The organism is Candidatus Nealsonbacteria bacterium, assembly GCA_019923625.1.
Taxonomy (GTDB): Bacteria; Patescibacteriota; Minisyncoccia; order Minisyncoccales; family RBG-13-42-11; genus JAHXGN01.
The window spans coordinates 1-56,758 of record JAHXGN010000001.1 but is presented as its reverse complement, the minus strand read 5'-3'; the positions used below and the strand labels follow the sequence as shown (position 1 = coordinate 56,758).

General features: G+C 35.8%; 59 protein-coding genes, 1 tRNA gene, 1 rRNA gene and 3 pseudogenes (1 of these 64 cut by a window edge). 53 read left to right on the top strand and 11 right to left on the bottom strand.

The window, feature by feature from the left end; translation table 11 throughout:
• The 41 genes and pseudogenes from rplV to recA form a co-directional block, all read left to right on the top strand.
• Positions 1 to 529, top strand: partial view of a 50S ribosomal protein L22 gene (gene rplV / locus KY055_00320; protein MBZ1345083.1) — the 3' portion only. Its footprint begins 74 nt before the window's first position; only the last 529 of its 603 coding nucleotides appear in the window; the start codon falls outside the window, past its left edge; the stop codon is at positions 527 to 529.
• 23 nt (positions 530 to 552) lie between these two features.
• Complete coding sequence (rpsC, locus tag KY055_00315; protein ID MBZ1345082.1) at positions 553 to 1,197, top strand: 30S ribosomal protein S3; 645 nt, start codon at positions 553 to 555, stop codon at positions 1,195 to 1,197.
• A 4-nt stretch (positions 1,198 to 1,201) separates the two neighbouring features.
• Positions 1,202 to 1,609, top strand: coding sequence for a 50S ribosomal protein L16 (gene rplP, locus KY055_00310; protein MBZ1345081.1), 408 nt, complete (start codon positions 1,202 to 1,204; stop codon positions 1,607 to 1,609).
• Between the two features lie 52 nt (positions 1,610 to 1,661).
• Positions 1,662 to 1,838: a 50S ribosomal protein L29 gene (gene rpmC, locus KY055_00305; GenBank protein MBZ1345080.1), complete on the top strand. Its 177-nt coding sequence runs from the start codon at positions 1,662 to 1,664 to the stop codon at positions 1,836 to 1,838.
• 7 nt (positions 1,839 to 1,845) lie between these two features.
• Positions 1,846 to 2,085 (top strand): 30S ribosomal protein S17, encoded by a 240-nt coding sequence (gene rpsQ, locus KY055_00300; GenBank protein MBZ1345079.1) that lies wholly within the window; start codon positions 1,846 to 1,848, stop codon positions 2,083 to 2,085.
• Positions 2,082 to 2,453, top strand: coding sequence for a 50S ribosomal protein L14 (gene rplN / locus KY055_00295; GenBank protein ID MBZ1345078.1), 372 nt, complete (start codon positions 2,082 to 2,084; stop codon positions 2,451 to 2,453). Before rpsQ ends, rplN begins: the two co-directional genes overlap by 4 nt.
• A 185-nt stretch (positions 2,454 to 2,638) precedes the next feature.
• A complete protein-coding gene (gene rplX / locus KY055_00290; protein ID MBZ1345077.1) occupies positions 2,639 to 2,944 on the top strand; it encodes a 50S ribosomal protein L24 in 306 nt (101 codons plus the stop codon).
• A gap of 1 nt (position 2,945) precedes the next feature.
• Complete coding sequence (gene rplE, locus KY055_00285; GenBank protein MBZ1345076.1) at positions 2,946 to 3,509, top strand: 50S ribosomal protein L5; 564 nt, start codon at positions 2,946 to 2,948, stop codon at positions 3,507 to 3,509.
• Positions 3,510 to 3,581: 72 nt separating this feature from the next.
• Positions 3,582 to 3,767 carry a type Z 30S ribosomal protein S14 gene (locus KY055_00280; protein MBZ1345075.1) on the top strand — a complete coding sequence of 62 codons (186 nt, stop codon included), beginning with the start codon at positions 3,582 to 3,584 and terminating at the stop codon, positions 3,765 to 3,767.
• 55 nt (positions 3,768 to 3,822) lie between these two features.
• On the top strand, positions 3,823 to 4,212 hold the full coding sequence (rpsH, locus tag KY055_00275; protein ID MBZ1345074.1) for a 30S ribosomal protein S8: 390 nt from the start codon (positions 3,823 to 3,825) through the stop codon (positions 4,210 to 4,212).
• 225 nt (positions 4,213 to 4,437) lie between these two features.
• The gene (rplF, locus tag KY055_00270; protein MBZ1345073.1) at positions 4,438 to 4,980 is read left to right on the top strand and encodes a 50S ribosomal protein L6; all 543 of its coding nucleotides are present in this window, start codon (positions 4,438 to 4,440) and stop codon (positions 4,978 to 4,980) included.
• 15 nt (positions 4,981 to 4,995) lie between these two features.
• Positions 4,996 to 5,505: a 50S ribosomal protein L18 gene (locus tag KY055_00265; GenBank protein MBZ1345072.1), complete on the top strand. Its 510-nt coding sequence runs from the start codon at positions 4,996 to 4,998 to the stop codon at positions 5,503 to 5,505.
• Positions 5,506 to 5,535: 30 nt separating this feature from the next.
• Positions 5,536 to 6,021, top strand: coding sequence for a 30S ribosomal protein S5 (locus KY055_00260; GenBank protein ID MBZ1345071.1), 486 nt, complete (start codon positions 5,536 to 5,538; stop codon positions 6,019 to 6,021).
• Between the two features lie 117 nt (positions 6,022 to 6,138).
• Entirely contained in the window at positions 6,139 to 6,594 is a 456-nt protein-coding gene (locus tag KY055_00255; protein ID MBZ1345070.1) for an uL15 family ribosomal protein, read from the top strand.
• A 124-nt stretch (positions 6,595 to 6,718) separates the two neighbouring features.
• Positions 6,719 to 8,017: a preprotein translocase subunit SecY gene (secY, locus tag KY055_00250; protein MBZ1345069.1), complete on the top strand. Its 1,299-nt coding sequence runs from the start codon at positions 6,719 to 6,721 to the stop codon at positions 8,015 to 8,017.
• Positions 8,004 to 8,678, top strand: coding sequence for a nucleoside monophosphate kinase (locus KY055_00245; GenBank protein MBZ1345068.1), 675 nt, complete (start codon positions 8,004 to 8,006; stop codon positions 8,676 to 8,678). Before secY ends, KY055_00245 begins: the two co-directional genes overlap by 14 nt.
• A 14-nt stretch (positions 8,679 to 8,692) precedes the next feature.
• Entirely contained in the window at positions 8,693 to 9,436 is a 744-nt protein-coding gene (map, locus tag KY055_00240) for a type I methionyl aminopeptidase (protein ID MBZ1345067.1), read from the top strand.
• A gap of 124 nt (positions 9,437 to 9,560) precedes the next feature.
• Positions 9,561 to 10,280, top strand: a complete 720-nt coding sequence (gene tpiA, locus KY055_00235) for a triose-phosphate isomerase (protein MBZ1345066.1) — start codon at positions 9,561 to 9,563, stop codon at positions 10,278 to 10,280.
• Between the two features lie 31 nt (positions 10,281 to 10,311).
• Complete coding sequence (locus KY055_00230; protein ID MBZ1345065.1) at positions 10,312 to 10,821, top strand: ribonuclease H-like YkuK family protein; 510 nt, start codon at positions 10,312 to 10,314, stop codon at positions 10,819 to 10,821.
• A gap of 22 nt (positions 10,822 to 10,843) precedes the next feature.
• Positions 10,844 to 12,208: a hypothetical protein gene (locus KY055_00225; GenBank protein ID MBZ1345064.1), complete on the top strand. Its 1,365-nt coding sequence runs from the start codon at positions 10,844 to 10,846 to the stop codon at positions 12,206 to 12,208.
• Complete coding sequence (locus KY055_00220; protein MBZ1345063.1) at positions 12,192 to 12,335, top strand: hypothetical protein; 144 nt, start codon at positions 12,192 to 12,194, stop codon at positions 12,333 to 12,335. The genes KY055_00225 and KY055_00220 overlap by 17 nt, the downstream gene beginning before the upstream one ends.
• A 71-nt stretch (positions 12,336 to 12,406) precedes the next feature.
• Positions 12,407 to 13,453 carry a hypothetical protein gene (locus KY055_00215; protein ID MBZ1345062.1) on the top strand — a complete coding sequence of 349 codons (1,047 nt, stop codon included), beginning with the start codon at positions 12,407 to 12,409 and terminating at the stop codon, positions 13,451 to 13,453.
• 138 nt (positions 13,454 to 13,591) lie between these two features.
• Positions 13,592 to 13,816 carry a translation initiation factor IF-1 gene (gene infA / locus KY055_00210; protein ID MBZ1345061.1) on the top strand — a complete coding sequence of 75 codons (225 nt, stop codon included), beginning with the start codon at positions 13,592 to 13,594 and terminating at the stop codon, positions 13,814 to 13,816.
• Between the two features lie 104 nt (positions 13,817 to 13,920).
• Positions 13,921 to 14,034, top strand: a complete 114-nt coding sequence (rpmJ, locus tag KY055_00205; protein ID MBZ1345060.1) for a 50S ribosomal protein L36 — start codon at positions 13,921 to 13,923, stop codon at positions 14,032 to 14,034.
• Between the two features lie 202 nt (positions 14,035 to 14,236).
• Positions 14,237 to 14,434, top strand: coding sequence for a hypothetical protein (locus tag KY055_00200; protein ID MBZ1345059.1), 198 nt, complete (start codon positions 14,237 to 14,239; stop codon positions 14,432 to 14,434).
• Positions 14,431 to 14,700 carry a hypothetical protein gene (locus KY055_00195; GenBank protein MBZ1345058.1) on the top strand — a complete coding sequence of 90 codons (270 nt, stop codon included), beginning with the start codon at positions 14,431 to 14,433 and terminating at the stop codon, positions 14,698 to 14,700. Before KY055_00200 ends, KY055_00195 begins: the two co-directional genes overlap by 4 nt.
• 105 nt (positions 14,701 to 14,805) lie before the next feature.
• Positions 14,806 to 15,195, top strand: coding sequence for a 30S ribosomal protein S13 (gene rpsM / locus KY055_00190; GenBank protein MBZ1345057.1), 390 nt, complete (start codon positions 14,806 to 14,808; stop codon positions 15,193 to 15,195).
• 11 nt (positions 15,196 to 15,206) lie between these two features.
• Positions 15,207 to 15,659: a 30S ribosomal protein S11 gene (gene rpsK, locus KY055_00185; GenBank protein ID MBZ1345056.1), complete on the top strand. Its 453-nt coding sequence runs from the start codon at positions 15,207 to 15,209 to the stop codon at positions 15,657 to 15,659.
• Between the two features lie 75 nt (positions 15,660 to 15,734).
• Positions 15,735 to 16,364 (top strand): 30S ribosomal protein S4, encoded by a 630-nt coding sequence (gene rpsD, locus KY055_00180; protein ID MBZ1345055.1) that lies wholly within the window; start codon positions 15,735 to 15,737, stop codon positions 16,362 to 16,364.
• Between the two features lie 75 nt (positions 16,365 to 16,439).
• Positions 16,440 to 17,246 carry a DNA-directed RNA polymerase subunit alpha gene (locus KY055_00175; GenBank protein MBZ1345054.1) on the top strand — a complete coding sequence of 269 codons (807 nt, stop codon included), beginning with the start codon at positions 16,440 to 16,442 and terminating at the stop codon, positions 17,244 to 17,246.
• Positions 17,212 to 17,562 (top strand): 50S ribosomal protein L17, encoded by a 351-nt coding sequence (gene rplQ / locus KY055_00170; GenBank protein MBZ1345053.1) that lies wholly within the window; start codon positions 17,212 to 17,214, stop codon positions 17,560 to 17,562. The genes KY055_00175 and rplQ overlap by 35 nt, the downstream gene beginning before the upstream one ends.
• A gap of 24 nt (positions 17,563 to 17,586) precedes the next feature.
• Entirely contained in the window at positions 17,587 to 17,934 is a 348-nt protein-coding gene (gene rplM / locus KY055_00165) for a 50S ribosomal protein L13 (GenBank protein MBZ1345052.1), read from the top strand.
• A 2-nt stretch (positions 17,935 to 17,936) separates the two neighbouring features.
• Positions 17,937 to 18,617: a 30S ribosomal protein S9 gene (gene rpsI, locus KY055_00160; protein ID MBZ1345051.1), complete on the top strand. Its 681-nt coding sequence runs from the start codon at positions 17,937 to 17,939 to the stop codon at positions 18,615 to 18,617.
• Positions 18,618 to 18,810: 193 nt separating this feature from the next.
• Positions 18,811 to 19,251: a hypothetical protein gene (locus KY055_00155; GenBank protein ID MBZ1345050.1), complete on the top strand. Its 441-nt coding sequence runs from the start codon at positions 18,811 to 18,813 to the stop codon at positions 19,249 to 19,251.
• An 11-nt stretch (positions 19,252 to 19,262) separates the two neighbouring features.
• A complete protein-coding gene (locus KY055_00150) occupies positions 19,263 to 19,439 on the top strand; it encodes a hypothetical protein (GenBank protein ID MBZ1345049.1) in 177 nt (58 codons plus the stop codon).
• 421 nt (positions 19,440 to 19,860) lie between these two features.
• Positions 19,861 to 21,553: ribosomal RNA gene (locus tag KY055_00145) — 16S ribosomal RNA — on the top strand.
• A 399-nt stretch (positions 21,554 to 21,952) separates the two neighbouring features.
• On the top strand, positions 21,953 to 22,600 hold the full coding sequence (locus KY055_00140) for a hypothetical protein (protein MBZ1345048.1): 648 nt from the start codon (positions 21,953 to 21,955) through the stop codon (positions 22,598 to 22,600).
• A gap of 957 nt (positions 22,601 to 23,557) precedes the next feature.
• Positions 23,558 to 26,866: a DNA-directed RNA polymerase subunit beta gene (locus KY055_00135; protein MBZ1345047.1), complete on the top strand. Its 3,309-nt coding sequence runs from the start codon at positions 23,558 to 23,560 to the stop codon at positions 26,864 to 26,866.
• Between the two features lie 120 nt (positions 26,867 to 26,986).
• Positions 26,987 to 30,393, top strand: a pseudogene (gene rpoC, locus KY055_00130) (DNA-directed RNA polymerase subunit beta').
• 276 nt (positions 30,394 to 30,669) lie between these two features.
• Positions 30,670 to 32,910: a DNA translocase FtsK gene (locus KY055_00125; protein ID MBZ1345046.1), complete on the top strand. Its 2,241-nt coding sequence runs from the start codon at positions 30,670 to 30,672 to the stop codon at positions 32,908 to 32,910.
• A 179-nt stretch (positions 32,911 to 33,089) separates the two neighbouring features.
• A complete protein-coding gene (gene recA / locus KY055_00120; GenBank protein MBZ1345045.1) occupies positions 33,090 to 34,085 on the top strand; it encodes a recombinase RecA in 996 nt (331 codons plus the stop codon).
• Between the two features lie 12 nt (positions 34,086 to 34,097).
• Here the strand turns inward: recA and rpsR are convergent, their stop codons facing one another.
• From rpsR to ychF, 4 genes are all read right to left on the bottom strand, one after another.
• Positions 34,098 to 34,295: a 30S ribosomal protein S18 gene (rpsR, locus tag KY055_00115; protein ID MBZ1345044.1), complete on the bottom strand. Its 198-nt coding sequence runs from the start codon at positions 34,293 to 34,295 to the stop codon at positions 34,098 to 34,100.
• A gap of 123 nt (positions 34,296 to 34,418) precedes the next feature.
• Positions 34,419 to 34,982, bottom strand: a complete 564-nt coding sequence (gene ssb / locus KY055_00110) for a single-stranded DNA-binding protein (GenBank protein MBZ1345043.1) — start codon at positions 34,980 to 34,982, stop codon at positions 34,419 to 34,421.
• Positions 34,983 to 35,041: 59 nt separating this feature from the next.
• The gene (gene rpsF, locus KY055_00105) at positions 35,042 to 35,446 is read right to left on the bottom strand and encodes a 30S ribosomal protein S6 (protein ID MBZ1345042.1); all 405 of its coding nucleotides are present in this window, start codon (positions 35,444 to 35,446) and stop codon (positions 35,042 to 35,044) included.
• Positions 35,447 to 35,448: 2 nt separating this feature from the next.
• On the bottom strand, positions 35,449 to 36,495 hold the full coding sequence (gene ychF / locus KY055_00100) for a redox-regulated ATPase YchF (protein ID MBZ1345041.1): 1,047 nt from the start codon (positions 36,493 to 36,495) through the stop codon (positions 35,449 to 35,451).
• 24 nt (positions 36,496 to 36,519) lie between these two features.
• Between ychF and KY055_00095 the strand changes: the two genes are divergently transcribed.
• Positions 36,520 to 37,950, top strand: coding sequence for a phosphomannomutase/phosphoglucomutase (locus KY055_00095; protein ID MBZ1345040.1), 1,431 nt, complete (start codon positions 36,520 to 36,522; stop codon positions 37,948 to 37,950).
• Positions 37,951 to 38,060: 110 nt separating this feature from the next.
• Positions 38,061 to 38,645 carry a hypothetical protein gene (locus KY055_00090; protein MBZ1345039.1) on the top strand — a complete coding sequence of 195 codons (585 nt, stop codon included), beginning with the start codon at positions 38,061 to 38,063 and terminating at the stop codon, positions 38,643 to 38,645.
• A 170-nt stretch (positions 38,646 to 38,815) separates the two neighbouring features.
• On the opposite strand, the gene trpS is transcribed toward KY055_00090, so the two are convergent.
• The 7 genes from trpS to KY055_00055 all read right to left on the bottom strand — a co-directional run bounded on the left by trpS (position 38,816) and on the right by KY055_00055 (position 45,135).
• A complete protein-coding gene (trpS, locus tag KY055_00085) occupies positions 38,816 to 39,793 on the bottom strand; it encodes a tryptophan--tRNA ligase (protein ID MBZ1345038.1) in 978 nt (325 codons plus the stop codon).
• Between the two features lie 9 nt (positions 39,794 to 39,802).
• On the bottom strand, positions 39,803 to 41,482 hold the full coding sequence (locus KY055_00080; GenBank protein ID MBZ1345037.1) for a ribonuclease J: 1,680 nt from the start codon (positions 41,480 to 41,482) through the stop codon (positions 39,803 to 39,805).
• Positions 41,483 to 41,484: 2 nt separating this feature from the next.
• Positions 41,485 to 41,567 (bottom strand) — tRNA-Leu (locus KY055_00075).
• Positions 41,568 to 41,587: 20 nt separating this feature from the next.
• Positions 41,588 to 42,463, bottom strand: a complete 876-nt coding sequence (locus tag KY055_00070; GenBank protein MBZ1345036.1) for a UTP--glucose-1-phosphate uridylyltransferase — start codon at positions 42,461 to 42,463, stop codon at positions 41,588 to 41,590.
• A 1-nt stretch (position 42,464) separates the two neighbouring features.
• Positions 42,465 to 44,438 carry a hypothetical protein gene (locus KY055_00065; GenBank protein MBZ1345035.1) on the bottom strand — a complete coding sequence of 658 codons (1,974 nt, stop codon included), beginning with the start codon at positions 44,436 to 44,438 and terminating at the stop codon, positions 42,465 to 42,467.
• 66 nt (positions 44,439 to 44,504) lie between these two features.
• Positions 44,505 to 44,720, bottom strand: coding sequence for a preprotein translocase subunit SecG (gene secG, locus KY055_00060; GenBank protein MBZ1345034.1), 216 nt, complete (start codon positions 44,718 to 44,720; stop codon positions 44,505 to 44,507).
• 79 nt (positions 44,721 to 44,799) lie between these two features.
• A complete protein-coding gene (locus KY055_00055; protein ID MBZ1345033.1) occupies positions 44,800 to 45,135 on the bottom strand; it encodes a phage holin family protein in 336 nt (111 codons plus the stop codon).
• A 170-nt stretch (positions 45,136 to 45,305) separates the two neighbouring features.
• Here KY055_00055 and pheS point away from each other — a divergent pair, with 170 nt between their 5' ends.
• The 10 genes and pseudogenes from pheS to KY055_00005 all read left to right on the top strand — a co-directional run.
• Positions 45,306 to 46,100, top strand: coding sequence for a phenylalanine--tRNA ligase subunit alpha (gene pheS, locus KY055_00050; GenBank protein ID MBZ1345032.1), 795 nt, complete (start codon positions 45,306 to 45,308; stop codon positions 46,098 to 46,100).
• 1 nt (position 46,101) lies between these two features.
• On the top strand, positions 46,102 to 48,225 hold the full coding sequence (gene pheT, locus KY055_00045; GenBank protein MBZ1345031.1) for a phenylalanine--tRNA ligase subunit beta: 2,124 nt from the start codon (positions 46,102 to 46,104) through the stop codon (positions 48,223 to 48,225).
• A gap of 14 nt (positions 48,226 to 48,239) precedes the next feature.
• Positions 48,240 to 50,456: pseudogene (locus tag KY055_00040) on the top strand (hypothetical protein).
• Positions 50,457 to 51,200: 744 nt separating this feature from the next.
• Positions 51,201 to 52,913, top strand: a pseudogene (locus KY055_00035) (intein-containing DNA gyrase subunit B).
• A gap of 156 nt (positions 52,914 to 53,069) precedes the next feature.
• The gene (locus KY055_00030) at positions 53,070 to 53,252 is read left to right on the top strand and encodes a hypothetical protein (GenBank protein MBZ1345030.1); all 183 of its coding nucleotides are present in this window, start codon (positions 53,070 to 53,072) and stop codon (positions 53,250 to 53,252) included.
• A gap of 23 nt (positions 53,253 to 53,275) precedes the next feature.
• The gene (secE, locus tag KY055_00025; protein MBZ1345029.1) at positions 53,276 to 53,467 is read left to right on the top strand and encodes a preprotein translocase subunit SecE; all 192 of its coding nucleotides are present in this window, start codon (positions 53,276 to 53,278) and stop codon (positions 53,465 to 53,467) included.
• Positions 53,468 to 53,497: 30 nt separating this feature from the next.
• Positions 53,498 to 54,043 carry a transcription termination/antitermination protein NusG gene (gene nusG, locus KY055_00020; GenBank protein ID MBZ1345028.1) on the top strand — a complete coding sequence of 182 codons (546 nt, stop codon included), beginning with the start codon at positions 53,498 to 53,500 and terminating at the stop codon, positions 54,041 to 54,043.
• 121 nt (positions 54,044 to 54,164) lie between these two features.
• On the top strand, positions 54,165 to 54,587 hold the full coding sequence (gene rplK / locus KY055_00015; GenBank protein ID MBZ1345027.1) for a 50S ribosomal protein L11: 423 nt from the start codon (positions 54,165 to 54,167) through the stop codon (positions 54,585 to 54,587).
• Position 54,588: 1 nt separating this feature from the next.
• Positions 54,589 to 55,161, top strand: coding sequence for a dCTP deaminase (dcd, locus tag KY055_00010; GenBank protein ID MBZ1345026.1), 573 nt, complete (start codon positions 54,589 to 54,591; stop codon positions 55,159 to 55,161).
• Positions 55,158 to 56,758, top strand: a 1,601-nt coding sequence (locus KY055_00005; GenBank protein MBZ1345025.1) for an FAD-dependent thymidylate synthase, incomplete at its 3' end; no start/stop codon positions are given. The genes dcd and KY055_00005, both read left to right, overlap by 4 nt.

Here is a 56,758-nt window from a genome sequence, read left to right as displayed (position 1 = left end):
AAGGGTTGAGGAAGCTCAAACGATTTTAAATTTGACCATCAAAAAAGCATGCCAGCCATTGTTAAAACTTTTAAATTCAGCCCACAACAATGCCAAATATAATTTTGGCTTAGAAAAATCAAATTTTTTTATTTCCAAAATTACGGTTGATGAAGGCAAAAAATTAAAAAGATGGAGGGCTCGGGCAAGAGGTAGAGCTGCGGCAATTCAAAAAAAAACCTCTCATATTACTTTGGTTTTGGATACAATTGAGAAGAAGTTCGAAGAAGATAAATCTTCTTCTCACGCTGAACCTGACGATAGGAAGGTGAGGCGTGAGAAGAGAACAAAGTTCTCTTCGAACCCCTTCGCTATCGCTCGGGAGATTAAGAAGAAACCTTTAAAAATTAAAAAAACCAAAGAAGTTAAAGAAAAAATAGAAAAAACCCCTAAAATTAAAAAGCCCAAACTTCAAAGGCCGGAATCAGAGATTAAAAAACCAAAAATTGAAAGAGGAATTAAAAAAATATTCAAACGTAAAGCGTTTTAAAATTTCACTGCTGTTTAAGATATATGACTCATAAAGTTCATCCAAAAATATTTAGAATTAGAAACATAGCCGATTGGAATTCCCAGGGATTTTATAAAAAACCGGCTTTTTATTTGGCCGAAGATTTTAAAATTAGAGAATTTTTAAATAAAAAATTAGAGAAAATGGGTATTGAAAAAATTGAAATTGAAAGATTTCCGGGCAAAATAAATATTATTATTCACACTGCCAGGCCGGGATTAATTATTGGTCGGGGAGGAGAGGGCGTTGAACGGATTAAAAAAGAATTAGACAAGATTTTATTCCCGTTAAAACAAGACAAAAAGGATTTAAGGATTGAAATTAGAGAGATAAAAAATCCCTGGACCTCTGCTTCACTTTCAGCTCAGTGGATTGCCCAACAAATAGAAAAAAGAATTCCTTTTAGAAAGGTATTAAAGCGAGGATTAGATAAAATTATAACAAATAAAGAAATTAAGGGAGCAAGAGTGGAGGTATCTGGTCGGCTCAACGGAGCTGAGATTGCCAGAAGAGAATGGTTAAAAAAGGGAAAATTACCCCGTCAAACCATAAGAGCAGATATTGATTATGCCCAAGAACGGGCCTACTGCACCTACGGAATAATAGGAATAAAGGTTTGGATATATAAGGGCGAACGTTTCGCCTAATATTATGTTAATGCCTCGCAAAGTTAAACATCGAAAATGGCGAAAAGGAAGGTCAAAGGGCGCTGAAAATCGTGGAACGGAAATAACTTTCGGTTCTTTCGGCTTAAAATCATTAGCAACCCATTGGATTAGTTCCCGTCAAATTGAAGCGGCTAGAAGAGCCATTTTGAGATACTTGAAAAAAGGAGGTAAACTCTGGATTAGAATTTTCCCCCAAAAACCAATAACCAGAAAAGGAACCGAAGTGCCAATGGGTGGAGGAAAAGGGAGTGTTGACCATTATGTTTTTCCAATAAGGCCCGGTCGAATTATTTTTGAGATAGAAGGAATAAAAGAAGAAGCAGCTAGAGATGCCCTGAAAAAAGCAGCCGATAAATTGCCTGTGAAAACTAAATTTGTTAAGCGCGGATAAACCGCTGATTTAGCGTCAATTCGACGTATAGCAGTTAATTCAACGGATATTAATGAAGACAAAAGAATTGCGACAAAAATCAAAACCAGAATTACAAAAATTGCTTCAAACTTCAAGAGAAAGTTTAAAGCAGTTGCGTTTTGATTTGGTCTTAGCTAAAGTAAAGAATGTCAGAGAGATTAGAAAAATTAAAAAAGACATTGCCAGAATACTTACTTTGCTAAAGTAATAAATTTATGCCAAAGCGTCAACTAACCGGAACAGTCATTTCAAATAAAATGCAAAAAACGATTGTCGTTGAAACCGAACGAATTAAAGAACATCCGAAATATAAAAGGAGATTTAGGGTTTCCAAAAAATATAAAGCCCACGATGAAAAAGGAGAATATCATGTTGGGGATAAGGTTGTCATCGAGGAGTGCAGACCAATAAGTAAAGAAAAAAAGTGGAGAGTAATTAAAAAACTTGGTTTATGATTCAGCTGCGTACAATATTAAAAGTTGCCGATAATACCGGAGCCAAGACCTTACAATGTATTTTAGTCCTGGGTGGTTCAAGACGTAGATATGCTCAAATTTCCGATATTATTGTTGGAACGATAAAAGAAGCCGAACCAAGAAGGATAGTTAAAACACATGAAGTGGTCAGGGCAGTGGTTATTAGGCAAAAAAAAGAATTTAAAAGGTCGGATGGATCATATATTCGGTTTGACGATAATGCTTGTTTGATTTTAGAAGGAAAAACCAAAGAGCCAAAAGGCGGAAGAATTTTGGGTCCAGTTGCCCGAGAATTGAAAGAGAAGGGTTTTGATAAGATTGCTGCATTGGCCGAGGAACTGGTATAACGCTCGGCAACTAAAGTTTTCAGGTACCGATAGTTCAAATCCCAGCGAGATTTGACTATCTACATTCTCGTCCCGCCAGCCGCCTTCGGCGGCACCATGCTGGCGGGACTGCGAAAGTTACCATGAAAACTTTGTTGCCTCGCTTATTATTCGTATATTCGTACTTATTCGTAATTCGTAGGATTATGAAAATAAAAAAAGGCGATACGGTTTTAATAATTTTAGGCAAAGACAGAGGAAGAAAAGGCAAGGTCTTAAAAATTATTCCTGAAAAGGAAAGTTTGATAGTTGAAGGAATTAATATTAAAAAAAAACACATTCGTCCCAAAAAGGGCGGAGAGAAAGGCCGAATTGTTCAAATAGCCGCTCCGATTCATATTTCTAACGCCAAGTTAATTTGTTCAAAATGCGGAAAGCCAAGCAGGATAGGTTATAAAATTATTGAAAAGAAAAAAAATAGAATTTGCAAAAAATGTGGGCGAGAAACCTAATATGTTAAAATTACAAGAAAAATATAAAAAAGAAGTAGTGCCAGTTATGATGAAAGAATTTGGATATAAAAATCCAATGGCTGTTCCTAAAATTGAAAAGGTAATAATCAATACCAGTTTTGGAAAATTGATTTTAGGTAAAACAAATGAAGAGCAAAAAAAGATTCAGAAGGCAATTTTAAATGATTTAGCTCTCATTTCCGGTCAAGGACCGGTTTTAACAATGGCTAAAAAATCGATTGCCGGATTTAAAACAAGAAAAGGTTTAGCCCTTGGCGCCAAATGTACTCTTAGAAAAAAGAAAATGAATGATTTTTTAGAAAGGTTAATCAACATCTCTCTTCCTCGCTCGCGTGATTTTCGGGGAATAGGAATTGAGTCCTTTGATTCAAAAGGAAATTTAACAATCGGTATTAAAGAACATATTTATTTTTCCGAGATTTCACCGGAAAAAGTAAAAAATATTTTTGGTTTTGAAATAACAATCAAAACTACCGCCAAGACAAAAGAAGAAGGAATAGAGTTGTTAAAATTATTAGGATTTCCAATTCACCCTGTTAAATAATCCAGCCCTTTTTGCGAAAAAGGCTGGATTGCCGCAAAGCGGGATTTAACAGGGTAAAAAAATAAACGACAAATGGCAACTAAATCTCAAATAGCAAAATCTCTTAAAAAACCAAAATTTTCAACCCGAATTGTTCGGAGATGTTTTAAGTGCGGTAGAAAAAGAGGATACTTTCGTCATTTTGGATTATGCAGGATTTGTTTTCGGGAGATGGCAAACCAAGGTCTAATACCGGGAGTTAAAAAATCGTCATGGTGAAATTTTCAACTTTTAACCCCCAATTTTTAAATAATTTTTAATACCAATTATTTTTATGGATCCAATTTCAGACATGTTAACTTCAATAAGAAACGGCTTAATCGTTAAACATCCAACGGTTGAGATTCCATTTTCCAATTTAAAATATGAAATCGCTAAAATTTTAAAAAGAGAAAAATTGGTTGAAAAAATAGAAAGAAAGGGAAAAAAAGAAAAAAAAACAATTCAAATTACCTTAAAATATAAAGATAAAACGTCAATTATTTCTAATTTAAAAAGAATTTCCAAACCAGGTCAAAGAATCTACCAGACCCATAAAGAGATAAAACCAGCAAAAAAAAGGTACGGAATAAAAATAATTTCTACCTCAAAAGGAGGATTAATAACTAACAAAGAAGCAAAAAAACAAAAATTAGGAGGAGAGGTGCTTTGTGAAATATGGTAAAGTCGCTCGGCAGGGCTGATTCGGGTGACACGCAGTCAGCTTTAATAGTAAGAGAAAGTTATTCCCGCTGCTGCTATTTCTCGCCGAGCCTCACCAGTCTTAAAAAAATTTCAAATCTTTCCGGGGCTCGGCTGCGAAGTGTCACCCTCATATCCCTGCCTCGCTTAAATCTTTTCGGGGCTCGGTTGTGAATATCCCTGCCTCGCTTAACTCGCTTAAATTTTTATGTCAAGAATAGGAAAAAAACCAATACCAATATTAAAAGGGCTTCAAATAAAAATTGAAGACCAGAAAGTCATTATTAAGGGCCCAAAAGGCGAGCTTTCTAAAAAAATTCCCCAAGAAATTAAAATTGAAATCAAAAATAATAAAATTTTCGTTACACCTAAAATTGAAACCAAAAGAACCAACCCTTTTTGGGGTTTAACCCGGGCGCTTCTTTTTAATGCGATTAAAGGAGTTAGCGATGGTTATGAAAAAAAATTGCAAATAGAGGGTTTGGGTTATCGGGCAGGACCGGAGGGTGAAAACTTAATTTTGCAAATTGGTTTTACCCATCCGGTTAAAATAGAATCACCAGAAGGAATTAAATTTTCAGTTGAAAAAAATATCATTACTGTTTCTGGCATAGACAAAGAATTAGTCGGTCAAATGGCTGCCAAAATCAGAAAAGTTCGGCCCCCCGAACCCTATAAAGGAAAGGGAATCAGATATTTGGGAGAGATAGTAAGAAAAAAAATGGGTAAAAAAGCAGTCCAGTCCAAATAAAAAACAAGTAAAAACATTATTATCTTGAAAAAAGAAAAAAAACGAACAAAAATTCACAAAAAAATAAGAGTTCAAATTTCAGGAACAAATAAAATTCCACGACTTTGTGTTTTTCGCTCATTAAAACATATCTATGCCCAATTAATTGATGATGAAAAAGGAAAAATTTTAGTTTCAAGCAGCGATTTAGAACTTAAACAAAAAACAACAAAGGGCAAAGAAAGCAAGCCTTCTTCTTCCGCTGAACCTGACGATAGGAAGGTGGGGCGTGAGAAGAGAACAGAGTTCTCTTCGAATTCCCTCGCTAGCGCTCGGGAGAAAGAAAAAAGGGGGAAAGGGGGAGGAAAAGTAGAAATGATTAAAGCCGGAAAAATTGCCAAGGCCCTTGAGGTCGGTCAATTAATTGCCCAAAAGGCCTTATTAAAAAAAATTGATAAAGTAGTATTTGACAGGGCGGGATATAAATATCACGGCAGGGTTAAGTCCTTGGCCGAGGGAGCGAGAGAAGCAGGCCTCCGTTTTTAAATTTCTAATTTCTAATTTCTAATTTCTAAAATGATGAGAGAAAAATTTCAAAGAGTTAAAGAAGAAAAACCTAAAGACGAATATGAGTCCAAGCTATTGGATTTAGCCAGAGTTTCCCGCTCAACGACCGGAGGAAAACGGCTTCGATTTCGGGCCGTCGTAGTAGTCGGAAATAAAGCTGGTAAAATTGGATTAGGAGTGGCCAAAGCAGCCGATGTTGCTCAGGCCGTGGAAAAAGCAACTCGCTTGGCAAAAAAACATTTAATTGAAATTCAAATTATTAAAGATACTATTTCTCATCAAGTTGAAGCTAAATTTGGCGCGGCAAAGGTCTTGCTCAAACCTCAGAGAAAGGGAGGGGGGTTGGCAGCCGGAGGAACAATAAGGGTAGTTTGTGCCTTGGCCGGAATAAAAAATATTTCTTCAAAGGTCTTAGGAAGAACCAGAAATAAATTAAATAATGCCCAAGCAACCATTAAAGCCCTAAAAATGCTGAAAATTTCTAATTCCCAATGACTAATGTCTAATCAATGTCTAATGCTAAAATGTCTAATGCCTATATTTTAGTCATTTGGTCATTAGTCATTGGGAATTGATTAGAAATTAGAAATTAGTCATTAGTCATTCACCATTATGCAGCTACATAATTTACATCCAATCCATAAAATGAAAAAACCGAAAAGAGTAGGTCGGGGAGGCAAGAAGGGCACCTACTCCGGTCACGGCATAAAAGGTCAAAGAGCTCGGGCCGGCCGGAAATTAAAGCCGATAATTCGGGAATTAATAAAAAGATATCCAAAATTAAGAGGATACAAATTTAAATCAAAAATCAAAAATCAAAAATCAAAAATTGTGATTTTGAATTTAGAAACCTTGGAGAAAAAATTTAATTCCGGAGAAAAAATTAATCCAAAAATATTGACAGAAAAGAAAATTATTGCTGAAATAAAAGGAAAGATGCCAAAAGTTAAAATTTTAGGGAAAGGAGAAATAACTAAAAAATTAATTATTGAGGGTTGCGAAATATCTAAATCGGCCAAAGAGAAGATTGAAAAAACCGGCGGCATAGTGAAAATGTCTAATTTCTAATGTCTAATTTCTAATCAATGTCTAATGCCGAAATGTCTAATGCCTAATTATTTTTTTGTCATTTTGTCATTAGTCATTAGGAATTGATTAGACATTAGAAATTAGACATTAGTCATTTTAAGGTATGTGGTATCAAAAACTCATTCAAATTTTTAAAATACCGAGCTTAAGAAATAAAATCCTTTTTACCTTAGGAATTTTGGTAATTTTTAGGATAATGGCAAATATCCCCATACCGGGAATAAATATTGAAAACTTAAGGGCATTTTTTGGAGCCGGTCAGTTTCAATTTTTGGGCTTGGCTAATCTGTTTATTGGCGGAACCCTTGACCGTCTTTCAGTCATAATGTTGGGATTGGGACCATATATTACGGCTGTTATTATTTTACAACTTCTGACCATGATTTTTCCTCAACTTGAACGTCTTTACAAAGAAGAAGGAGAGGCCGGTCGTCAAAAATTTAATCAATACGGAAGATTGTTAGCCGTGCCCTTATCTTTTTTACAGGGATATGGAATGCTTTCTTTACTGCAAGCCGGAGCCAATCCAGTAATTGAACATCTTTCACCTTTTTTGCTTTTAACCTCTCTTCTAACAATTACGGCTGGCACTTTGTTTTTAATGTGGTTGGGTGAGTTAATTTCGGAAAAAGGAATAGGAAACGGTATTTCTATTTTAATTTTTGCCGGTATTATCTCTATTTTTCCGGCTAATGTTGGTCAAATCTATCTTGGCTGGGAGGCGGCTAAAATCCCCACATATTTTTTCTTTTTTGCCATGGTTTTGTCTATTATTGCCGGCGTGGTTTTAATTAACGAAGCCAAAAGAAATATTCCGGTTTCTTATGCCAAAAGAGTAAGAGGAAATCGTCTTTACGGCGGGGTTTCCACTTATTTACCCCTAAATGTTAATCCGGCCGGCGTAATGCCTATAATTTTTGCTTTATCGGTTTTAACTTTTCCAATGATGATTACTGGTTTTTTAAGAGAAAAAGAAGGTCTTGTCGGAACCCTTGCGGCAAGTATAGGAAATTTTTTTGATCCTCAAATAAATCCATGGGGTCAGGCAATTTTTTATTTTTTATTAGTTTTTGTTTTCACTTATTTTTATACGGCCGTTACCTTTGACCCTAAAAACATTGCCAAAAATCTTCAAAAAATGGGTGGTTTTATTCCCGGTATCAGGCCGGGAAGTTCAACCGCCAGTTTTTTATATTATGTTTTAAATCGGGTTTTGTTGATTGGGGCTATTTTTTTAGGAACAATTGCTATTTTGCCCTCAATTGTTGGTGAAATAACAGGAGTTATGGTTTTCCAATTTTTAATCGGCGGAACAGCTGTTTTAATTATTGTTTCGGTTGTTTTAGAAACAATGCGTCAGATTAATGCCCAGCTTCAAATGCACGAATATGAAACTTTCTAAAAATCAAAATCTAAAGGTGCTTATTATTTTAGGTCCGCCGGGTTCGGGTAAGGGAACGCAGGCTAAACTACTTGCTGAAAAATTTAGATTAGAATATATCGGAAGCGGTGATGTTCTTCGTGCCCGGCAAAAGATAAGTGATTTCACCGGGAAAAAACTCATTAAAGTTATGGGAAAAGGAGAATTGGTTCCCAGTTTTGCCGTTTCTAAAATTTTGGGAGACGAATTAGAAAAATTAAAAAAACGTCCAAAAATTAATGGGTTTGTTTTGGATGGCTGGACCAGAATACTTATTGAAGCTATCCTGGCAGATGAAGCTTTGAATTGGTATGAATGGGGTAAAAACGTGAAAGTTATTCTTATTAATATTTCAAGAAAAGAATGTTTTAATCGATTAACTAAAAGAAGGCAATGTAAAAAATGTGGTAGACCTATTCCTTGGATTGGAGAATTTAAAAAACTTAAAAAATGTGACAAATGCGGGGGAGAATTTATTATTAGACCCGATGATAAAATTGAATCTATAAAAGAAAGATTGCAAGAGTATAAGAAAAAAACAATACGGGCAATAAAATATTACAGGAAACAAGGAAGGTTAATTGAAATAAATGGTCAGCAAAGCATTGAAAATGTTTTTAAAGATATCTTAAAATCTCTATAAGGGAGAAGAGAAGAATGGTTCCAATAAAAACAAAAGAGGAAATTGAGGTAATGACAGAGGGCGGCAGAATTCTGGCAAAAATTATGAAAGAATTGGAAAGACAAGTAAGGCCGGGAATTAAAACAAAAGAATTAGACAATTTTGCCAAGAATCTGATTTTTAAATATGGAGGAAAATGTTCGTTTGAGGGATATCAAGGATTTCCAACTTGCCTTTGTACTTCAATTAACCAGGAGATTGTTCATGTCGCGCCCTCGGCTCGTCAACTGAAAGAAGGCGATATTATTTCTCTTGATTTGGGGATTTTCTATAAGGGTTTTCACACCGATATGGCAATTACCATTCCGGTTGGAAAAGTTGTTCCCGAAGTTCAACGGTTTATCAGGGTGACAAAAAAGGCCTTAAAGCGCGGCATTAAAAAAATTCGGCCCGGCAATACTTTTGGCGATATTGGAAACACCATCCAAAGATATGTTGAGAATCAGGGTTTTAATATTGTCAGAGACCTTTGCGGTCACGGAATTGGCAGAGAAATCCACGAAGACCCAAAAATACTTAACTACGGTAAAAGAAGGACCGGGCCCGAGCTTGTCGAAGGCATGGTTTTTTGTTTAGAACCAATGATTACGATGGGCGGCTGGAAAATCAAAAAATCAAAAGACGGTTTTGGTTTTGAAACCCAAGACGGGTCTCTCTCGGCCCATTTTGAACATACAATTACTGTCACCAGAAATGGAGCCAAAATTTTAACTATATGAAGAAAATTAAATTTCCATTCTCGCCTCGTCTTGGCCGGCTCAATAGTCGATGAAGATAAATCTTCATCTCCGCCCCTTCGCTGTGACGCTTGGGTAGTTGAAGGAAATTTGTATCAAACAATCAATGAAAAAGATATTAGTTGTTGCCAATTGGAAATGTAATCCGGCAACTCTAAAAGGAGCTAAGCTCCTTTTTAATTCAACAAAGAAGGGGATTAAGGGCATAAAAAATGTAGAAGTTGTTATTTGCCCACCATTTGTTTATTTACCGATTTTGTCATCAGTCATCAGTCATCAGCCATTGGTCAAATTGGGCGCTCAGGATTGTTTTTGGCAAGAAAAAGGCGCCTTTACCGGGGAAATTTCTCCAGCAATGCTTAAAAATTTAGGAGTGGACTACGTAATAATCGGTCATTCCGAAAGAAGAAAATATCAGAAAGAGACCGATGAAATGATTAATAAAAAACTAAAGGCCGCCCTTAAACAGGGATTAAAACCAATATTATGCATTGAGAACGTTTCTCAAATACCGAAATTCTTAAAAAAACGAGGCGATTTTAGCGGTCTTACTGAAAAAGAATTATCAAGTTTAATTATTGCTTACGAACCAATTTCTGCTATTGGAACCAACAAGCCCTGCAGTATTGATAAGGCAAAAAAAATAAGAATTACTATTGAGGAAAAATTAAATAAAAATATCCCCATTCTTTACGGCGGAAGCGTTAATTCTGAAAATACTGTCGGTTATATCCGAGAAGCCGGTTTTTCCGGTCTTTTACTCGGGGGCGCCTCTCTTAATATTCAAGAATTTTTTCAAACCCTGAAAAATCTTAACCTAGTTTGACTTTTCAGGAAAAATTTGTTATTTATTATTTATGAATAATTTTTCAGAAGGTTTTTTTTATAATCCCAGTCAAGGGAATTTAAGATTCAATCAGATGATTGGGGAAATTTTAAATTATATTAATGAAAAACCGGAAAAATTTTACGATATTATTGTTGGTTGTGATTCTTCTTCTGGTCAAGAACCCAATTTTCCTTTAGCAGTGGTGATTTTAAGAAAAGGGGAGGGCGGACGTTTTTTTCTTAAAAAAATTAATTATAAAAATCGAAGGTTTTATAATTGGAAAACAAGGGTTTTAGAAGAAGTTTTATTATCATGTGAATTAGCCCTCTATTTGAAAGAAAATTTGTCAAAAAAATTAAAAACCATTTCTGAACCAATAGATTATCAATTTCGCTACATTCATGCCGATATTGGCAAAAATGGTTTAACCCGGGAAATGATAAAAGAAATAACGGGACTGATTAAAGGTAGCGGTTTTGAACCAAAAATTAAACCCGAGGCATTTGCCGCTGCCACAGTAGCCGACCGTTTCTCATAAACATTTTATTTATAATTAAATAATGAAATGGTTTTTCCCAAGGAAAAAAGAAAAAGAATTTTTTGTCAGTTTGGATATTGGCAGTCAGGCGATAAAATCTCTAATTTTTAAAAAAGAAAAAGAGAAATTTTTTATTTTAAAAAGCTTTTTGGAATATTTTGAAAAAGATGAGGATTTAGAAATAGAGATTATTAAAAAAAATCTTTCTTTTGCCGCGGCTTGGATAAAAGAAGAGAAAGGAAAAATAAAATCCTTAATTATTGGTTTACCCCCTCATGCTTTAAAAGAGAAAATTTATCATCAGTTTTTAATCAGAGAAAGCGAAACAGAGATTATTAAAGAAAAAGAAAAAAATGAAATTTATCAAAAAATTTTTCAAAGAACCAAAAAACAAGTTTCTCAAAAATTAGCCGGGGATTTTGGAATTTTACCGGAAGATTTCCATTTTCTTTCTTTAAGAGTTTTAGAAATAAAAATTAATGGCTATGAAATACCAGTTTTGGAAGGATATCAAGGAAAAAATTTGGAGTTTAAAATTTTAGCCGCCTTTTTACCCAAGGTCTGTTTTGAAAACCATCAAAAAATTTTCAAAGAATTAAATTTTCGCGGAGAAGAAGGTTTATCTTATTTGAGCCAAACCCAGGGATTAATTTCTTTTGTTGAAAACAATGAAAGGTCAGACGGCATTTATCTTGATATCGGCGCCAAACTAACCAAAATTTTTATTTTTAAAAACAAAAAAATAGAAGCGCTTGATGAATTTCCAGTCGGGGCGAATTTTTTTGACGAAAAGCTTTCTCAAAAATTGGCAATGAGGTTAAAGGAAGCCAGAATTTTAAAAGAAAAATATTCAAAAAAACTTTTAAGTTTAGAAACAACCAACAAAATTAAAGAGTTTTTTTCTTTTGAAAAAAATGAATGGTTTAAAAATCTTAAAATAAAATTGGCAGAAATGACCCAAATAAAAATTTTTCCCTCAACCATTTTTATTTTTGGCGGAGGAAGTCTACTTGAAGAAATCAAAGAAATTTTAGAAAATGGCGATTGGCAAGAATTTTTTTTCATAGATGGACCTAAGGTAAAATTCATTTACCCGAGCGCAGCGAAGGGTGGAGATGAAGGCGAAGCCCTCAGCGACTACCCGAGCGCAGCGAAGGGTGGAGATGAAGGCGAAGCCCTCAGCGACTACCCGAGAGCAGCAAAGGGTGGAGATGAGGGCGAGGCCCTCAGCGACTACCCGAGCGCAGCGAGGGGCGGAGAAGAAGGAATCTTCTTCGACTATTCGGAAAATTTTAAAAACATTGAGAAAATAAACAAAAAAGATTTTAATAATCCTCAATATACCCCCAATTTTTTATTCCTTCTTGATTATGAGAAAAAAACCTAAAAAAATTATTGATATTTTTCCACCCAAAACACCTTTTTTTGAGGAAAATGAAACAACGGCTTCATCAGATTTGAGAAAAAAAATAAAAAATGGGTTAAAATTTTTGGCTCGGTTTTTGTTTTTTTAATAATTACTGCTTTTTCCCTTCATTTTATTTTTTCCAAAGCCGAAATTATAATTTGGCCGGAAACAGAAAGATTGAATTTTAAAAAAGAAGTTAGGGTGGTCGAAGAAGAAATATCGGTTCCAAGCCCCCTTAAAGAAAAAATTATTCCAGCCAAAATTTTAGAAAGAGAAGACACTTTTAGCCAGGAGTTTTCTTCTACTGGCAGGGTTTTGAAAGAAGGAAGGGCTAAGGGTTTTATTCGGGTCTACAATAACCACTCAACCTCTCCTCAGGTTTTAGTGGCTAACACTCGTTTTGTTTCCGGTGATGGAAAGTTATTCCGCTCAATTAAAAGAGAAAGAATTCCGGGTCAAAAATGGGAAGGGGGAAGATTAGTTGCCGGATTTATTGATATTGAAGTAATAGCCGCTGAGGCTGGTCAAGAATATAATATTGGTCCGTCTAATTTTTCTATTCCAGGACTGGCCGGTACCCCGCTATTTTTTGCTCTTCATGGCCAATCTTTCCAGCCAATGGAGGGTGGTTTTAGGAAAAAAGTGGCTCAAGTAACTAGTCAAGATTTAAAGGAGGCGGAAAATATCTTAACGGAAAAATCAAAACAAAAAAGTAAAGAATCCCTCAAATTAGAAATCCCTTCGGGTTTATCTTTACTCAATCAGGCAATTTCCCAAGAGATTATTAGCAGTTCTTTTTCAAAAAAAGCCGGCCAGGAAGCAGAGTCCTTTACTTCTGAAGTCAAAATTAAAACCAAGGGATTGGCTTTTCAAAAAGCGGAACTTGAAAAATTCATTCAAAAACATATTGAAGAAAATTTACCAGCCGATAAACTTTTTCTTAAAGAAAGTTTAAATTTTAATTCTACTCTCAAATCGGTTAATTTTGTTGAAAACGAAATGATTTTAAGTTTGGAGGTTGGGGGCAAAATTTTTCCGGTAATTGACAAGAATTTTATTAAAAAAGAATCAATCGGCAAATCAATCCAAGACATGAAATTGTTTTTGAAAGAACAACCGGAAATTAACAAAATTGAAATTAAAACATTCCCTTTTTGGCTTCAAAGAATCCCGGCCGATTTTGAACGAATTAAAATTAGTCTAAAGTTTGACCCCGTTAAATAGACCCTTTGGTCTAAAATCTTTCAGATTTTATTTAACTGGGTTGACCCCGTTAAATAGACCCTTTGGTCTAAAATCTTTCAGATTTTATTTAACTGGGTTGACTAATTTTGAGATATTTGTTATTTTATTAACAGATAGATGAATCAAAATAAAAAAAATATAATAAGAAAGAGCGGAATGGTTTTTGAGACCTTACCCAATGTCAATTTTAGAGTCAGGTTTGACGATGGACAGGAATCCCTTTGCCATTTAGCCGGAAAATTAAAAATTTATAAAATTAAAATTTTGCCCGGAGACAGAGTGACGGTAGAAATAAATCCCTCTGATACAAAAAGAGGAAGAATAGTATATCGTGGCCGCTGAAATAACGTTGATAACTAGGCTGAATAGACGTTGAAAATATATCAGCTTAAATCAGCGGAAGAGGTCGCCGAAGGCGACCGACTAATTTTTCACGAAGTGAAAAAATGAAGGTACAGTCATCAATTAAAAAAATTTGCCAAAAATGTAAAATCGTTCGTCGAAAAGGACGACTTTATGTAATTTGTGAAAACCCAAAACATAAACAAAGACAAGGGTAAGGGGAAAATGGGGTCAACTCTATTTTACGCTAACTAATGTTAGCGAAAAGCGTGAAGCGAAAAATGAAAAACCACAACGTAAAATTCAAAACTGGAAATTCGTCAAAGCTAAGCCTTACTTGACCCCTTTACAAGGATTGGGGATTGGGAATAGTAATTTTTGATTGACAAAGGTTAAAAAACTGGATAAAATAGAATTATCATGGCTAATATCACTATTACTGAGACAAAATTAAAAAATTTGTTTAGAGAAACCCTGAAAGAAGTGTTAACTTCGGAATTTATGAAATTGAAGGCGGATTTATTTCCGTTTGTTTCTGAAAAAGAACAGAAAGAAATTGAAAGATTATACAGAAAGCCAACACGCAAAGTTGCTAAAAGCGTCAAATTCAAGATATGAATTGGCAGATAGACCTTCATAGCCGGGCGCTAAGGTTTCTGGAAGTGAATAAAATTTCTCAAAATGAGATTATCGAAATCATAAAGAAAACTCTCAAAAAATTTCAAGGAGAGGATGTAAATATTGATATCGTTAAGATTAAAGGCAAATGGCTCGGGTTTCATAGAATCAAAATCGGCAAATTAAGAATTATTGCCGAATTTAATTTTGAAAGGAAAAGAGTTTATGTTGAAGTCATCGATTGGCGCGGCAGTGCTTACAAATAAAAAAAGAAAATTAAAATAGGAATAAGGTGGTTCGAGGGGACGAAGGGACGAAGAAGCAGCTCTCAAGGGCGGGATTCATTTCAATTCGTAATTCGTTGATTATTTATGCCACGTATTGCCGGGGTGAATATCCCCGAAAAAAAACAAATAGAGATTGCCTTAACCTATATTTATGGGATTGGCTTATCTTTAGCCAAGAAAATTTTAAATGAAGCGAAAATATCATTTTCGGTTAGAGCAAAGGATTTAACGTCGGAAGAAACCAATCGTTTAAGAGAAATTATTGAAAAAAAATATAAAGTTGAGAGCGACCTGAAAAGAGAAATAATGATGAGCATTAAAAGATTAAAAGATATTGGTTGTTGGCGAGGGATTCGTCACCTAAAAGGTTTGCCGGTTAGGGGTCAAAAAACAAAGAAAAATACCAGAACAATAAGAGGAAATATTAGGAAATCCGTTGGCTCGGGCAAAAAACCAGCCCCAACACCAACCTAAATCAACTTAATATGGGGAAAAAACGTATTGTTGCTAAAACCGAACAAGAACTTCTTAAGGAAAGAGAAAAAATAGAAACAAAGATTCAAAAAGAAACAAAAATCGCCATTCCCTCTAAAACCCAAGAGGGGAAAATTTATATTTTTTCTTCATATAATAATACGTTAATGAGCTTAACGGATAAAAAGGGAAATGTTTTATATTGGACGAGCGCCGGCAATATCGGCTTTAAGGGAACAAAAAAAGGCACCCCCTTTGCCGCTTCTAAAACCGGGGAACAGATAATTCAAACCGCCCAGAAAATGGGAATCAAAAAAATTGAAATTTTAATAAAAGGGGTTGGAGCTGGTCGGGATTCAGCCCTTCGTTCAATCGCTGCTCGAGACCTGGAAATTACTTCAATCAGAGACGTTACGCCAATTCCCCATAATGGCTGCCGTCCACCGAAAGTAAGAAGGTTGTAAGGCGGGGCGAAGAGACTTCGTCTCTTCTTCCCCCTCGCTTCGCTCGGGAGGGCGATGTTTATCAGGTATTGATTTATGGAAAATTCAAAATGTAAAATTTGTCGGAGATTGGCAATAAAACTTTTTTTAAAAGGAGAAAGATGTTTTTCTCAAAAATGTCCAATGATTAAACGACCTTATCCCCCCGGTCTAACCGGAAAAAGAAGGAAAAGAACTCTTTCCGAATACGGAAAAGAATTAAAAGAGAAGCAAAAATTAAAAAATTGGTATCATTTAAGAGAACGTCAGTTCAAAAAATATGTCAAAGGAGTTTTAAAAAAAAGAGGTAGGGTTGAAGATCTTGACCTTCTTTTGATTGTGGCACTGGAAACAAGATTAGATAATGTTATTTTTCAATTAGGATTTACTCCTTCTCGTCTTCAAGCCAGACAATTAATAAGCCACGGTCAATTTTTAGTTAATGGTAAAAAAGTCAATATCCCTTCTTATCAAGTAAAGAAAGGAGATAGAATTAATATTTCACTTCAATCGCAGAAAAAAAATATATTCAAAAACCTGCCAACTTTATTGAAAAAACAACGTCTTCCTGTTTGGTTAGAATTAAATCTTGAAAAATTGGAAGGAAAGGTGTTAAGAGTTCCCGCTTTGGATGAAGTAATACCTCCGGCCGAATTATCATCTATTTTTGAATTTTATTCACGTTAAATATCAACACTAATATATCGATATACCAATTATTCATATTATTGGTATAAATTCGTATATTAGTATCACTTTATTATGATACCTCTTTTTCTTAAACCAAAAATTATTGAAAAAAAAGGAAACAAAGCAACATTTGAAATTGAAGCCCTTTATCCCGGTTATGGAGTGACAATCGGCAACTCCTTAAGAAGGGTTTTATTTTCTTCTCTACCAGGAGCAGCTGTTACTCAAATGAAAATTAAAGGGGTCTCTCATGAATTTTCTACTATCCCCGGGGTTTTAGAAGATGTAATTTCTATTATGCTTAATTTGAAACAGATGAGATTTAAAATTTTTAGCGATGAACCCCAAAAAGCGATTTTAAAAATAAAGGGTGAGAAAAAAATAAATGGTTCTGATTTTGAATTACCCAGCCATGTTGAATTAATAAATAAAGATGTTCATATCGCCACCTTAACCGAAAAAAAGGCAGAATTAGAAATGGAAATATTAATTGAAAAAGGAATAGGTTATCAACCGAAAGAATTAAAAAAAAGAGAAAAATTAGAAATAGGGGTAATTCCCCTTGACGCCATTTATAGCCCGGTAAGAAAAGTGGCCTTTAAGGTTGAGAATATGAGGGTTGGAGAAAGAACTGATTTTGATAAACTTAATTTAGAAATTGAAACCGATGGCACTTTAAAACCAGAAGAAGCTCTTTTTCAGGCCTCAGATATTTTGATTAAACATTTTTCTTTAATTTCCGAGACCTTTGCTCCCTCTTTGGTTAAAATTCCCAAAATTCGGGAAAAAACCCAGAGACAAAAGAAAAAAAGTCGGTTAAAAAAACAGGTTCTTTCTAAAAAAGATGAAAAAAAGAAAAAAGGGAAGAAAACTAAATAGAAAAAGAGACCAAAGAAAGGCCTTGTTGAGAAGCTTGGCAAGCTCTCTTTTTTTGAAAGAAAAAATTAAAACAACCGAGGCAAAAGCCAAAGAGGTGCGACCATTTCTTGAAAAAACAATTACCAGGGCCCAAAAAAACAATTTGACCTCGCGAAGATTATTGCTTCAAAAATTTTCACCAAAGGTAGTAAAAAAAATAATAGAAGAAATTGCCCTTAGATATAAAGAAAAAAAGGGCGGCTATACCCGGATTATTAAGTTGGGGCCGAGAAAATCAAACGGCGCCAAAATGGCCATTATTGAATTAATAAAATAATTTTAAATTTCAAATTTTTAAATTATGGAACGTAAGACCCACACCATTGATGCCACTGACAAGGTTTTAGGCAGATTGGCAAGCGAAATTGCCATATTATTGCGGGGTAAGCACAAGCCAGATTTCGTGCCATATAAAGATGTGGGTGATTTCGTGCTGGTTAAAAATGTAGAAAAAATTAAATTAACCGGTAAAAAAATGGAGAAAAAAAAATACTACCATCACTCGGGTTATTTAGGCAGTCTTAAAGAAACTCCATTAAAAATAATTTTTAAGAAAAATCCAGCCAAGGTTTTGAAAATGGCCATTTACGGCATGTTGCCGAAAAACAAATTAAGAGAGAAAATAATTAAAAAATTAAAAATAGAATAAAAATGCCGATAGAAAAAAATAAAAAAACAAAGCTCAATGAAACTATTGCTTCTTCTTGCGCTGAACCTGACGATAGGAAGGTGAGGCGTGAGAAGAGAACAGAGTTCTCTTCGAACGTTGAACCCGACGATAGGAAGGTGGGGCGTGAGAAGAGAACAGAGTTCTCTTCGAACTCCCTCGCTAGCGCTCGGGAAATTGAGAAAAAACCGAAAATAAAAAAAATAGAAAAGACCCCCCCTAAGGAAAAACTGCCTCCGAAAGAGGATAAGAAACCAAAACTTCCACCTAAACCAGAAAAGTATCTTGAAGCAATCGGTCGGAGAAAAACAGCCATAGCCAGAATCAGGATTTTTACCCAGGGAGAAAGGGTTTTTTTGGTTAATGAAAAACCTTATAATCTTTATTTTCCAACCCTTGAACTTCAGCAAATTACTACTGCTTCTTTGGAAAAAATGAAGTGTTTTGATAAATTCCGGATTTTGATTAAGGTTAAAGGTGGAGGAATTCATTCTCAAGCCGAAGCTATCAGACACGGGATTGCCCGGGCTTTAATTTTATTTAACCCCGATTTCAGAAAAAGATTAAAAAAGGCCGGTTATTTAAAACGCGATCCCCGTAAAAAAGAGAGAAAAAAATTCGGCTTAAAGCGCGCCCGCCGCGCGCCGCAGTGGCAAAAACGGTAAATCCGCTCGGCAACGAAGTTTCAGAGTACCGATAGTTCAAATTTCCAGCGAAATTTGACTATCTAAATTCTCGGTCTGTTGTCCCGACTTTGTCGGGAGCCATGCCAACAGACCTGCGAAATTTACTCTGAAACTTATTGCCTCGCTCCTGTTATAAGAATAAATCCGCTCGGCAAGCGCGTAATTATTTTATATGTTAAAGGAACTTATTGATAAACTTTATTTGGATAAAGAAAGAGAAAAAAATGAAAGAAGGAACAAAGAAAGAGCCAAATTTTATATTAGTGAAGCTGGAAAATGTCCGAGAAGTATTTTTTTTAGATTTAAGAAAGCTCCGGCCAAAGAAATTGAAGCTGAAAAATTAAGATTATTTGAGTACGGAAACTATATTCATCAATTAATTTTAAGACCCCTTATCAGTTTAAGGTTAATAAGGGCAACTGAGATTGATATTCCTCCTCAGGAAATAGTTTCCGGCCGGGCCGATGCTATTATCAGCCTTGAAGGAGAACCCTATGTTTTAGATATTAAAAGTATCAGCGGCCGAATGAATTTGGAAAAAATGACAGAACCGAAAATAGAAGATTCTTATCAAATTCAGCTCTATCTCCATTATTTTGGAATTAAAAATTAGTCAATAAACTTTTGATTAATTTTGAAGAATTAAAATCAAAAATTAAAGCAAATATTCTTCCCGAAAGATTATCGGTCTTTCCAACGGGCTGGCAATGTCAATATTGCGAATTTTTTGAAATTTGTAAGTTGGCCGGCGGAAAAAATATTAAATGGGAAGATTTTAAAAAGAAAATTGAAGAAATATAGTCTCTTCTCCGCTGTTTTCAACACAAATTTCAGGGTCGTTTTGCGTTAGAAATGGCTTTCATTTGGGGCTCATCTTGTTGTACAAGACTGGACTTGACAAAAGTTTTTTTAAAAAGTAAAATTTAAAGACAAGTAAAAGAATAAAGAAAACATGGCAAAGAAAACAAAAAAGAAAAAGTGTTGCAGTTGTTGATTATTTTCTTTTTCGGGTAGTAATACCGGGGAAGAAAAACATAAAAAGGAAAGAACCTTGAAAATTGAATCGGAACGGAGTGAATGGTAAATTCACTATCGTTCATTTAGTTTTTTTGAGTTGTCCCGAATGTCCCCTTACGGGGACACCGCTGATATGACGCTGATGAGTACGTTGATTAAAATTCAGCGGAAATCTTTTTTCAGCGCAACTTCAGCGTATTATTGAGGATTTGATCCTGGTCCAGGATGAACGCTGGCGGCGTGGATAAGGCATGCAAGTCGTATGAGTCAGTGCTTCGCACTGACACGCGGATAAACGTAGATTGGCGGTTGCTTTGCAACCGGACGCGGATAAACGCGGATAATTTTTCCGCGTAAATCCGCGTTGCGAGCGAAGCGAGCCCTAATCCGCGTAAATCAGCGTGCCAATGCGGAGCATTGGCTAATGGCGAACGGGTTAGTAACACGTAGATAACCAACCCCTGAGATGGGAATAATTTGTCGAAAGACAAGCTAATACCCAATGATCCGGGAACCGATTTGTGTTTGTAAGTATGGAAATTCCGAGCAGTTCTTACAGATATAAATCGGTTCCTGGTAAAAGGTTCGCAAGAACTGCTTAGGGATGGGTCTGCGGCTTATCAGCTAGTTGGTGAGGTAATGGCTCACCAAGGCGATGACGGGTAGGCGGTGTGAGAACATGACCGCACGGGCCCCACTCCTACGGGAGGCAGCAGCCGAGAATATTGGTCAATGGGCGAAAGCCTGAACCAGCGACGCCGCGTGCTTGAAGAAACCCTTCGGGGTGTAAAGAGCTTTTCTGGAGGAAGAACCCTGCCCCCTATGCTCGTGACTAAGTTTATCTAGTTTCATTATCTTTTTTTAACGTGGTGAATTAGATAGCTTTGGTGATGAGCCTAGGGGGCGGGGTGACATTATTCCAGGAATAAGGGGGTGCTAACTCTGTGCCAGCAGCAGCGGTAATACAGAGCCCCCAAGCGTTATCCGGATTTATTGGGCGTAAAGAGTCTGTAGGCGGTTTGGTAAGTCTAGGGTTAAAAACTTCGGGCTTAACCTGAAGAGTGCCCTAGAAACTACTTAACTAGAGGCCGTTAGGGGCTGATGGAATGGTCGGTGTAGGGGTGAAATCCGTTGATATCGACTGGAACCCCAAAAGCGAAGGCAATCAGCTGGAACGGATCTGACGCTGAGAGACGAAAGCGTGGGGAGTAAAAAGGATTCAAGAGGATACTCGAGAATAAAAGACATCGCATACCGCGGTTTGATTCTCGAAGTTTTTGGATCCCTTCCTTGTCTTGGAGGAAGAAATAATCTGGCTATATGCTGGAAAACCTGTGTATCTAGAGCTACTTATATGTTATAATTATTATATTAATTATCTCTTTAAGTGACAAAGCTACTAGTGCAGACAATCAGCAGGAAACCGCAGCACATAAAGCATCATGTGTTCGGGATCCTCAGAGACTATATGCCAGATATCTCAAAACAGATAAGTAAAGACCTTGCTTCTCTATTGGCAATATTATTTACTGATGGGTGTGTTTCTCCTAAAAAGAAAAATAGTTGGAGGATTTATTTTTCGAACTCGTCAGAAATTCTCATTCAACTATTTCGAGATTGTATGGTGAATATATTTGGACTGGATAAAGAACGGATAAGAATTGGCATAATTACAGATGGATTTTATAGAGCAGTTGTCAATTCAATTGAGATAAAGATATAGTCCGACCTCTACGGCGACGTAGAGAGATAGACAGAAATGCTCTATCCCTCCTCCGCTTACGGAGGAAAGTAACAAAAGTGAGATACCTTTGTAGTCCACGCTGTAAACGATGGACACTAGCTATTTGAAGTGTCGACCCTTCAAGTGGCGAAGCTAACGCGTTAAGTGTCCCGCCTGGGAAGTACGGCCGCAAGGCTAAAACTCAAAGGAATAGACGGGGACTCACACAAGCGGTGGATCATGTGGCTTAATTCGATAACAAGCGAGGAACCTTACCAGGGCTTGACATTCCACTAAAATTCCGTTGAAAAATGGAACTACCCACAAGGATAGTGGAACAGGTGCTGCATGGTTGGTCCCGCCCTCTATGCTCGTAGAATAATAGTAAGCGAAATCAATTAGAAATTAAATCTTATTATTCGCTAAATAAAAATTCGACGGGCTTAGAGGGCGGGATACGACCCCTCGTGGAGTAATCCACGATGAAAAACCAGCTCATAACGGTGAAACCCGAGCCCCGCCCCCTGTGCTGTTTAATATTGGTTATATTCTTGATAAAATAGAAGAATATATTATGGAAATAAAAAACTTGAAAAACAGCTTAGGGGGCGGGGTGGGCAACACCGTGGGAAGTGCGAGTACTAATTTTTGTAATTTCTTCTCAAACGAGAAAGACGCTTATATTCTCGGTCTTTGGTGCGCTGACAGTTATTGGTGGGCAAGTTCAGTAGGATTAAGTAATACCAACCCTGATTTAATTGAAATGTTTAGAAAATTTTTGAAAAGAATTTTTCCAAAAAACAGAATAAAGTTTAACCGGAACCATTTATTCGTAAATAGTCGTCCATTATTGAGAGAATTTAGAAGAGCTAAAGCTAATTTAGAAAGTTTAAAGAAAGAGAAAGAGAATATAATAAAAGCCTATTTCGCTGGCAGATTCGATGGAGATGGTTCAATTGATAAAAACTTACGGAATGATTGTCGGATTGTTTATGGGAGAGAAGGTGAAGCTGAGAAAGATAAAGAGCTTCTTAAAAGAATTGGCATTAGTAATGTAAGAGTTTATTACTACAAAACTGCGAAAACATTTTGTCTTTATATTTCTCGTTATGAGGTGAAAAAATTTTTGGAAAGTATTTTACCCTATTCAGTGAAGTTACAAAAATTAGTACTCGTACCCCGTAGAGACTTAACTCTTGCTAGGGTTAAGAGAGTTAAATGATGGTACAACCCATCATTAAACGCTGGTCCCGTACTAAATACGGGAAATGGTATAGTCCATACCATAAGTAATTATGGAGAAATATGGTCGTCAGCAGGTGCCTTGAGGTGCTTCCTTAAATGGGGAAACCTGCGCAACCCCTATCCCGCGTTACAAGTGTCGCGGGAGACTGCCTCGCCCTCTATGCTTTATGTATTTATTTTAAATTGAAGTTATAGAGCCTAGAGGGCGGGGAGGAAGGTGGGGATGACGCCAGATCAGCGTGACCCTTTGATGCCCTGGGCTGCACACATGATACAATGGTAGTTACAAAGAGTTGCCAAGGCGTAAGCCGGAGCTAATCTCATCAAAAGCTACCTTAGTTCGGATTGAGGTCTGCAACCTGACCTCATGAAGCCGGAATCGCTAGTAACCGTGAATCAGCCACGTCACGGTGGAGAATAGCCGAAACCTCGCCCTCTGCGCTTTATTTATTAAATGAAGTTATAGAGTTTAGAGGGCGGGGTTAAGCTGAGCTCAGTGAGAAGGCGTAAGTCGTAGATGTAAACTACTTGTTGCGACCTTTTAGGAGTAATCCTAAAAGAAAATTACGAAGTAAAAACAAAGTATTGAGAAGAGAACAAAATTCTCTTCGAATTAAATCTTATCTTCTTGGAGCATTACACGATGGAACATTCAGAGGATGATGATATAGTCCATGCTCTATAGCGATATAGGGAAAAACATGAACAAGGCACGGGTAGGGGAACCTGTCCGTGGATTATTGTTGGTTTGCGAGAATTCTCAAACTAACCTTAGGGTGTTGATCTTATCACCTTAAAACGAGATCCGGGACAACTCCAAAAAACTAACAAATTCACCCCATTAGAAATTTTGTCTTGAGAATAACCCTTTTTTAAAATTAATAATCGGATTTGTGCCCTAAAAACTGCTCAATTTAGGGTTTTTTGTAGTTTTATGAAAATTAAAAACTTCAGCAAGTCAAAAATTTCTTTTCCCCTTTCTCATTTGTTAATTCTTCAAAAAGAATGCTGGCAGAAATTTTGGCAAGAGGATTTAAAAGAACTTTTTTCGGAAATCTCGCCAATTAGAGATTATAGCGGAAAAGAATTGGAACTCTGGTTTTTAGATTATAAATTAGACGAGCCAAAATATAAAACCGATTTGGAGGCAAAACAAAACAGCGACTCTTATGAGGTTAACCTGAGGGTAAAAACCAGATTAATTAATCTGAAAACTAAAGAAATTAAAGAACAAGAAGTTTTTTTTACCGATTTCCCCTTAATGACTGAAAGGGGAACTTTTATTGTTAATGGAGTGGAAAGAGTGGTATTTTCTCAACTAATTCGCTCTCCGGGCGTTTTTTTTACGGCTGAAAATGTTTTGGGAAAAAATTATTTCGGAGCAAAAATAATTCCCAATCGGGGCGCCTGGCTGGAATTTGAAACCGATGGCTCGGGCTTTATCGGAGTTAAAATTGACAGAAAAAGAAAAATTCCAGCCACCACTCTTTTACGGGCTTTTGGAATAGAAGAAAAATCAATGAAAGAAATTTTTCAGGATGTTGATATTGACCCGGAAATAAAATATCTTGAAGAAACGTTTTCCCGCGATATTACCCACAATCAATCAGAAGCCCTGATTGAAATTTACGACCGACTAAGGCCCGGGGACTTGGCTACACCTGATACGGCCCGAGAATTAATTGAAAATATGTTTTTTAATTTTAACAGATATGATTTGTCAAAAGTAGGGAGGTGGCGGATGGGACAACGTCTTGACGTTGAAATCAAAAACTTGCCCGGTATTACCTCGCCCTTTTCCAAAGGAGTGGGGCTGGTGCGGGGTCAAAAATCCTCAAAGGATCCCACTCTTAAGTTGAGGGCCGGTCCAACAGGCCAGGCAAAAATCAAAAATAACGACGAAGAAATCACAACGAAAGATAGGGTTTTGAAGCCAGAAGATATTGTGGCGGTAATGCGCCAAATTATTAAATTAAACAATGACCCTGAGGGGAAGCCGGACCAGATTGACCATTTGGGAAATCGCCGAGTCCGACTTTTAAATGAATTATTAATAAACAGATTAAGGGTTGGTTTTATGAGAATAGAAAGAGCTGTCAAAGACAGAATGTCAACCCTTGATATTTTAAACTTAACTCCATCCCAATTATTCAACCCTCGGCCGATTATGATGATAATTAAAGGGTTTTTCACTTCTTCTCAAGTTGCCCAATTTATGGACAATGAAAACCCTTTGGCTGAATTAGAACATAAAAGAAGGTTATCATCTACTGGACCAGGAGGTTTAGTCAGAGAAAGAGCTGGATTTGAAGTAAGGGACGTCCAGCCGTCTCACTATGGCCGAATTTGTCCCATTCAAACTCCGGAGGGCCCGAATATTGGTTTAGTTGGCTATTTGGCTTCTTTTGCCAAGGTTAATCCTTACGGTTTTATTGAAACACCTTATTTTAAAGTTAAAGATGGCCGGGTTACTCAAGAAGTTCATTATTTTAACGCTTATGAAGAAGAAAAATACAATATTGCTTCTGGTGGAGTATTGACCGACGAAAAAGGAAATATAATTGCCGATAAAGTTGAGGCCAGAATAAAAGGGGAGCCGGGTTTGATTGAAAAAAATAAAATTGATTTTATTGATGTCTCTTCTGAGCAATCCATTTCTATTTCTACTTCCCTTATTCCTTTTTTACAAAACAATAATGCTAATAGAGCCCTAGTGGGTTCCAATACTCAAAGACAGGCCATTCCTTTAATCAAACCGGAGGAACCTTTAGTGGCTACCGGAGTGGAAGAAACAATAGCGAGAGATTCGGGTCAAATAATAATTGCCGAGGAAGATGGTTTGGTTCAAGAAGTTGATGCCGCTCATATTGTTGTAAAATCAGAAATCAAAAACCAAAAACCAAAAACCTATAATTTAAAGACCTTTATCAAAACCAATCAATATACTTGTTTTCACCAGAAGCCCATAGTTGAAAAAGGTCAAAAAATCAAAAAAGGCGATATTTTAACCGATGGAGCGGCTATTAAAAACGGGAAATTGGCTTTGGGCAAAAACATTTTAGTCGCTTTTATGCCCTGGCGGGGAGGCGGTTTTGAAGATGCAATTTTAATTTCTGAAAAATTGGTTAAAGAAGATGTTTTCACTTCAATTCATATTGAAAATTTTACCTGTGATATCAGAGAAACAAAATTGGGACCAGAAATTACCACAGCCGATATTCCCAATGTTTCCGAAGAAAAATTAAAGGACTTAGACGAAGAAGGAATTATCAGAATTGGAGCGGAAGTTAAAGATAATGATATTTTGGCTGGTAAAATTTCTCCCAAAGGAGAAAGCGACTTAACATCCGAAGAAAGATTACTTCGGGCTATTTTTGGCGAAAAAACCAGGGAAGTAAAAGACACTTCTTTAAAAATGGAACATGGGAAAAAGGGGAGAGTGGTCGGAGTAAAAATTTTTTCCCGGGAACTCGGTCATAAATTAGAACCCGGCATAATAAAAAAAATAGAGGTGGAGGTGGCTGAAATCAGAAAAATTAAAGCAGGAGATAAATTAATCGGTCGGCATGGCAACAAAGGGGTTATTTCTAAAATTCTACCAGAAGAAGAAATGCCTTTTTTAGAAGATGGCACTCCGGTTGATATTATTTTAAATCCAATGGGCGTTATTTCCAGAATGAACATCGGTCAAATTTTAGAAACCCATTTGGGTTGGGCAGCCAAAAAAATGGATTATATTGCCATTTCCCCTAGCCTTAATGGGGCAGAAGAATCCGATATTAAAAAAGAGCTTATTCGAGCCGGTTTGCCCCAAAACGGTAAAGTTACTTTATATGATGGCTGGACAGGTCTTCCCTTTTCGGAAAAGGTAACGGTTGGCTATATGTTTTTAATGAAACTTATTCATATGGTTGATGACAAAATTCATATGAGGTCAATTGGTCCCTATTCTTTAATTACTCAGCAGCCCTTGGGAGGTAAGGCTCAATTTGGCGGTCAACGTTTCGGTGAAATGGAGGTCTGGGCTTTAGAGGGTTATGGCGCAGCTCATACCCTACAAGAAATGTTAACCATCAAATCAGATGATGTTTTGGGCCGGGCGGCAACTTATGAAGCAATTCTAAAAGGAGAAAAAATAAAAACCCCCAATGTTCCTTCCTCTTTTAATTTATTGGTTTCAGAATTAAAATCACTGGGATTGAATGTAGAAGTCAAAGAGAAACCAAAAGAGCAAAGCTCTTAAATGTCTAATTCCTAATTGACCTAATGTCTAATCAATGTCCAATGCCTAATTATTTTTTTAGTCATTTTGTCATTAGTCATTAGGATTTGATTAGAAATTAGAAATTAGAAATTTTCATTTATGAGAGTAGAAGATTTAAAAACCATAAGAATAAAATTAGCTTCACCAGAAGATATTTTAAGCTGGAGCCGCGGTGAGGTGACAAAATCAGAAACAATAAATTATAGAACCCAGAAATCCGAGAAAGACGGTCTTTTTTGTGAAAAAATTTTTGGACCGGAAAAGGATTACGAGTGTTATTGCGGTAAATACAAAAGAATCCGCTATAAAGGAGTGGTTTGTGACCGTTGCGGGGTGGAAGTAACGAAATCTCAAGTTAGGCGGGAAAGAATGGGTCATATCAAATTAGCCAGAGTAATTTATTTTACGGCTTACATTATTACCAGGGTCTCTGGGGAGGCGAAAAAGAAAATTTTGGAAAAAATTGAGAAAGAATACAAATTAAAGCTCAAAGAGCAAAGCTCAAAGCGCAAAACTAAAACTAAAAACTTAAAACTTAAAAAACCAAAGCTGGGAGAATTAAAGTCGGCGAGGGATAGGGCGTTCGAGGAGGTGTTGTCAATTAAACCCCTGAAGGTTTTATCTGAGATGGAGTATCAAGACTTATCTTTAAAATACGGCGAAGTTTTTGAAGCCGGTACTGGCTCGGAGACCCTAAGGAAAATTTTTGAAAATATTAATCTTAAAAAAGAAATTGAAAAATTAAAAAAAGTTCTGGAAGAAACAAAAACACCGGAAACAAAAAGAAAAATTTTAATAAGATTAAGATTTTTTAAAGGAATGGAGGAAAAAGGAATTAGTCCGGAATGGATGTTTTTAACTGTTTTGCCGGTTTTACCTCCGGATTTAAGACCGATGGTTCAGTTAGACGGCGGTCGATATGCTTCTTCTGACCTGAACGACCTTTACCGAAGGGTTATTAATCGAAACAATCGCTTAAAATATCTTTTAGAAATAGGGGCTCCCGAAGTAATAGTTCGAAATGAAAAAAGAATGCTTCAAGAAGCAGTTGATTCTTTAATTGACAATCCGATGAGAAAAAGAGTGACTACTCAGGCGACAACCGGCGGAAAACGGCCTTTAAAATCTTTAGCCGATATGCTTAAAGGAAAACAGGGCAGATTCAGACAAAATCTTTTGGGAAAAAGGGTTGATTATTCCGGTCGAAGCGTTATTGTTGTCGGTCCGGAGTTAAAACTTCATGAATGCGGCATTCCTAAAAAAATGGCTTTAGAGTTATTTAAACCCTTTATTATCAGAAAACTTCTGGAAAAAGAACTGGCTTTTAATGTTAGGGCGGCTACCAAGTTAATTGAAGAAGAACAAGAGGTGGTTTGGCAATCGTTGGAAGAGGTGGTAAAAGACAAACTTGTTTTATTAAATAGGGCTCCCACCCTTCATCGATTGGGGATTCAGTCCTTTGAACCGCGTTTAATTGAAGGCCAAGCAATAAAACTTCATCCTTTGTTTTGTAAGGCTTATAATGCCGATTTTGACGGTGATCAGATGGCGGTTTACCTTCCTCTTTCCGAAGAAGCCCAAGAAGAATCCAGAAAAATTATGTCATCAAGTTTGAATTTACTGAAACCGGCGACCGGTCCGAAGTCTCTTCGCCCTCCGAAAAATTTTTTGGAAATTTCGAAGAAGCCCTATTGGCTTATGAACATGGTCAAATTGATTTAAGAGCCAAAATTAAAATCAGAATGACTACTAACTTTCTTGAGACAAGCGTCGGCCGGATTATTTTTAATCAGATTCTGCCCGAGGGTTTTCCTTTCCAAAATACGACCATAAAAACCAAAGATTTGGAAAGAATAGTTTCGGGAATTATTAAAGATTATCCCTTGGAAAAAGTTGAAAAAACCTTAGATAAAATTAAAGATTTGGGGTTTGAATATTCAACGCTTTCAGGAGTTTCTTTTGGCATGGACGATTTAATTATTCCGACCCAAAAACCAAAAATCATTGAAGAAGCCGAAAAAGAAATTGAAAAAATTGAATCATATTTTAAGGATGGTTTTTTGACCAAGGAAGAAAAGAAAGACAGGACGATTGAAGTTTGGCAAAGAACAAAATCAGAAATTGAAAAATTAGTCCCTCAAACCCTGTCAGGGGACAGTTCTGTTTTATCTATTATTGAAGCCGGGGCCAGGGGTTCCCTGACCCAATTAACTCAAATGACCGGAATGAAAGGATTGGTGATTAATCCAATGAGTCAAACCATTGAGTTGCCGGTTAAAAATTCTTACAAAGAGGGTTTGAGTGTTTTGGAATATTTTATTTCCACTCATGGCGCCAGAAAGGGAGTGGCCGATACGGCCCTAAAGACCTCAACAGCCGGTTATTTAACCAGACGATTGGTTGATGTTAGTCATGAAGTAATGGTAAGCGAAGAGAGTTGCGGAGACAAACAAGGAATTGAGATTTTTAAAAAAGAGGCAGAGGAAATCGGCCAAAATTTTCTTCAAAAAATCATTGGTCGGGTAATTTTAGACGAGATAAGGGGAATTATAAAAAAGGGAGAAATTATTGATTTAGAGAAAGGCGAGGAAATTATTAAAAAAGGAACGGAAAAAGTAAGGGTTCGTTCTCCTTTAACTTGTAAAACAATCAGGGGTATTTGCCGAAAATGTTATGGCTGGGATTTGGGTTCAAATCAAATGGTTAAATTGGGAACAGCCGTCGGAGTTTTAGCCGCTCAATCGATCGGGGAGCCGGGAACCCAATTAACAATGAAAACCTTTCATATCGGCGGAGTGGCCGGAGGGGTGGATATTACTTCCGGTTTGCCTCGGGTTCAGGAAATTTTTGAACTAAGAATCCCGAAAGGAAAAGCGGAGATATCCAAAGAGGACGGAAAAGTTTTGGAAGTTCTTCAAGAGGGAATAATAAAAATAAAAAATAAAACTCTAAAGTCGGAAATTATTGAATACAAAACTCCAATTAATTTCTCTATCTGGGTGAAACAAGGTGAAAATATTGAAAAGGGTCAACAACTTTGCGAAGGCAGTTTGGACTTAAAAGAATTATTTAAACTGACCAATAAAGAAAAAACTCAGAATTATATTATAAAAGAAATTCAAAAAATTTACGTTTCTCAGGGCGTCGCTATTCACGATAAACACTTGGAAATAATAGCCAGACAAATGTTTTCCCGAATCAAGATTAAAAATCCGGGCGATAGTAATTTCATCTCCGGTGAAATTTTAGAAAAAAGCAAATTCAAGGAAATAAACAATGTCCTTAAAAAAGAAAACAAAAAAATAGCTGTTGGCATTCCCCTTTTATTGGGAATTACCCAGGTGGCTTTAACTACTGATAGTTTTTTATCAGCTGCTTCTTTTCAAGAGACATCGCGGGTCTTAATCAAAGCGGCTTTAGAGGGAAAAGAAGATAAACTCTTAGGAATGAAAGAAAATGTCATCATTGGTCGTCTTATCCCGGCCGGAACCGGCTTTAGAAAATAATTTAAAAGGGTAAAGTCTGAAAAACGGACCTATTTGTTCGTAATTTAGCTTAAAGCATCAGAAGCTCAGCAATCAAGTTTCAAGTCACCGGCTGTTAAAATCCCAGCGAGATTTTACAGCCTGCGTTCTCGGCTTGTTGTCCCTCACTTTGTTCGGGAACCATGCCAACAAGCCTGCGAAAGCTGCCTTGAAACTTATTGCCTCACTTCTGAAATCGGTCCGGGAAATCGAACTTTACCCTTTAAAATGTGGTATTATAAAATCAAATGTTCAATAATGCCCAATAAAAATAAAAAGCCAAAAAAAATACTTCTCAAAAATTCAAAAGAAAAAAGATTTTCTCTTTTTATTTTACCCCAAAACATTAAAAAATGGATGGTAGTGATTTTGATGTTTTTGCTGGCTCTAATTTTAATCCTTTCTTTTTTCAATTTGGCTGGTCCGGGTGGAGAGTTTTTAGTTAAAAATATTTATTTTTTGATTGGAGGAACGATTTTCATTTTTCCCTTGTTTTTAGCCATAGGCGGATTGTTGTTTTTTTATAGTAAAGAAAAAAAATTTTGGGGGCTGTTTCTTTTAGCCATTCTTTTTTTTATTTTTTCTATTTCAGGAACTTTGGAATGTTTAAGACCAGGATATCGGATCGGCGGATATATCGGTTATTTTAGCCGTCCTTTTCTTAAAATTTTCGGTTTTTGGGTAACCCAATTGGTTTTAACCGGTTTTTTCTTTATAGCTGTTTTGATTTTTTGGTATTTATTTTTTCCGCCCTTGTTGGAAAAAGATAAGTTGGAAAAAGGAAAGATTGAAAAAAAGCAAAGTTTGATTAATAAATTAGTCAAAAAAATAATCAAGCAGCCAGAACCGAAGTTTAAAATAAAAGAAATTCTACCGCTAGCCCAACCCAGAGAGGAGGTAAGGACTGGAGTTGAATTAAAACCGGTTGAGCTGAAAACAAAACCATTAATCCAATTAAAGACCTCCGAATATCAGGCTCCTTCCTTAGATTTATTAGAGCCTGAAACCGAAATTCCTAATAGCGGCGATATCGGATTAAATTCAGCCATTATTAAAAAAACATTACAAAATTTTGATATTCCGGTTGAAATGTCAGAAGTTAATATCGGTCCGACCGTTACTCAATATACTTTAAAACCGGCCGAAGGAATAAAACTTTCAAAAATAACCACCCTCTCCAATGATTTGGCTTTGGCTTTAGCCAGTCATCCAATTAGAATTGAAGCTCCTATTCCCGGAAGATCGGTAGTCGGGATTGAAATACCCAATAAACAAAGGGCCCAAGTCAAATTGAGAAATTTAATTGAAAACAGGATTTTTCAGGAAGGACTATCTAATTTAATGATTGTTTTGGGTCGAGATGTTTCCGGAAATCCAGTTTATGCCGATTTGGCCAAAATGCCCCATCTTCTGGTGGCAGGCAGTACGGGCACGGGCAAAACAATTTTTCTAAACTCTTTGATTTTAAGTTTGCTTTTTCGGCCGCCAACCAATTTCAATCATTTTGGGGGACAGCCGGAAATTTTAAGATTTATTTTAATTGACCCAAAAAGAGTGGAGTTTCCGGTCTACAACGATATTCCCCATCTTTTATCTCCGGTAATTTACAATGCCCAAAAAACAGTAAATGCTTTTTCCTGGCTGGTTTCCGAAATGGAAAGAAGGTTTGAAATTTTGTCTCAATCTAAAACCAAAAATATCAGGGGTTACAATGAAATAGCTTTTAAAGAAGAAATTCCGGTTCTTCCTTATATTGTCGTAATTGTTGACGAATTAGCGGATTTGATGGCGGCCAAAGGCAGGGAAGTAGAAGCCGGTATTATCCGGCTGGCCCAGATGTCCAGAGCAGTTGGCATTCATTTAGTGGTTGCCACCCAAAGACCTTCGGTGGAAGTCATCACCGGTTTGATTAAAGCCAATATTACTTCCAGAATTACTTTTCAAGTTGCTTCTCAGGTTGATTCCCGGACGGTTTTGGATATGGCCGGAGCGGAAAAACTTTTAGGAGCCGGTGATTTACTTTATGCTTCGGCTGAAACCGCCAAACCCAAAAGAATACAGGCCTCTTATGTTTCGGAAAAAGAGGTAAAAAAAGTGGTTAATTGGTTAAAATTAAAAAGCAGGGGAGATGAATTTAAATTTGAGGAAAAAATTTTAGAAAATGAATTGACTAAGGATTTGGGTCGGGACTTACAATTTTCAGGAAATGAAAAGGATGACTTTTGGGAAAATGACCCTCTTTATGAGGAAGCAAAAAAAATAATAATTGAAGCTAGAAAGGCCTCTGCTTCTTTATTGCAAAGAAGATTAAGAATTGGTTATGCCCGGGCGGCTCGACTCCTTGATATTTTAGAAAAAAAAGGACTTGTTGGGCCGGCTGACGGCGCCAAACCAAGAGAGGTTTATTTTGAGTCGTTAGATGAAGATAAATCTTCATTCCCCCCTATTGACCCTCAAGAAGGGGATCAAGAAGGGGAAGATGGATGGCAAAAAGTTTAATGACTAATTTAATATTTTGAGAGTGTTGAATAATTCTCTATTCCCAAGAGCTGGATAGAGGCCCGTCCTCTATCTATAAGATTAGCGGGGGTCAAACCGGTGATAAATTTCTTAAAAAAGGTAATCATTCAACGTTTTCATTTTGACAATTATCATTTAAAATTATATCTTTAAAAAAGATGGTAAAACAAAAAAAATCTCAAACTGAAAAAGGAGACCTTCAAGAAACAATTGAAGAGATAAAACAAAGATTTGGCGAAGGAGCAATAATGAAATTGAACGAAGTAAGGGCGGTTGATGTTGATGTCATTCCCACCGGTTCAATTTCTTTGGACTTGGCTTTAGGGGTGGGCGGGGTGCCGAGGGGGAGAGTAATTGAAATTTATGGTCAGGAAGGCAGCGGCAAGACAAGCTTGGCCCTTCATATTTTAGCAGAAGCTCAAAAGAAAGGGGGAGCAGTGGCTTTTGTTGATGCCGAACATGCCTTAGACCCGGATTGGGCAAAGAAAATCGGAGTTAATATAGATGACCTTTTAATTTCTCAACCCGATTCGGGCGAAGAAGCTCTTCAAATTGTGGAAACATTGGTCAAGTCCGGAGAAATTGATGTTATTGTTGTTGATTCGGTGGCCGCCTTAACTCCAAAAACGGAAATTGAAGGAGAGATTGGCGAGTTTCAAATCGGGCTTCAAGCCCGCTTAATGAGTCAAGCATTAAGAAAGCTTTCCGGTATAATTTCCAAGACAAAAACAGTGGTTATTTTTTTGAACCAGACCCGAATGAAAATAGGAGTGATGTTCGGCAATCCGGAAACTACGTCCGGTGGTTTGGCTTTAAAGTTTTATTCTTCGCTCAGAATAGAATTAAGAAGAATAGGTCAAATAAAGCACGGAGATGAAATTATCGGCAGCCGAATCAAAGCCAAAATCGTCAAAAATAAAGTGGCCGCCCCTTTTAAAGTCACCGAATTTGATATTTATTACAATGAGGGAATTTCCCAATATAGCGATATTATAAATACCGGCTTAAAATACGGAGTTATTAAGAAATCCGGTTCCTGGTTGCAATATGAAAATACAAAACTTGGTCAGGGAATGGAAGCCAGTAGGACTTTTTTGAGAGAAAATCCAGAAACCCTTGAAAAGATAAGAGAAGCAATAACCAAGAATATTTAAAAACCCGAAATTTTATTTTAAAGTATAGGGCAACAATCCTAAATATCTGGCTCTTTTTATTGCTTGAGAAAATTTTCTTTGATGACCGGCGCAAATACCGGTTTTTTTTCTGGGCTTGATTTTAGCCGAACCGGAAAGAAATCGGGAAAGAAGCTCTTCATCTTTGAAATCAATTTCTTGAATATTTTTTTGACAAAAATAGCAAAACATAGCTAAAATGACTAATTAACCTAATTGACCTAATGTCTAATCAATGCCCAATGCCTAATTATTTTTTTAGTCATTTTGTCATTAGTCATTGGGATTTGATTAGAAATTAGAAATTAGAAATTTTTAGAACGGGATATCTTTTACGTCAATTTCGTCCTCTTCAATAATCGGAATTTCTTCCTCTTTTACCTGAGCCGCAGCGAAGGGCGGAGAAGAAGATTTATCTTCATCGACTACCTGAGCCTTAGCCAAGGGTGGAGAAGAGGATTTATCCTCTTCGACCTCCTGAGCCGTAGCCAGGGGTGGAGAAGAAGATTTATCTTCATCAACTATTTCTTTTTCCGGCATTTGTTTCAAAGCTGTTCTTGGTCCAAGTTGAATTCTTTCAGCCACAACTTCAGTTCTTGTTCTTTGATTACCGGAACTATCCTGCCAGCTTCTGGTTTGAATTCTTCCTTCAATAAAAACCAACCCACCTTTGGTTAAATATTGAGAGGCAATCTCGGCTAATCTGCCAAACAAAACAATGTTATGAAACTCAACTTTCTGTTGTTTTTGACCGGATTTATCATTAAAAAATCGATCGGTAGCCAAGCCAAAAGTAGAAACTTGCTGGCCCGAAGGAAGAGATTTAATCTGGGGGTCTCGAGTTAGTCTTCCGATAAGAAAAATTTTATTTAAATTCACGGTTTTTTCAAATTATTTTATTGAATTTTATTCGACTTTTTGAGCAATAGCCAAGAGATTTAGGTCTCAGCCAAAATCTCTTCTAATTTTTTTTCAATTTCTTTTAGTTCAACCTTTTTTGGTTTAGATTTTATTAAACGAGGCGATTTAATATATTTAACTTCTTTAGAAGGTGGTTTGGCTAATATTAAATAACGAAGAATTGCTTTTTCGTTTTTTAGATTTTTTTCCAAATCAATTAATTTTTCTGGATTTAAATTAAAATTTAAAACCGCGAACCAACATTCTTTTTCTTTTTTAATGGGATAGGCCAAAATTTTTTTAATTGGAGCCTTAATTTCATTTGAATCTTCTGAGCCCTCCCTCTTTTTCTGAATAAAAGAACTTATTTTTTGTTGTAAAACCCTTATTTCTTCTGGCGAAAGATTGGCTGAAATAAGATAAGCTAATTCGTAATGTTTCATAATTATATTTTAAATTCTATTATCTGGCCGTCTTGAACAATATAATCTCGGCCAACGGTTTTAAGCCAACCCATTTCTCTTGCTTTATGCCAATTACCGGCTTCAATTAATTTTTGCCAATTAAGGACTTCTGCTTTAATGAATTTTTCCTTAAAATCGGTATGAACCAGTTTACTGGCATCAACTGCTTTCAACCCCTTTTTTAAAGTCCAGGCGCGAGTTTCTTTTAAGCCGGCAACAGTGAAAAAAGTGATTAAATCAAGAAGATTATAGCAATTTAGAATTAATTGGTCAAGTTTTGACTCTAATTGCAATTCTTTTTTCTCAATTTCTGAAAGTTCCGAGATTTCTTCTTCCTCTTTTAAGTTCATCGCCAAATGTTTAATTAAAGATTCAACACCATTTTTTGAATAACCGCTTTTTTCGTCAAGATTTAACAGGTAGAAAATCGGTTTAGCCGTTAAAAACTGATACTTTCTGATTTCTAATTTTTCTTTATCGTCTAAATTTGTATCGCCAATCATTTTTCCCCGAGAGACACTCCCTTTTATCTTTTTTAAAAATTCGAATTTTTTCAAGAATTTTTTATTCTTTTTTACTTCTTTTTCTATTTTCTGAAGTAATCCTTCTAAGGTTTCTAAGTCCTTCATTAATAATTCTGTTTTGATAATTTCAATTTCTTCCTCAGGGTTAATCTCACCCAAAACATTTTCAACCCCTGGCGCTTCAAAAACCCTGACTACTTCCAAAATAGCGTCACAATTTCTAATCTGAGATAGGAATTGGTTACCCAATCCTTCTCCTTTATGAGCGCCCCTAACTAAACCAGCAATATCAATAAATTCAATAATAGTCGGAGTAATTTTCTCCGGCTTGATAATTTCAGCTATTTTTTCCAATCTTTCATCAGGAACAGGAACCACCCCTACATTGGGATGAATGGTGGTAAAAGGGTAAGAGGCAATATCAACCTTGTTTTTGGTTAGCGCTTTAAATAGGGTTGATTTGCCAACATTGGGCAAACCAACTATACCTACTGAAAAAGACATATTAATATGATACAATAATTAAATATGAAAATCAACCCTTTTATATTTCGGGGTTATGATGTGCGGGGCGAAGCGGATAAAGATTTAAATCCAGAAATCGTTGAACATTTAGGAAGGGCTTACGGCACTTTTCTAAGAAAGAGAGGAATTAAAAAAGCAGTGGTCGGTTATGATTGCCGGCTGACCAGTCCGTCTTACAGTCAGGCAATAATAAAAGGACTGCTTTTTTCCGGCATTGACGTTATTGACATCGGCTTGGCGCTGGTCGGCAACATTTATTGGGCCCAATATTATTTTAAAGCGCCAGGATGCGTTTCCGTTTCCGGCTCTCACAATCCGGTAAATTACAATGGTTTCAAATTCGGCACCGGTTTTTCCAGCACCATGGTCACAGAAGAAATTGAAGAACTGCGCCAGATAGCCCAAAATGGTCAGTTCGTTCAGGGAAAGGGCAAACTAAAAAAACAAGACATCAAAGAAGCATATCTCAGAGATTTAATCAAAAGATTCCATCTGCCTTTTAAATTTAAAGTGGTCATTGACCCCAGCCATTCTACGGCCGGCGCTTTTGCGCCCGAACTTCTGGAAAAAGCCGGTTGTCAGGTTGTGCGCAGCCATTGTCAAATAGACGGCAGTTTCCCGATAGGCACTCCTGACCCGACTGAAAAAAAAGTGGCTGAAAGATTATCAGAAAAGATATTGGAAGAAAAAGCTGACTTGGGTTTTTCTTACGATTCTGACGGTGACCGGATTGGCGTGGTTGACGGGAGAGGAAATATATTATGGAATGATGTGTTGGTGGCTCTTTTTGCCATGGATGTCCTGGATAGAAATCCGGGAGCCAAAATTGTCTTCAATACCCTTTGTTCCAAAATGGTTGAGGACGTAATTTTGGCTAAAAGGGGTGAACCTCTTATGTGGCGGACTGGCCACTCTTTTATTAAAGCCAAAGCCCAAAAAGAAAAAGCGGCTTTTGCCGGAGAGTTATCCGGCCACTTTTATTTTTTAGACAAATTTTATCCTCACGATGACGGCTGTTATTCAACATTGGCGCTTCTGAACTATCTCTCTCGGTCTAAAAAAACATTATCAGAAGCAATTGCCGGTTTGCCAAAATACATTTCCAGTCCGGAAATAAAAATTTTCTGTGCCGACGATAAAAAAGTTGTTTTGATGGCAAAAATTGGGCCGGTACTTAAAAAAGATTTTCCTGATGCCCGAGTGATTGATGATGAACGGGCGGGGGACGGAGTGCGGCTTGAATTAAAAGACGGTATGTTTGTCATCCGTTATTCCCAAAACGGCCCCTATCTAACAATCAAATTTGAAGCGAAAACGAAAGACTGCTACAATTTCCTGAAGAATTATATTAAAGAACTCCTCCATCGTTACGAAGAAATAGATTGGAATTCAAAAATAAACGTAAACCTCGACTCATTAGACCTCCAGCAATAGAAAAGCTCCAATTCCCCTTATCTCCCCTTATCACCACTACCACTTAATCTGCCATGGCTTGTTAAGTGGTAAGGTAAAGGAAAAAAAAGAGAGCGGGAGATATTTAGGTTATGACAAAATACAAGTATTATCTTAGAAAACCAAAATCAGAAATTATTAAAGATGTGCTTTTGACGTTAGCTACAACCGGTATGATTTGCGTCGCGGCTACTTCTCCGTATTTTGGGATAAATATAATCCGAGAAATAAAACGTTGGAAAAAGTATAAAAAGTATAAAAAAAGAAAAATAACCGACGCATTTAAAAGATTACAGAAACAGGGTTGTCTTGATATAGAAATAGTAAAAAATCAAATCTATATCCATCTGACTAAGGAGGGAAAGAAATTAGCGGGTTGGATGCAAATAGATGCTTTAAGAATTAAAAGACCCAAAAGGTGGGATGGAAAATGGAGATTAGTAATTTTTGATATTTCTCAAGTGAAAAAATTTTATCGAGAGGTCTTTCGAGGTAAATTAAAAGAATTAGGTTTTTACCCATTACAAAAAAGTGTTTGGCTTTATCCTTTTGATTGCCGCGATGAGATTGAGCTTTTAAGAAGTTTCTTTGGTTTAAGCAAAAGAGAAATGAGATTGATTGTTTGCGAAGATATTGGAGGGGATAAGGGGTTAAGAGAATATTTTAAGATTTCTTAATATAGAATATTTTGGATAAAATATCTTATAAATAAATTTTGTTTAAACTTTAATTAAACCACTTAACAAGCCATGGCTTCTTAAGTGGTATAATGGAGGTCTAGGAAAAAATTAGAAGTAGTGGAAAAAGAAAATTAGTAGAAGTTATTAAAAATAGGAATTAGCAGGAACTAAATTAGACCCATTTTCTTTTTGACTTCTTGCATGGTGGATTGGGCGATGATTTGGGCTCGTTTTCTGCCCTGCTCTAAAATTTCCTTAACATAGACCTCTCTGGCCAGAAGTTCTTTCTTTTTTCGCCGGAAAGGTTCCAAAGAATCAATTAAAAGGCCTGATAAAGATTTTTTAAACTCGGCATATCCTTTTCCTTTAAATTTTTTTTCCAATTCCTTGATTGATTTTCCGGAAAACAGAGAATAAATGGTCAGCAGATTTGAAATGCCGGACTTTCTTTTCAGGTCATATTTAATTTCTTTTCCCGGGTCAGTGACTGCGGTCATTATCTTTTTTTCAATAATTTTTGGTTCGTCAAACAAACCGATACAACCCCCGGGGTCATCGGTTTTCCCCATCTTTTTTTTAGGGTTCTCCAAAGACATGATTTTCGCCCCAATTTTTTGAAGTAAAACTTTCGGTTCTTTAAAAGTTTGACCGAATTTTTGATTGAATTTTCGGGCAATTGTTCTGGCTAATTCAACATGTTGTTGCTGGTCTTTACCAACCGGCACAATTTCCGTTTGATAAAGCAGAATATCGGCTGCCATCAAAAGGGGATAATTAAAAAGTCCGGCATTGATATATTCTTTGTGTCTTTTTGATTTTTCCTTAAATTGGGTCATTCTTTTTAATTCGCCGACAGACGTAATTGTTCCCAAAATCCAAGCCAATTCCGAATGCTCTTTAATTTGAGATTGGACAAAGAGAGCAGATTTTTCCGGATTTAAGCCGACGGCCAAATAAGAAATTGCCAGTTCTGAAATGTTTTTTTGCAACAATTCCGGCTGAAAAGGAGTGGTAATGGCGTGCCAATCAACAATACAAAAAAAACACTCATTTTTTTCTTGGAGTTCAATCCATTGTTTTATCGCTCCCAAGTAATTTCCAATATGTAATTTTCCTGTTGGCCTAATGCCGCTAAATACTCTCATAACTAAATTTTATACGACAATAACTACCGGCAGAATCATCGGTCTTCTTTCGGTCTTAGAGAATAAGAAATCGCCGATTTTATTTCTAATTTCATCTTTAAGATAAATTATATTTACCGGACCGCCGGCTAAAGTGGCTTTATCAATAATTTCAATTATTCTTTTTCTGGTTATTCTTAATAATTCCTTTGACTCTCTTAAATAAACAAATCCCCGGGAAATAATATCCGGTGAACCTTTTACTTTTCCGGTTTGTCTATCTACTATGGTTATAATAACAAACATTCCATCCTCAGCCAATATCTGACGATCCCTTAAAACAACCTCACCAACATCATTAACCCCTAAACCATCAACCATTATATAATTTGAGGGCGCGGTTTCCTTTTCAATAAAAATTCTTTTTTGGTTTAAATTAATAATTTGACCATTTTCTGCCACCAAAATATTTTTTTCTAACAACCCGACATTTTTACCTAATTGTTTGTGAGCGACCAACATTGAGTATTGACCGTGAATTGGCAAAAAGAATTTCGGCTTCATTATTTTGAGCATTTCTTTCAGTTCTTCCTGTTGAGCATGGCCGCCGGCGTGAATATCCATCATTTTATAATGGAAAATCTGAGCGCCCTGACGTAAAATCTCATCTTTGACTATTTGAACCGTTCTTTCGTTTCCCGGGATAACCGAAGAAGAAAAAATAACAACATCTTCTTTTTTAAGACGCCAGAATTTATATTCTTTGTTGATAATTCTCATCAAAACCGCTTCTGGTTCTCCTTGAGCGCCGGTACAAAGAAGAGTTATTTTTTGGTCGGGATAATTTTTAATCTCCTTCGGCTTAATTAAAGTATCTTTTTTTATTTTTAAATAGCCGAATTGTCGGCAAATTTCAACATTGCTTTTCATCGTATAACCATCAAGAGCCACTTTTCTTTGATGTTTTTCAGCCAGAGTGATAATTTGTTGAATTCTATTAATTAGAGAACCGAAGGTGGCGGCAATAATTCTGCCATTGGCTGATTTAAAAATTTTATCTAAGTTTTCAAAAATTTCTTTTTCCGAAAAAGAATGACCGCTTTCTTCGGCTCCGGTTGAATCCGACATTAAAAGCAAAACACCCCTTTTGCCAAACTCTCTCAATTTTCTGAAATCGGTTGGTAAATCATTTACCGGATTTTCATCAAACTTAAAATCAGAAGTATGTAGAATATTGCCGAGGGGCGTTTCAATAAAAAGACCCAAATTATCGGCAATATTGTGATTCTGTTTGAAAAATTCAATTTTAAAAGGCCCTATTTGAATTTTTGAACCGTCTTTTACCCTTTCAATTTCTAATTTTGGTTGAAAAGGAAAATCACCTTGCCTTTTTAAAATAATGGCCTGAGTTAAGCCCGAAGCAAACATAGGATAATTTTGAAAAGGAAAACGATAAAGCAAATAAGGAAGGCCGCCCAAATGGTCATAGTGGCCATGGGTAAAAATTATTCCTAAAACATTTTTCTCTTTTCCTTGCAGATAAGAGATATTGGGAATAATATAATCTATCCCCGGCATTCCCTCTTCCGGCATACGAAGACCGGCATCAATAATTAAGATTTTATTCTGCCATTCCAAAAGCATCATATTCCTTCCCACTTCTCCTAGTCCACCCAATGGAATTAAACGAAGATTAGGTTGTATTGTCATAGTGCCGAGGGTGGGACTTGAACCCACAAGCCCTTAGGGCACACGGCTCTGAACCGTGCATGTTTTCCAGTTTCATCACCTCGGCTTATTTTAGAAATTTTATTTTTAAAATTTTAAATTTTTTAAAAACTCTTTAAATTCTTTTGAAAGTTCGGGATGAGAGAGGGCAAATTCAACCACTGTTTTTAAATATTCAAGTTTATTGCCGGTATCATAATATTTTCCATTTTTTATTTCGCAGGCAAAAGCCGGAAAACCATCTTTAATCAATTGATTAATAGCCTCCACCAACCAAAATTCACCTCCCTGGCCGGGCTTCATATTTTTAATTATCTTAAAAATCTCAGGCGGAAGAATATAAGCTCCGTGAGTTGCCAAATTAGAGGGAGCTTCTTTTGGAGACGGCTTTTCCACTATTTTTTTAATTTTAAAAATATTATCTTTCAGGGGCTTTATTTCAGCAATACCATATCGAGAGAGTTCTTGTTTATTTTTAATTCTGACGCCGGAAATTATTATACCCTTTCTTTTTTCATAGACATTCAGCATTTGCCATAATCTTGGCGGTTGAGACAAAATAAATTCATCACCCCAAATGACCACAAACGGTTCTTGGCCGATAACCGGTTCGGCGGTTAAAACCGGAATGGCATTTCCATAATACTCGCTTTTTTGACGAAGATAAATAAAATTGGCCAATTGAGAAATTTTTTTAATTTCGGATATTTCCTTTTCTTTGCCTTTTGTCTCCAAAAATTTGGTCAATTCAAAAGAATTGTCAAAATGGTCCTCAATTGCCCTTTTTTGCCAACCGGTAATGATAATAATATCTTTAATTCCGGAACTTGCCACTTCCTCAACCACATATTGAATCACCGGTTTGTCCACAATAGGCAGCATTTCTTTTGGAATGGCTTTTGTCTGGGGCAAAAATCTTGTTCCCCAGCCAGCCGCTGGAATGACTGCTTTTTTAATTTTCATTTTATTTCCAGACTCTTTTAGTTTTAAGATACCAATTTTCAATTTCAATAAATCTTTTTGAGGGATTAACGATTATTCCCTCTTTTATACCTTTAATTTTCGGGGAAACAAAATAAAGATAATCAGGATTAACTAAAAATACGGCTGGCGCCTCTTCAATTAAAATATTTTGAAATTCTTCCAATTCTTTTTTTCTCGCTTCTTCATTTTGATTCTCCCTAATTCTTTCTAATAATCTATCAACTTCTCTATTATGGTAAAGGGCTAAATTTAAACCCGGATTTTCTTTTTGTAAAGAATGCCAGAAGGGAAAAGGGTCTGGTAAAATCCCCATGGCCTGGCCAAAAAGAATGGCTTCGTATTCCCTCGGCCTAATAAAATCTTTTTCTAAATCAGAAATTTCAACAAAAATTAGTTCTAATTCAAATCCGGCCAACTGCCATTGATTTTTTAAAAGAAAAGAGATTTCTTTGAGAATCGGTTGATTAACCGTAACCAAGCTGAATTTAAGAGGAATTTTTTCTTCTTTTGAAGGAAAACAAATTTCATTTAATTTTAACCTGGTCGCTTCTAAAACCCGGCCGGTTCCTTTTTTCAACCCAAAAGGTTTTAAAATTTCCTCAGGGTATTTTTCCTGAAACTTTATTACCGCCTTCCTTGTCTTTTGTCCAAAATGACCGGTAATTTCACCCTCGGGATAAATTTTCGGAAGCCCGGCTAAACATTCTTGAAGTTTTCTAACTTCTATTCCCCGCGAATTTAATGAGAGGTTGGATTTGAACTGAAAAGCCGGTTCTTTTTTTATTATTTTTTCTCTTTTACCATCATCTCTTTTTAAAAAGCCGATTTCATCTAAAATTTCTTCAGCTTTTTTCAAATTAAATTGATAGGTGAAATCAGGGGGAGAAATGGCGTAAATATCGGGCAAAATAGGAGAATCAACAACCCGAGTGTTTTCAATAAAGACCTTTTTAGCAATTTCTTTTTTATTAGTGGCGTAATTCAGAGCCCTTCTAATTTGTTTTTGAGCTAAAATTTCTGATTTTTCCGGATTAAAAAAGACGGCAAAATATCTTGGCAGAGAAAAACGATAAACCAGCAATGAATTATCTATGTTTTTGAAATATTTAGGATGAGCCAATGAAAAAGAATCAATCCGATTTTCTTCCACTTTTTTTATTAAGTCATTTTCTTCTTCAAAAAAAATGAAATTTATTTTTTTTATATTTGGTTTTTGACCATGATACCTCTCATTTCTCGTTAAAGTTAAAGAGCGAATGATTCCCAATTGGTCTTGTCCCAACCTTTTTAATTTATAAGGTCCGGAGCCAATCGGTTTTAAATTGTAGATTGCCAGATGAAAATTTTGAATTGGAAGAGCTTGCCAGATATGCTTTGGGATTATTTTAAGAGTGGCATTTTCCAAAAAGGGAAAATAAGGTCTTCTCAATCTAAAACGAATAGCTGTCTCAGATATTTTTTCCACCTCCACTCCCAGCCAAGCCGGCCTTAAAGGGCTTTTTAGGTCCGGATTTTGGATTGTTTCAATGGTAAAAACAACATCATCTGCGGTCAGGGGGTGGCCATCGGACCAAAAAAGATTTTCTTTTAAGTAAAATTCAAAAATTTTTCCGTCTTCCTTTATTTTTGGTTCTTTTTTAGCTAAATCCGGAACGATTTTCCCCTCAAGAGTATGTTTCATAAGGCCGGAGAAAATCAATTCAATTAAGTCCCTGTCAATATCAGAAATTCCATAAAGCGGATTAATGAACCTTGGTTGACCGACAACTCCTTCGGTAAAAAAACCGCCCTCAGCCGGTTTAATCAGAGTATTTTTAAAATAAAAATTGATTCCCAAAAAAATCAAGGAGCTTGAAAATAAAATCAAAAAAAAGGAAAAAACGATTTTCTCTTCTTTTTTGAACGTTTCTGGCAATTGAAGCCACTGGGAAATGGAAGGCCATTTTTTAAACAAAAAGGAAATAAAAAAATTTTTTGTTTTTAAAATAAAAGACATTTATTGTAATTTAAGAGTAAAGACCTAAAGAATGAGATTGAGAAGGGCTAAGATAATAAACAACCCCCCTAAAATTATTGTTGCCCAGAAAATTTTTTTCTGAATTCCTCTTTTGGTGGAATAAGACCCACCGCCGCCTCCAAAAACCGAGCCCAAGCCGCTTCCCCTTTGCTGCAAAAGAATAAAAATAATTAAAAAAACAGCTACTCCGATTTGGAAAAAAGGTAATAAATCTTTCATTGAAAGGTGAAATGAGTTGAAAACTCATTGAACATTGAAAGGTGAAATGAGTTGAAAACTCATTGAACATTGAAAAGTTTTAAAATTTTAAGAAAATTAGATTTAATGCCCAAATAATAAACGTTGTTCCCAAAAGGGGCAAAAATCCGATAATTTTTAAACCCGGAACGATAAAATCAACAAACCAAATTATGGCTATATTTAAAATCAAACTGAAAAAACCGAAAGTTAAAATTTTTAAAGGAAAGGTGATTATTTTTAAAATCGGTTTAATAAAAAAATTAATTAAACCCAAAATAACTCCGCTAAAAATTAAAATTTGAATTCCCCCAATAAGCTCCACTCCGGGAATAAAAACCTTAGCCAGAAAAATTCCCAAAATTCCAACTATAATTTGGAGAAAAAGTTTTTTCATTGAACAAAAGGGCTCCTGCTATTTAACTCTAAACCATTAAAATAATTATACCAAAGGTGTTGGCAAAAGCAAGGCCCTGTGTAAAAATGAGGTAGCCATTTTTCTGTTAATTATTAACCCCTTGATTTTAAAGAAAAATTAAGGTAAGATAAAATATACCCTGTAGAAGTATGGCAAAAATAAATTTAAAATTTTTTGAAAATCAGGACCGCTTTGACATTACGGTTCCGGGAAAAAAAATTAAGATAGGCCATTTACATCCCCTTACCATTACCAAAAGAAAATGCGAGGAAATTTTTCAGTCAATGGGTTTTTCAATAATTGAAGGCCCGGACATAGAAACAGAATGGTATAATTTTGACGCTTTGAATATACCAAAAGACCATCCGGCAAGAGATCTATGGGATACCTTGTGGCTCAAAGACAAAGGAGCTAAGCTCCTTTTACGAACTCATACTTCACCAGTTCAGGTTCGCTATATGGAAAAAAATAATCCTCCTTTAAGAATAATTGTTCCTGGAAATATTTACAGACATGAAGCAACCGATGCTTCTCACGAATTTCAGCCCTTTCAAATCGAAGGATTAATGGTTGATAAAAAAATCTCGGTGGCTAATTTAAAAGCCATTGTCAGAGAGTTTTTCCGCAGATTTTTTGAGAAAGATGTTAAATTCAGGTTAAAACCGGATTATTTTCCATTTGTTGAGCCTGGTTTTGATGTTGGCATAAGTTGTGTTATATGCAAAGGTAAAGGATGTTTGGTTTGTAAAAAAAGCGGTTGGCTTGAAGTGGCCGGAGCCGGCATGGTTCACCCCAATGTTTTTAAAAACTCAAAATTAATCCCCAGGGACTGGCAGGGCTGGGCATTCGGTTTTGGCTTGGAAAGATTAACCATGCTTAAGTATAAAATTAATGATATTAGGTTGTTCCGTTCGGGCGACATGAGATTTCTACAACAATTTTAATATGAAATTCTCTTATAATTGGCTACAATCTTTTTTCAAGAAAAAACTCCCCCAGCCAGAAGAATTGGCTGAGCTTTTGACAATGCATTCTTTTGAGATAGAGGAAATAAAGGGAGTGGCTAAAGATTTTATTTTGACCATTGATATTAGGCCGAATAGGGCAGGAGATTGTTTTTCTCACTTAGGCATTGCTCGTGAGATATCAGCCATCACCGGCTTAAGTTACAGAGAACCGTTCTCTGTAATTAAGGAAGATAAGAAACTTAAAGCAAAGGATTTTGTTAACTTAGAAGTTAAAAATAAAACTGCCTGTCCAAGATATACTGTTAGGGTGATTAATGATGTTAAAATCGGTTCTTCGCCAAAATGGCTAAAAGATAGATTAAAAGTTTGCGGTCTTCGGCCAATAAATAATATAGTTGATATTGCAAACTATGTGATGTTAGAAACCGGACAACCCTTGCACGCTTTCGATCTCGAAAAACTCAAAGACGTAAATCCGAAATCCAACCATAGCCCATTAATAAGGGCTGTGGCAAAAACCCAAATTAAAAAAATAATTGTCCGGAAAGCTAAAAAAGGTGAGAAAATTATTACTTTAGACAATAAGAAATACGATTTAGATGAAGATATTCTGGTCATCGCAGATATTAAGGAACCCTTAGCTATTGCCGGAATTAAAGGTGGTAAAAAAGCCGAAATTGACAAGAAAACAAAAACAGTGGTTTTGGAGTCAGCTAATTTTAACTCCCAAATTATAAGAAGGGGTTCTAAAAAATTAAATCTCAAAACCGACGCCTCTTTAAGGTTTGAGCATGGAATAGATCCTAATTTAACAGAGTTTGCCATAAATAGAGCGGCTTATTTAATTCAAAAAATTGCCAAAGGCAAAGTGGCTCAGGGTTTAGTTGATTTCTATCCAAAGAAGATTTTGCCAAAAACAATTGGATTAAATTTAGATTATCTTGAAAGTTTGCTTGGAGTTAAAATTCCGGAAAAAGAGATAAAAAATATTTTAAATAGTTTGAATTTCAAATGTAACGAAGCAAGGCCTCGTTACATTGAAGTTGTGGTGCCGACATTGAGACTTGATGTTTCAATTCCCGAGGATTTGATTGAGGAAATCGGCCGAATCTATGGCTATGAAAAAATTCCTTCCCTTCTTCCGGTTTCGGTTTTAATTCCGCCCCAAAAAAATCTTGATATTTTTTGGGAAGAGATGGTAAAAAATATTCTAAAAGAAACCGGCTTTGTTGAAACCTATAATTATTCATTTATCAGCCAAAAAGACCTTTCAATTTTTAATTACCAATTTTCAAAAATAATTGAAATAGAGAACCCGACCAGCAATGAATATAAGTATTTAAGACCAAGCTTAATCGCCAACCTGTTGAAGAACGTTCAAACCAACCAAGCCCATTTCAAGGAAATTAAAATTTTTGAGTTGGGAAAAATATTTTTCAAAAAACAAGAAAGGGGAAGTAAAAAACAATGCCGGGAAAAAAAGATGTTGGCCGGAGCGATAATGGCCGAGGACGCTTTTTATGAAGCAAAAGGAGTCATAAAGTTGTTATTAAATAAATTGGCAATAAGTAATATTTGGTTCACTGAACCCTCGTCTCATTTCAGTCCAACACCAGAAGATTCGGAAATTTCCCTTTGGAGCAAGGAAAAATGCGCCGAAATTAAAATCAACGGAGAAGAAATTGGTTTTTTGGGAGAAATTTCTCCTAAAATTTTGAGCAGTTTAGATATTAAAGAAAGAGTGGTTTTGTTTGACATTGACTTTGAAAAATTATCTCAACTGGCTTCCGAAGAACAAGAATATCGACCAATTTCTCGCTATCCAGCGGCTGTCAGAGATATTGCTGTTTTAGTTCCTCTTGAAGTTAGGGTAGAAGAGGTCTTAAACAAAATTGAAATTAGCGGCGGTTCTTTAATTATAGATGTTGACCTCTTTGATATTTATGAAGGAGAGGAGCTTCCCCGGGGTAAAAAGAATTTAGCTTTTCATTTAATTTTTCAATCCAAAGACCGCACCCTGACTTCAAAAGAAATTGACCAAATCCAAAATAAAATAATTAAGACCTTGGAAGAAAATCCGGGCTGGCGGGTCAGAAAATAAAAAAGATAAAAAATATGCCATCAAAAGCGAAGGGTGGAGAAGAAGATTTATCTTCTTCGAAAATTCCCCAAAAAAACAAAGAAGAAGCAAGTTATACTGCTAAAGATATCTATGTTTTGGAAGGCCTTGAGCCGGTTCGTAAAAGACCGGCAATGTATATTGGTTCAACCGGATTGGGGGGTCTTCATCATTTAATTTGGGAGGTAGTTGATAATAGTTTAAGCTATCAAACCCCATTAATTATTAAAGAGAAAGAAATAATTAAAATTTTGCCAATCGGTCAGTTAATTGACAACGCTTTCAAAGAAAATTCTTCTTTGATTGAAAAGTCAATTAAAGAAGAAGCTGAGTTTTTGAGAAAAGATTTAAAACTTGAGGCTCTAAGTTTTGACCCTCAAACCCTTAAACTGAAATTTCAACCAGTTTTCTCTTTAATTCGCCATAAAGTGAATAGCGAAATATATCGAATTACTTTACAAAACAGCAGACAGATAGAGGTTACTCCTTATCATTCTTTATTTACCCTGAAAGACGGAGAGGTCCTGCCAATTAAAGGTTCTAATCTCAAAATTGGTACCTCCGTCATTGTTCCCAAAATTTGGCCGGAAGTCGAAAAACCAATCGAAGAGATTGATTTAATAAATGAATTACTAAAGTCGTCACCAGAAAAAACCGGGAGGATAAATTTATACAATTTAACCAATCTACTTAAAAAAGATATTAAATTAGCTTTTAAAATTAAGTCTCAACTTCCCCAATATAAAAAATCAAGACATAGAGCTAATATCTGGCAGGATTATTTAAGGTATAATTATTTGCCATTTAATTTAATCAGAGTACTCAATTCTAAGGAATTAGGGAAAATTAAAAAAGAAAATCCCTATTTGGGAAACAGAAGAAGCGACAATTGGAAACTGCCCTATAAGTTAAAAGTTACCAAAGAGCTGATAGAACTTTTAGGAATTTTTGCTGCCGAAGGCTGTATTGTAAAAAACCGAAACCGCGTAGTGTTTAGTTTTGGTGTTCAAGAAAAAGAACTAATTGATCATACTAAAAATTTAATTTTCAAAGCTTTCAAGTTTAAAGTTAAGGAAATGTACGTTCATGAAACAGCAAAAGTTATTCCAATAGAGTCTGTTTTAATCACCCTGATTTTTAAAGAAATTTTTAAAACTGGCGAAAACAGTTCCAATAAAAAAGTCCTTGATTTAATCTTTAATTTAAATCAAAAATTGAAGGAAAGGTATTTAATTGGCTATTTAGCCGGTGATGGATATCCTAGCCAAGTTTTTATTCGTCATTTAATTCAAAACACAACACCTTCTCCATTCGAGAGGAGAAAGTTTAATGCTACTGCTAAAAACAGGGACTTCATCATTACTCTTTCTTATCTTCTTTCTTCTTTGAATAAAACTTATTCGTATGGAGAAAGGAAAAAGAGAGAAGGAAAAAGATTTATTGAAGTAACTTATAAAGGAGTAAAGAAAAGGAGGGAAATTAAATCTCAAAGAATTTTTTACGCCCTTGATTTTTATTGGAATACAAATTCTTCTTACATTAATTATCTTCCAGTGAAAGAAGCTATTTCGGCCATTTCTTGGAAAAGGCCGTATTCTTTCAGCATTAATACCCAAGGCGGAGCTTCGTCGAATAAAGTTTTATCTCTTTTAGAACAGAATAGAATAGTTTTATATCCTTTAACACCAACATTTCTAAATTCTGATTTAGGAATACTAAGAGTAAGAAAAATAGAAAAAATAAAATATAAATACCCTTGGGTTTACGATATTTCAGTTCCGAACGGAGAGAATTTTATTGCTGGATTTTCGCCTATATGTGCAAAGAATTCTTTAGACGAAGCGATGGCCGGTTTTTGCAAAAATATTGAGATTATTCTTTTGCCGGGCAATAAAGTCAAAACAATTGATGATGGCCGCGGCATTCCGGTTGAGATTCATCCCCAAACGAAAAAATCGGCCTTGGAAACCGTAATGACTACTTTGTATGCCGGAGCCAAATTTGGCGGAAAGGCCTATCAGGTATCGGGCGGTCTTCATGGGGTGGGGGTTTCGGTGGTCTGCGCTCTTTCCAAATGGATGGTGGCAGAAGTTTGTCGTCAGGGTAAAAGATACGTTCAAGAATATTCAAAAGGAAAACCATTGGCAAAAATAAAAGAGATTGGCAAATGCCAGCAAACCGGCACGACCGTTACCTTTGAACCGGACCCCGAAATTTTCAAAGAAATTAAATTTGATTTAAAGAAAATTTTAAATCATCTCCGGCAACAGGCCTATTTAACCAGAGGAATAAAAATCAGTATTATTGATAAAAGAGAAAAAAGAGAAAAGCCCTATGTTTTCTATTTTGAAGGAGGGTTATCATCTTATATCAAATATTTAACCTACAACCAATCCCTCCGTCACCCTAATATTTTTTACGGCAAAGGAGAAAAAAATGAAATTCTTATTGAAGCCGCTTTTCAATATACTGAAGAATACGAATATTACGAAGAGTCGTTTGCCAATAATATTCATACTGAAGAAGGGGGGACTCATTTAACCGGTTTTAAAACCGCTCTAACCAAAGCATTAAACGATTATGCCAGAAAAAACGGTCTTTTAAAAGAAAACGATGAGAATTTAAGTGGAGAAGATGTAAGAGAGGGTCTAACCGGAGTGGTTTCAATAAAAATTAAAGAACCTCAGTTTGAGGGTCAAACCAAAGCCAAATTAGGCAACCCCGAAGTTAAAATTGCTGTTGAAGCAGTTGTTTTTGAAACCTTAAGCGATTTTTTGGAAAGAAATCCCCAAGACGCTAAAACCATTATTGAAAAATGTGTTTTATCTCAAAAAGCCAGAAAAGCGGCCAAAGCAGCCCGGGAAACGGTTTTAAGGAAAGGAATTTTAAATGGTTTGACTTTACCCGGCAAGCTTGCCGATTGTTCCTCAAGAAAGCCAGAAGAATCAGAGCTTTACATGGTGGAAGGAGAGAGTGCCGGAGGAAGTCTAGTTGGAGATACAAAAGTTGCTTTAACTGACGGAAGAAATTTAACCTTCAAAGAGCTAACAGAGGAAGATAAAAAAGGAAAGAAAAATTACTGTTACACCATAAAAGAAAATGGCAGAATAGGGATTGGTTTGATTCAAAATCTAAGAAAGACCCGAAAAAATGCGAAGGTTATAAAAATTATTCTTGATAGCGGAGAAGAAATCGTTTGTACTCCAGACCACCGCTTTATGTTAAGAAGTGGTTCTTATAAAAGAGCAGAAGATTTGGCACAACAGAATTCTCTAATGCCCCTATACCGAAAATATTCCAAAATTAAAGGCAGAATTAAAATTGAAGGTTACGAAATGGTTTATGAACCTAAGGCTCACAAGTGGATTTTTACTCATCTTTTAGCCGATGAATATAATTTAAAAAATGGGAAATATACAAAAGAGAAAAAATCCTGCATTCACCACATTGATTTTAATAAAAAAAATAATAATCCAGATAATGTGACAAGAATGGATAAAATGAGACACCTTTATTATCATGGAAAAATCGCGAGGCAAAATTTATTTAGAGAAGATGTCCAAGAAAAAATAAGAAAATTTCATCAAACAAAAGCGTATCGAGAAAAAGTTAGGGCTACGCTGTTAAAAATGAGTGAGATGCTAAGCAAAAGAGCAAAAAAACAATGGGAAAATGAAGAATATAAGCAATACATGGTTCAAAAATTTCTAGAATTTTACAAAAAAAATCCAAAATATCGAGAAAAAAACAATAAACTCTTATACGAGAGTCAAAAAAGATACTGGAGCAACCCCAAAAATAGAAAGAAGTGGGCTAAGAGAGTAAAAGAGTATTTTGAGAGACATCCAGAAAAGAGAGAAGAACTTTCCAAAAAAGCCAAAAAACAGTGGCAAAATGAAACACTTTTAAAATGGCGATCGCAGAAAACTAAAGAGCAGTGGGACCCCGAATTTAGAATTAAAAGAAAAAAAGCTTATAATCGAACTTACCAAGAAAAAGCCCTTAAATTGATGAGAGAAATTTTTGAGCAATGCGGCCAGCTTGATAGAGAAAAATACAATCAAGAAAGATTGAAGATAAACGATAAAAGTATTTTAAGATTTGATACAATTTGCCAAAGGTTTTTTGGGAACGATGAAGAAAAATTAAAAGAAGCTGTCTTAAGTTACAATCATAAAATTAGAAAAATTATTAAATTAAAAAATAGAATGGACGTTTACGATTTAGAAGTTGAAAATACTCATAATTTTGCATTAGCTTCGGGAATTTTCGTGCATAATAGTTCAAGGCAGGCGCGCGACCGGCACTTCCAGGCCATTTTACCTTTACGCGGTAAAATCTTAAATGTTGAGAGAGCTCGCTTAGATAAAATTTTAAGTTCCAAAGAAATTAGGTCTTTAATCATCGCTTTGGGAACTGCCATTGCCGAAGATTTTAATATTGAAAAAACCAGATATCATCAAATAATTATTTGCGTTGACGCCGATTCAGACGGAAATCATATCAGAGCCTTACTTCTAACTTTTTTTTATCGGTATTTCAAACCATTAATTGAAAGAGGTTATCTCTATATTGCCCAACCGCCACTTTACAAAATTCAGGCCGGAAAGGAAATTAGACACGCTTATACCGAGGACCAAAAATTAGAAGTTTTAAAATTACTGACCCGAGCGGGGCGAAGCCGAGCGAAGGCGAAGAGAATTTCATCCTCTTCTTTACCTTCACTTTTGCTTCGCAAAAGCTCGGTGGGTGAAGATGAGGCGACAGATTCAGCGAGTAAAAAGACCTCCGGAATAAATATTCAAAGATACAAAGGCCTTGGGGAAATGAATAGTGAAGAGTTGTGGACAACGACCATGGATCCTCAAAATCGGGTTTTGCTTCAAGTAACCATTGAAGACGCCAAAGAAGCGGATAGGATTTTTGATGTTTTAATGGGAAAAGATGTTTTGCCCAGAAAAAAATTCATTCTCACCTACGCTAAAAAAGTCCGAAATTTAGATATATAATTGTTTTAATAGATTGAAAATTTATGAAACTTCTGACCAAAATTCCAATTTTTTTCAAAGAAGTTAAATTGGAAATGAAAAAAGTTAATTGGCCAAGCCGACAAGAAACAATAAAATATACTTTAATTGTAATTGGAATTTCTCTGGCTATGGCAGTGCTTTTAGGAACATTGGATTTTGTATTTAGCACCTTATTAAATAGATTTATATTGTAGCCCATTAACCCATATTTTGGTATTATTGTTATGCCGAAACAAATTTTACCTCAAAAGAAAAATTGGTATGTTATTCACACTTACTCTGGTTATGAAGAGGCGGTAGCTAAAGCCCTTAAACAAAGAATGGAGTCCTTGGCTATGGAAGATAAGATTTTTAATGTTATTGTTCCTAAGGAAAAAAAGATTAAAATTAAAAATGGCAAAAGAAAAGTAGTTGAAGAGAAAATTTATCCCGGTTATGTTTTGGTTGAAATGATTGTTACGGATGACAGTTGGTATATAGTTAGAAATACGCCTAATGTAACTGGATTTGTCGGCTCGGGAACTACTCCTATACCGGTCTCCGAACAAGAAATTGAAAATTTAATAAAAAGAATGAAGGTTGAAGAACCGCAATATAAAATTGAGGCAAAAATAGGGGATTTAGTCAAAATTATTGACGGTCCATTTAAGGATTTTGATGGTAAAATTTCCGAAATTGACCAGGAGCGGGGGAAAATAAAAATTTTAGTTAATATGTTTGGAAGAGACACAGTCGTTGAATTGGACTCGTTACAAATTAAAAAAATATAATTGACATGTTAGACACCGAGTGTCTAACATAAGTGTCTAACATACATATACTAATGCATACGAATTATACGAATAATTTATTAGTGTCATTAGTATTAATTCGTATATTAGCATCGATTTTATGAAAAAAATAAAAGCAATTGTCAAACTTCAAATTAAAGCAGGTCAAGCCACTCCGGCTCCGCCGGTTGGCCCGGTTTTAGCCCCTCATGGTTTAAATATTGCCGAATTCTGCCAAAAATTTAATGAAGCAACCAAAAACCAGATTGGCTGGACTATTCCCTTGGAGATTACGATTTATGAAGACAGAACTTATGTTTTTAAATTGAAAAGCCCTCCTACATCAGAACTTTTAAAAAAAACAGCCGGTATTGAAAAAGGTTCCGGTGAACCAAATAGAAAAAAAATCGGCAAAATTACCAAAGAACAATTAAAAAAAATTGCCGAGCAAAAAATGAATGACTTAAACACTCAAGACATTGAAAAAGCAATGAAAACCATTGAAAGCACGGCCCGCAATATGGGAATTGAAATCATTGAATAATATGATTTTATCTGATAGAGACATCAAAAAGTACATAAAGGAAGGGAAAATCAAAATTACTCCCAAACCGAATTTTAAAGTACAATTAGGGCCCTGTTCTTTAGATTTACATTTGGGCAATATTTTTAAAACTTTTAAATCGTCCCAATATCCTTATTTAGATTTAAAAAGGAAAATAAGCTTTGAAGAATTGATGGAAGAAGTGGAGATAGAAGACGGAGGACCCTTTATCCTCCCTCCAAAAGGATTCGTCATAGCGGTCACCAAAGAAGACATTATTCTACCGGATGATATAATGGCTCGTTTAGATGGCCGTTCTTCATTGGGGAGATTGGGTTTGGTGGTTCATTTAACTGCTGCCAGATTTGATCCCGGCTGGCAGGGGAAAGCCGTAATGGAACTTGGAAATTTGGGAAATATGCCGATTATTTTATATGTCGGTATGCGAATTTGCGCCATGGCCTTTGAAACTCTTTCCAGTCCCGTTGAAACTCCTTACCCTAAACATAAAGACCATAAATATGCCGGTCAACAAAAACCTTTAGCCAGTAAATTAAACGAAGAGCCAAAATGAAACCCATTTTAACATCTGATTTAAAGGTAAAATTTTTAGGCATTACTCCTGTTTTTGAAGATAAGACAGGAGTTTTAAATCCTCAGGAAATTATCGCTCTTTCCAGTTTAGCCACCTTTAAAGGAAAATCCATTAAAAAACTCTTGAAAGAAATTACCAAGAGCGGCCAAAGCGTAGATGAAAGAATAAAAGGCATTTTGCAACGGTCAGTTTTAAGGGGACATGCTTCAATTGCCACCACCCCCGCCATTTGTTTAATTTACGAAGGAAGTAAATTTTTGGATTCGGCTTTGACCGGCATTGTTTTTTCTTCCTCTTTAGTTTCTTCCGGTCGCCGAACCAAAACAACAGAAGAAGATATAGTCTTTCCAAGAGAAATATTCAACAATAAAAAAACAAAGAATCTTTATAGCCAAACATCAAAGAATATTATCCAAATCTATAATTATTTTTTAACAGAAGGCGTCCCGAAAGATGAAGCCAGTAAAATCTTACAATACGGGATTTATGGCACCGGTATAATTCACTTGCCGATAGAATCAATTATTGGTTTAAAAAAAGAATATTTTGCCGAAAAAGAATGGATGCCGGAAGAAATAGGCATATTGCTCAAGAAAATAAAAGGGGAGGCGAAAAAATTAGGAGTGGATTTGCTCTACGCTGCCAGAGAAGCTGCTCCAAGAAATATTTATCCTTATCCCAATATTTTCAAAGACCCTCAAAAATCAAATTTAACTCGAGAACTTCGAAAATCCGAAAGATTAATTAAAAGGTTAAAGTTAATTTCAATAGAAGGCATAACTTCCAAAGAATTAAAGAAAAAATTGGAAAATCTGGGGAGGAAAGAAAAAGAGATATTTTCTTCTTTCAGACGAATTAAAAAAGAATGGACAGGGCTCTTATCTTTGCTTCAAGAAATTCTCCGGGATTATAATTTAGCTTTAAGGATTAAAATTTTATCTTCCATACCCTGGCGAGTCTGGGGAGAAAAAAAGAGACACAGAACCTGCTTCCAAATCATAGAATCAATATATTATTGTATTGAAAGAGCAGGAAAAAAATTTAGTAAATTTAAAAATCAAATTCGGGGAAGAAAAATCAATAAAAAATTAGTCAGAGAAATTGAAGAGATATTTTCTATTCCACCCTCAATTAAAAATAATCAAGAATTTTTATCAGAATATCTTTTAACAGCCCTAAATGCCTTCGAAGGTTATCAAAAATTAATTGAATCAGGGATTAAACCAAGGGAAGCAATTTTTTTAATTCCCCGGGCAACCAAAATTGATATTTTACAAGAGTATGATTTATATAATCTTTTAACCGGATACTATCCTTTACGACTTTGTCCAACTGCCGAAGAGGAGATGAGAAGGAATACTTTAAAAGAGGTTGTCTCAATTAAAAAAGCTTTAGTCAAAAGAGGATACGGCTGGCTAAATAATTTTATTGGTCCAAAGTGTCAAATTACGGGTTTTTGCCCGGAAGAAAAAAGTTGCCCAATGATTTTATCTTCGGTTAAAAACTACAACGAAAAATTTCATCAGGAGATGAAAGAGGAGTTAAAAAGATTATTTCAAGAAAATTTAAAAAACTT

What these genes read in the sequence shown, in the direction of transcription:
- rpsC (MBZ1345082.1), top strand. Translation starts at nt 553, where the DNA reads ATGACTCATAAAGTTCATCCAAAAATATTTAGAATTAGAAACATAGCC.
- rplP (MBZ1345081.1), top strand. Translation starts at nt 1,202, where the DNA reads ATGTTAATGCCTCGCAAAGTTAAACATCGAAAATGGCGAAAAGGAAGG.
- rpmC (MBZ1345080.1), top strand. Translation starts at nt 1,662, where the DNA reads ATGAAGACAAAAGAATTGCGACAAAAATCAAAACCAGAATTACAAAAA.
- rpsQ (MBZ1345079.1), top strand. Translation starts at nt 1,846, where the DNA reads ATGCCAAAGCGTCAACTAACCGGAACAGTCATTTCAAATAAAATGCAA.
- rplN (MBZ1345078.1), top strand. Translation starts at nt 2,082, where the DNA reads ATGATTCAGCTGCGTACAATATTAAAAGTTGCCGATAATACCGGAGCC.
- rplX (MBZ1345077.1), top strand. Translation starts at nt 2,639, where the DNA reads ATGAAAATAAAAAAAGGCGATACGGTTTTAATAATTTTAGGCAAAGAC.
- rplE (MBZ1345076.1), top strand. Translation starts at nt 2,946, where the DNA reads ATGTTAAAATTACAAGAAAAATATAAAAAAGAAGTAGTGCCAGTTATG.
- KY055_00280 (MBZ1345075.1), top strand. Translation starts at nt 3,582, where the DNA reads ATGGCAACTAAATCTCAAATAGCAAAATCTCTTAAAAAACCAAAATTT.
- rpsH (MBZ1345074.1), top strand. Translation starts at nt 3,823, where the DNA reads ATGGATCCAATTTCAGACATGTTAACTTCAATAAGAAACGGCTTAATC.
- rplF (MBZ1345073.1), top strand. Translation starts at nt 4,438, where the DNA reads ATGTCAAGAATAGGAAAAAAACCAATACCAATATTAAAAGGGCTTCAA.
- KY055_00260 (MBZ1345071.1), top strand. Translation starts at nt 5,536, where the DNA reads ATGATGAGAGAAAAATTTCAAAGAGTTAAAGAAGAAAAACCTAAAGAC.
- KY055_00255 (MBZ1345070.1), top strand. Translation starts at nt 6,139, where the DNA reads ATGCAGCTACATAATTTACATCCAATCCATAAAATGAAAAAACCGAAA.
- secY (MBZ1345069.1), top strand. Translation starts at nt 6,719, where the DNA reads ATGTGGTATCAAAAACTCATTCAAATTTTTAAAATACCGAGCTTAAGA.
- KY055_00245 (MBZ1345068.1), top strand. Translation starts at nt 8,004, where the DNA reads ATGAAACTTTCTAAAAATCAAAATCTAAAGGTGCTTATTATTTTAGGT.
- map (MBZ1345067.1), top strand. Translation starts at nt 8,693, where the DNA reads ATGGTTCCAATAAAAACAAAAGAGGAAATTGAGGTAATGACAGAGGGC.
- tpiA (MBZ1345066.1), top strand. Translation starts at nt 9,561, where the DNA reads ATGAAAAAGATATTAGTTGTTGCCAATTGGAAATGTAATCCGGCAACT.
- KY055_00230 (MBZ1345065.1), top strand. Translation starts at nt 10,312, where the DNA reads ATGAATAATTTTTCAGAAGGTTTTTTTTATAATCCCAGTCAAGGGAAT.
- KY055_00225 (MBZ1345064.1), top strand. Translation starts at nt 10,844, where the DNA reads ATGAAATGGTTTTTCCCAAGGAAAAAAGAAAAAGAATTTTTTGTCAGT.
- KY055_00220 (MBZ1345063.1), top strand. Translation starts at nt 12,192, where the DNA reads ATGAGAAAAAAACCTAAAAAAATTATTGATATTTTTCCACCCAAAACA.
- infA (MBZ1345061.1), top strand. Translation starts at nt 13,592, where the DNA reads ATGAATCAAAATAAAAAAAATATAATAAGAAAGAGCGGAATGGTTTTT.
- rpmJ (MBZ1345060.1), top strand. Translation starts at nt 13,921, where the DNA reads ATGAAGGTACAGTCATCAATTAAAAAAATTTGCCAAAAATGTAAAATC.
- KY055_00200 (MBZ1345059.1), top strand. Translation starts at nt 14,237, where the DNA reads ATGGCTAATATCACTATTACTGAGACAAAATTAAAAAATTTGTTTAGA.
- KY055_00195 (MBZ1345058.1), top strand. Translation starts at nt 14,431, where the DNA reads ATGAATTGGCAGATAGACCTTCATAGCCGGGCGCTAAGGTTTCTGGAA.
- rpsM (MBZ1345057.1), top strand. Translation starts at nt 14,806, where the DNA reads ATGCCACGTATTGCCGGGGTGAATATCCCCGAAAAAAAACAAATAGAG.
- rpsK (MBZ1345056.1), top strand. Translation starts at nt 15,207, where the DNA reads ATGGGGAAAAAACGTATTGTTGCTAAAACCGAACAAGAACTTCTTAAG.
- rpsD (MBZ1345055.1), top strand. Translation starts at nt 15,735, where the DNA reads ATGGAAAATTCAAAATGTAAAATTTGTCGGAGATTGGCAATAAAACTT.
- KY055_00175 (MBZ1345054.1), top strand. Translation starts at nt 16,440, where the DNA reads ATGATACCTCTTTTTCTTAAACCAAAAATTATTGAAAAAAAAGGAAAC.
- rplQ (MBZ1345053.1), top strand. Translation starts at nt 17,212, where the DNA reads ATGAAAAAAAGAAAAAAGGGAAGAAAACTAAATAGAAAAAGAGACCAA.
- rplM (MBZ1345052.1), top strand. Translation starts at nt 17,587, where the DNA reads ATGGAACGTAAGACCCACACCATTGATGCCACTGACAAGGTTTTAGGC.
- rpsI (MBZ1345051.1), top strand. Translation starts at nt 17,937, where the DNA reads ATGCCGATAGAAAAAAATAAAAAAACAAAGCTCAATGAAACTATTGCT.
- KY055_00155 (MBZ1345050.1), top strand. Translation starts at nt 18,811, where the DNA reads ATGTTAAAGGAACTTATTGATAAACTTTATTTGGATAAAGAAAGAGAA.
- KY055_00140 (MBZ1345048.1), top strand. Translation starts at nt 21,953, where the DNA reads ATGGAAATAAAAAACTTGAAAAACAGCTTAGGGGGCGGGGTGGGCAAC.
- KY055_00135 (MBZ1345047.1), top strand. Translation starts at nt 23,558, where the DNA reads ATGAAAATTAAAAACTTCAGCAAGTCAAAAATTTCTTTTCCCCTTTCT.
- KY055_00125 (MBZ1345046.1), top strand. Translation starts at nt 30,670, where the DNA reads ATGCCCAATAAAAATAAAAAGCCAAAAAAAATACTTCTCAAAAATTCA.
- recA (MBZ1345045.1), top strand. Translation starts at nt 33,090, where the DNA reads ATGGTAAAACAAAAAAAATCTCAAACTGAAAAAGGAGACCTTCAAGAA.
- rpsR (MBZ1345044.1), bottom strand. Translation starts at nt 34,295, where the DNA reads ATGTTTTGCTATTTTTGTCAAAAAAATATTCAAGAAATTGATTTCAAA.
- rpsF (MBZ1345042.1), bottom strand. Translation starts at nt 35,446, where the DNA reads ATGAAACATTACGAATTAGCTTATCTTATTTCAGCCAATCTTTCGCCA.
- ychF (MBZ1345041.1), bottom strand. Translation starts at nt 36,495, where the DNA reads ATGTCTTTTTCAGTAGGTATAGTTGGTTTGCCCAATGTTGGCAAATCA.
- KY055_00095 (MBZ1345040.1), top strand. Translation starts at nt 36,520, where the DNA reads ATGAAAATCAACCCTTTTATATTTCGGGGTTATGATGTGCGGGGCGAA.
- KY055_00090 (MBZ1345039.1), top strand. Translation starts at nt 38,061, where the DNA reads ATGACAAAATACAAGTATTATCTTAGAAAACCAAAATCAGAAATTATT.
- trpS (MBZ1345038.1), bottom strand. Translation starts at nt 39,793, where the DNA reads ATGAGAGTATTTAGCGGCATTAGGCCAACAGGAAAATTACATATTGGA.
- KY055_00080 (MBZ1345037.1), bottom strand. Translation starts at nt 41,482, where the DNA reads ATGACAATACAACCTAATCTTCGTTTAATTCCATTGGGTGGACTAGGA.
- KY055_00070 (MBZ1345036.1), bottom strand. Translation starts at nt 42,463, where the DNA reads ATGAAAATTAAAAAAGCAGTCATTCCAGCGGCTGGCTGGGGAACAAGA.
- secG (MBZ1345034.1), bottom strand. Translation starts at nt 44,720, where the DNA reads ATGAAAGATTTATTACCTTTTTTCCAAATCGGAGTAGCTGTTTTTTTA.
- KY055_00055 (MBZ1345033.1), bottom strand. Translation starts at nt 45,135, where the DNA reads ATGAAAAAACTTTTTCTCCAAATTATAGTTGGAATTTTGGGAATTTTT.
- pheS (MBZ1345032.1), top strand. Translation starts at nt 45,306, where the DNA reads ATGGCAAAAATAAATTTAAAATTTTTTGAAAATCAGGACCGCTTTGAC.
- pheT (MBZ1345031.1), top strand. Translation starts at nt 46,102, where the DNA reads ATGAAATTCTCTTATAATTGGCTACAATCTTTTTTCAAGAAAAAACTC.
- KY055_00030 (MBZ1345030.1), top strand. Translation starts at nt 53,070, where the DNA reads ATGAATAGTGAAGAGTTGTGGACAACGACCATGGATCCTCAAAATCGG.
- secE (MBZ1345029.1), top strand. Translation starts at nt 53,276, where the DNA reads ATGAAACTTCTGACCAAAATTCCAATTTTTTTCAAAGAAGTTAAATTG.
- nusG (MBZ1345028.1), top strand. Translation starts at nt 53,498, where the DNA reads ATGCCGAAACAAATTTTACCTCAAAAGAAAAATTGGTATGTTATTCAC.
- rplK (MBZ1345027.1), top strand. Translation starts at nt 54,165, where the DNA reads ATGAAAAAAATAAAAGCAATTGTCAAACTTCAAATTAAAGCAGGTCAA.
- dcd (MBZ1345026.1), top strand. Translation starts at nt 54,589, where the DNA reads ATGATTTTATCTGATAGAGACATCAAAAAGTACATAAAGGAAGGGAAA.